General features: G+C 47.8%; 47 protein-coding genes, 2 tRNA genes, 3 rRNA genes and 1 pseudogene (2 of these 53 only partly in view). 44 read left to right on the top strand and 9 right to left on the bottom strand.

The genetic code is table 11. The features are described 5' to 3' along the window. Window positions 1–1,042 carry the 3' portion of a thiol reductant ABC exporter subunit CydC gene (cydC, locus tag DESRU_RS12355; protein WP_013842436.1) on the top strand. 701 nt of this gene lie to the left of the window's left edge, so only the last 1,042 of its 1,743 coding nucleotides appear in the window; its start codon lies beyond the left edge, outside the window; its stop codon occupies window positions 1,040–1,042. On the opposite strand, the gene DESRU_RS12350 is transcribed toward cydC, so the two are convergent. Together DESRU_RS12350 and DESRU_RS12345 are read right to left on the bottom strand one after the other, a co-directional pair. Further along, window positions 1,015–1,428, bottom strand: a complete 414-nt coding sequence (locus tag DESRU_RS12350) for an EVE domain-containing protein (RefSeq protein ID WP_013842435.1) — start codon at window positions 1,426–1,428, stop codon at window positions 1,015–1,017. The two genes, cydC and DESRU_RS12350, sit on opposite strands and share 28 nt — an antisense overlap. A gap of 195 nt (window positions 1,429–1,623) precedes the next feature. Continuing rightward, complete coding sequence (locus DESRU_RS12345; protein WP_081462076.1) at window positions 1,624–2,079, bottom strand: superoxide dismutase family protein; 456 nt, start codon at window positions 2,077–2,079, stop codon at window positions 1,624–1,626. 242 nt (window positions 2,080–2,321) lie between these two features. On the opposite strand from DESRU_RS12345, the gene DESRU_RS12340 reads away from it, so the two are divergent. The 3 genes from DESRU_RS12340 (at window position 2,322) to DESRU_RS12330 (ending at window position 5,643) form a co-directional block, all read left to right on the top strand. Next, a complete protein-coding gene (locus tag DESRU_RS12340) occupies window positions 2,322–4,070 on the top strand; it encodes a hypothetical protein (RefSeq protein ID WP_143758782.1) in 1,749 nt (582 codons plus the stop codon). Between the two features lie 89 nt (window positions 4,071–4,159). Further along, on the top strand, window positions 4,160–4,435 hold the full coding sequence (locus tag DESRU_RS12335; RefSeq protein WP_013842432.1) for an EscU/YscU/HrcU family type III secretion system export apparatus switch protein: 276 nt from the start codon (window positions 4,160–4,162) through the stop codon (window positions 4,433–4,435). A gap of 203 nt (window positions 4,436–4,638) precedes the next feature. Next, complete coding sequence (locus tag DESRU_RS12330) at window positions 4,639–5,643, top strand: metallophosphoesterase (protein WP_238446289.1); 1,005 nt, start codon at window positions 4,639–4,641, stop codon at window positions 5,641–5,643. 182 nt (window positions 5,644–5,825) lie between these two features. Here the strand turns inward: DESRU_RS12330 and DESRU_RS12325 are convergent, their stop codons facing one another. Together DESRU_RS12325 and DESRU_RS20885 are read right to left on the bottom strand one after the other, a co-directional pair. Next, window positions 5,826–6,995, bottom strand: coding sequence for a GGDEF domain-containing protein (locus tag DESRU_RS12325; protein WP_013842430.1), 1,170 nt, complete (start codon window positions 6,993–6,995; stop codon window positions 5,826–5,828). Window positions 6,996–7,347: 352 nt separating this feature from the next. Next, entirely contained in the window at window positions 7,348–7,488 is a 141-nt protein-coding gene (locus DESRU_RS20885) for a hypothetical protein (protein ID WP_187290570.1), read from the bottom strand. Between the two features lie 185 nt (window positions 7,489–7,673). Between DESRU_RS20885 and DESRU_RS12320 the strand changes: the two genes are divergently transcribed. The 5 genes from DESRU_RS12320 (at window position 7,674) to DESRU_RS12295 (ending at window position 12,554) form a co-directional block, all read left to right on the top strand. Further along, window positions 7,674–8,261 (top strand): sigma-70 family RNA polymerase sigma factor, encoded by a 588-nt coding sequence (locus DESRU_RS12320; protein ID WP_238446288.1) that lies wholly within the window; start codon window positions 7,674–7,676, stop codon window positions 8,259–8,261. Window positions 8,262–8,280: 19 nt separating this feature from the next. Further along, on the top strand, window positions 8,281–9,405 hold the full coding sequence (locus DESRU_RS12315) for a DUF4367 domain-containing protein (protein ID WP_013842428.1): 1,125 nt from the start codon (window positions 8,281–8,283) through the stop codon (window positions 9,403–9,405). 33 nt (window positions 9,406–9,438) lie between these two features. Next, entirely contained in the window at window positions 9,439–10,398 is a 960-nt protein-coding gene (locus DESRU_RS12310) for an ABC transporter ATP-binding protein (RefSeq protein ID WP_013842427.1), read from the top strand. Then, on the top strand, window positions 10,392–11,249 hold the full coding sequence (locus tag DESRU_RS12305) for an ABC transporter permease (protein ID WP_013842426.1): 858 nt from the start codon (window positions 10,392–10,394) through the stop codon (window positions 11,247–11,249). Before DESRU_RS12310 ends, DESRU_RS12305 begins: the two co-directional genes overlap by 7 nt. A gap of 357 nt (window positions 11,250–11,606) precedes the next feature. Continuing rightward, window positions 11,607–12,554 carry an EamA family transporter gene (locus tag DESRU_RS12295; protein ID WP_013842425.1) on the top strand — a complete coding sequence of 316 codons (948 nt, stop codon included), beginning with the start codon at window positions 11,607–11,609 and terminating at the stop codon, window positions 12,552–12,554. Window positions 12,555–12,628: 74 nt separating this feature from the next. Here DESRU_RS12295 and DESRU_RS12290 read toward each other — a convergent pair whose 3' ends face one another. Next, entirely contained in the window at window positions 12,629–14,980 is a 2,352-nt protein-coding gene (locus DESRU_RS12290) for a transglycosylase domain-containing protein (RefSeq protein WP_013842424.1), read from the bottom strand. Between the two features lie 202 nt (window positions 14,981–15,182). On the opposite strand from DESRU_RS12290, the pseudogene DESRU_RS12285 reads away from it, so the two are divergent. The 30 genes and pseudogenes from DESRU_RS12285 to DESRU_RS12150 all read left to right on the top strand — a co-directional run. Then, window positions 15,183–15,488 (top strand): annotated as a pseudogene (locus DESRU_RS12285) (tyrosine--tRNA ligase); the annotation flags it as partial. Between the two features lie 149 nt (window positions 15,489–15,637). Next, window positions 15,638–16,312 (top strand): sporulation protein YunB, encoded by a 675-nt coding sequence (gene yunB, locus DESRU_RS12280; RefSeq protein ID WP_274376988.1) that lies wholly within the window; start codon window positions 15,638–15,640, stop codon window positions 16,310–16,312. Window positions 16,313–16,846: 534 nt separating this feature from the next. Then, window positions 16,847–18,376: ribosomal RNA gene (locus DESRU_RS12275) — 16S ribosomal RNA — on the top strand. A gap of 245 nt (window positions 18,377–18,621) precedes the next feature. After that, a tRNA-Ile gene (locus DESRU_RS12270) sits at window positions 18,622–18,698 on the top strand. A gap of 41 nt (window positions 18,699–18,739) precedes the next feature. Beyond that, window positions 18,740–18,815, top strand: a tRNA-Ala gene (locus tag DESRU_RS12265). 234 nt (window positions 18,816–19,049) lie between these two features. Continuing rightward, a 23S ribosomal RNA gene (locus tag DESRU_RS12260) occupies window positions 19,050–21,988 on the top strand. Window positions 21,989–22,048: 60 nt separating this feature from the next. Further along, window positions 22,049–22,165, top strand: a 5S ribosomal RNA gene (rrf, locus tag DESRU_RS12255). Together the 16S, 23S and 5S rRNA genes with 2 tRNA genes alongside form the textbook arrangement of a ribosomal RNA operon. Before the next feature lie 109 nt (window positions 22,166–22,274). Then, window positions 22,275–22,478 carry an acyl-ACP thioesterase domain-containing protein gene (locus DESRU_RS20290; protein WP_238446286.1) on the top strand — a complete coding sequence of 68 codons (204 nt, stop codon included), beginning with the start codon at window positions 22,275–22,277 and terminating at the stop codon, window positions 22,476–22,478. A 32-nt stretch (window positions 22,479–22,510) separates the two neighbouring features. Beyond that, entirely contained in the window at window positions 22,511–22,645 is a 135-nt protein-coding gene (locus tag DESRU_RS21490) for a hypothetical protein (protein WP_274376987.1), read from the top strand. A 149-nt stretch (window positions 22,646–22,794) separates the two neighbouring features. After that, window positions 22,795–23,481 carry a YczE/YyaS/YitT family protein gene (locus DESRU_RS12250; protein ID WP_013842422.1) on the top strand — a complete coding sequence of 229 codons (687 nt, stop codon included), beginning with the start codon at window positions 22,795–22,797 and terminating at the stop codon, window positions 23,479–23,481. Between the two features lie 91 nt (window positions 23,482–23,572). Then, window positions 23,573–24,373, top strand: coding sequence for an SDR family NAD(P)-dependent oxidoreductase (locus DESRU_RS12245; RefSeq protein ID WP_207635944.1), 801 nt, complete (start codon window positions 23,573–23,575; stop codon window positions 24,371–24,373). 23 nt (window positions 24,374–24,396) lie between these two features. Further along, on the top strand, window positions 24,397–25,416 hold the full coding sequence (locus tag DESRU_RS12240; RefSeq protein WP_013842420.1) for a (R,R)-butanediol dehydrogenase: 1,020 nt from the start codon (window positions 24,397–24,399) through the stop codon (window positions 25,414–25,416). A 269-nt stretch (window positions 25,417–25,685) separates the two neighbouring features. After that, complete coding sequence (locus tag DESRU_RS12235; RefSeq protein WP_013842419.1) at window positions 25,686–26,720, top strand: TRAP transporter substrate-binding protein; 1,035 nt, start codon at window positions 25,686–25,688, stop codon at window positions 26,718–26,720. A 61-nt stretch (window positions 26,721–26,781) separates the two neighbouring features. Continuing rightward, complete coding sequence (locus tag DESRU_RS12230) at window positions 26,782–27,258, top strand: TRAP transporter small permease (RefSeq protein ID WP_013842418.1); 477 nt, start codon at window positions 26,782–26,784, stop codon at window positions 27,256–27,258. Between the two features lie 5 nt (window positions 27,259–27,263). Further along, entirely contained in the window at window positions 27,264–28,544 is a 1,281-nt protein-coding gene (locus DESRU_RS12225; RefSeq protein ID WP_013842417.1) for a TRAP transporter large permease, read from the top strand. Between the two features lie 14 nt (window positions 28,545–28,558). Then, window positions 28,559–29,851: a nickel pincer cofactor-dependent isomerase, group 22 gene (locus DESRU_RS12220; RefSeq protein WP_013842416.1), complete on the top strand. Its 1,293-nt coding sequence runs from the start codon at window positions 28,559–28,561 to the stop codon at window positions 29,849–29,851. A gap of 142 nt (window positions 29,852–29,993) precedes the next feature. Further along, window positions 29,994–30,767 (top strand): IclR family transcriptional regulator, encoded by a 774-nt coding sequence (locus DESRU_RS12215; RefSeq protein ID WP_013842415.1) that lies wholly within the window; start codon window positions 29,994–29,996, stop codon window positions 30,765–30,767. Window positions 30,768–30,854: 87 nt separating this feature from the next. Continuing rightward, entirely contained in the window at window positions 30,855–31,487 is a 633-nt protein-coding gene (locus DESRU_RS12210) for a bifunctional 4-hydroxy-2-oxoglutarate aldolase/2-dehydro-3-deoxy-phosphogluconate aldolase (protein ID WP_013842414.1), read from the top strand. A gap of 98 nt (window positions 31,488–31,585) precedes the next feature. After that, window positions 31,586–32,536 carry a sugar kinase gene (locus tag DESRU_RS12205; RefSeq protein ID WP_013842413.1) on the top strand — a complete coding sequence of 317 codons (951 nt, stop codon included), beginning with the start codon at window positions 31,586–31,588 and terminating at the stop codon, window positions 32,534–32,536. Beyond that, a complete protein-coding gene (locus DESRU_RS12200) occupies window positions 32,536–33,171 on the top strand; it encodes a bifunctional 4-hydroxy-2-oxoglutarate aldolase/2-dehydro-3-deoxy-phosphogluconate aldolase (RefSeq protein ID WP_013842412.1) in 636 nt (211 codons plus the stop codon). Before DESRU_RS12205 ends, DESRU_RS12200 begins: the two co-directional genes overlap by 1 nt. A 23-nt stretch (window positions 33,172–33,194) precedes the next feature. Further along, window positions 33,195–34,190, top strand: a complete 996-nt coding sequence (locus tag DESRU_RS12195; protein ID WP_013842411.1) for a C-terminal binding protein — start codon at window positions 33,195–33,197, stop codon at window positions 34,188–34,190. A 25-nt stretch (window positions 34,191–34,215) separates the two neighbouring features. Further along, on the top strand, window positions 34,216–35,877 hold the full coding sequence (gene ilvD, locus DESRU_RS12190; RefSeq protein WP_013842410.1) for a dihydroxy-acid dehydratase: 1,662 nt from the start codon (window positions 34,216–34,218) through the stop codon (window positions 35,875–35,877). A gap of 154 nt (window positions 35,878–36,031) precedes the next feature. Beyond that, window positions 36,032–36,595: an ANTAR domain-containing response regulator gene (locus tag DESRU_RS12185; protein WP_143758781.1), complete on the top strand. Its 564-nt coding sequence runs from the start codon at window positions 36,032–36,034 to the stop codon at window positions 36,593–36,595. Window positions 36,596–36,825: 230 nt separating this feature from the next. After that, a complete protein-coding gene (locus DESRU_RS12180; protein WP_013842408.1) occupies window positions 36,826–38,301 on the top strand; it encodes a sensor histidine kinase in 1,476 nt (491 codons plus the stop codon). Then, complete coding sequence (locus tag DESRU_RS12175; protein WP_013842407.1) at window positions 38,267–38,725, top strand: response regulator; 459 nt, start codon at window positions 38,267–38,269, stop codon at window positions 38,723–38,725. Before DESRU_RS12180 ends, DESRU_RS12175 begins: the two co-directional genes overlap by 35 nt. 166 nt (window positions 38,726–38,891) lie before the next feature. Further along, window positions 38,892–40,301, top strand: coding sequence for an ethanolamine permease (gene eat / locus DESRU_RS12170; protein ID WP_013842406.1), 1,410 nt, complete (start codon window positions 38,892–38,894; stop codon window positions 40,299–40,301). A gap of 79 nt (window positions 40,302–40,380) precedes the next feature. After that, on the top strand, window positions 40,381–41,763 hold the full coding sequence (locus DESRU_RS12165; protein ID WP_013842405.1) for an ethanolamine ammonia-lyase subunit EutB: 1,383 nt from the start codon (window positions 40,381–40,383) through the stop codon (window positions 41,761–41,763). Then, complete coding sequence (gene eutC, locus DESRU_RS12160) at window positions 41,760–42,542, top strand: ethanolamine ammonia-lyase subunit EutC (RefSeq protein WP_013842404.1); 783 nt, start codon at window positions 41,760–41,762, stop codon at window positions 42,540–42,542. Before DESRU_RS12165 ends, eutC begins: the two co-directional genes overlap by 4 nt. A gap of 8 nt (window positions 42,543–42,550) precedes the next feature. Then, window positions 42,551–44,020, top strand: a complete 1,470-nt coding sequence (locus DESRU_RS12155; protein WP_238446285.1) for an ethanolamine ammonia-lyase reactivating factor EutA — start codon at window positions 42,551–42,553, stop codon at window positions 44,018–44,020. 88 nt (window positions 44,021–44,108) lie between these two features. Next, window positions 44,109–44,825, top strand: a complete 717-nt coding sequence (locus DESRU_RS12150; protein WP_013842402.1) for a YkgJ family cysteine cluster protein — start codon at window positions 44,109–44,111, stop codon at window positions 44,823–44,825. A gap of 164 nt (window positions 44,826–44,989) precedes the next feature. Here the strand turns inward: DESRU_RS12150 and DESRU_RS12145 are convergent, their stop codons facing one another. Then, window positions 44,990–45,751, bottom strand: coding sequence for a DUF6385 domain-containing protein (locus DESRU_RS12145; protein ID WP_013842401.1), 762 nt, complete (start codon window positions 45,749–45,751; stop codon window positions 44,990–44,992). A gap of 121 nt (window positions 45,752–45,872) precedes the next feature. Between DESRU_RS12145 and DESRU_RS12140 the strand changes: the two genes are divergently transcribed. The 5 genes from DESRU_RS12140 to DESRU_RS12120 are packed head-to-tail and all read left to right on the top strand — an operon-like array spanning window position 45,873 to window position 53,569. Next, a complete protein-coding gene (locus tag DESRU_RS12140; RefSeq protein WP_013842400.1) occupies window positions 45,873–47,837 on the top strand; it encodes a tetratricopeptide repeat-containing glycosyltransferase family 2 protein in 1,965 nt (654 codons plus the stop codon). Then, window positions 47,834–49,582 carry a glycosyltransferase gene (locus DESRU_RS12135; RefSeq protein WP_013842399.1) on the top strand — a complete coding sequence of 583 codons (1,749 nt, stop codon included), beginning with the start codon at window positions 47,834–47,836 and terminating at the stop codon, window positions 49,580–49,582. Before DESRU_RS12140 ends, DESRU_RS12135 begins: the two co-directional genes overlap by 4 nt. Next, window positions 49,575–51,083, top strand: coding sequence for a glycosyltransferase (locus DESRU_RS12130; protein WP_013842398.1), 1,509 nt, complete (start codon window positions 49,575–49,577; stop codon window positions 51,081–51,083). The genes DESRU_RS12135 and DESRU_RS12130 overlap by 8 nt, the downstream gene beginning before the upstream one ends. Before the next feature lie 11 nt (window positions 51,084–51,094). Further along, on the top strand, window positions 51,095–52,651 hold the full coding sequence (locus DESRU_RS12125; protein ID WP_013842397.1) for a glycosyltransferase: 1,557 nt from the start codon (window positions 51,095–51,097) through the stop codon (window positions 52,649–52,651). Window positions 52,652–52,699: 48 nt separating this feature from the next. Further along, complete coding sequence (locus tag DESRU_RS12120) at window positions 52,700–53,569, top strand: DNRLRE domain-containing protein (protein ID WP_143758779.1); 870 nt, start codon at window positions 52,700–52,702, stop codon at window positions 53,567–53,569. Window positions 53,570–53,753: 184 nt separating this feature from the next. On the opposite strand, the gene DESRU_RS12115 is transcribed toward DESRU_RS12120, so the two are convergent. The 3 genes in view from DESRU_RS12115 to DESRU_RS12105 are tightly spaced (at most 24 nt apart) and all read right to left on the bottom strand, a layout consistent with a single transcriptional unit that may run on beyond the window. Next, window positions 53,754–55,535, bottom strand: coding sequence for an NADH-dependent [FeFe] hydrogenase, group A6 (locus tag DESRU_RS12115; RefSeq protein ID WP_013842395.1), 1,782 nt, complete (start codon window positions 55,533–55,535; stop codon window positions 53,754–53,756). A 21-nt stretch (window positions 55,536–55,556) separates the two neighbouring features. After that, entirely contained in the window at window positions 55,557–57,266 is a 1,710-nt protein-coding gene (gene nuoF, locus DESRU_RS12110; protein ID WP_013842394.1) for an NADH-quinone oxidoreductase subunit NuoF, read from the bottom strand. 24 nt (window positions 57,267–57,290) lie between these two features. Continuing rightward, window positions 57,291–57,671: the 3' portion of an NADH-quinone oxidoreductase subunit NuoE family protein gene (locus DESRU_RS12105; RefSeq protein ID WP_013842393.1), read on the bottom strand. Its footprint extends 102 nt past the window's final position; 381 of the gene's 483 nt are visible here — the last part of the coding sequence; the start codon falls outside the window, past its right edge; it ends in the stop codon at window positions 57,291–57,293.

Here is a 57,671-nt window from a genome sequence, read left to right as displayed (position 1 = left end):
GCGGGTGGCCGGCATCAGCGGCCTTTCATCGGCTTTGACGGGCCTGCTGATGAATCTGGCCATGTGGTCGGTGCTGGTGTTGACCATTCCCCTGGTTGCCGCCGGCAAACTTAAGGGCATTGATTTAGCCATGCTGGCCCTGGCCGTACTCAGCAGTTTTGAGGCCATACTGCCCTTGGCTGTCAGCCTGCATTATTTGGACGAAAGCCTGGCGGCGGCCCGGAGATTATTTCATATTATTGAAGCTAAACCGGCGGTACTGGATTCAGCTCCTACCTCCGGGGAGAAACCGCAGAACTATGATTTGCAGGTGAAGGGACTGCGCTTTCGGTATAACGGCCTGGGGCCCTGGGTGTTGGACGGACTGGACCTGCGGCTGCCGGAAGGAGGGCGTGCCGCCCTGGTGGGCCCCAGCGGAGCGGGGAAAAGTACTCTGGTTCATCTACTGCTGCGTTTCTGGGATTATCAGGAAGGTTCCATCTGCCTGGGAGGCCGGATGCTCAACGACTACACCCAGGAGCATTTAAGGTCCCTGGTGGGGGTAGTCAGCCAGCGCACCCATTTATTTAATGCCACCATCCGGGAAAATCTTCTGCTGGCCAAACCCGAGGCCAGCGAGGAGGAATTAAGGCAAGCGGCCCGGCGGGCCAGGATTCATTCCTTTATCCAAAGCCTTCCCCAGGGCTATGATACCTACGTGGGGGAAGGCGGGTTTAAACTATCCGGCGGCCAGCGACAGCGCCTGGCCATTGCCCGGGTTCTTTTGAAAAACGCCCCCATTCTGATTTTGGATGAGGCTGCCTCCGGTCTGGACCCGCTGACCGGACAAGCGCTGATGGGGGAGATTGATGAATTAATGGAAGGACGGACCACACTGATCATTACCCATAACCTGCGGGGACTGGAAAGAATGGACCAAATCCTGGTTTTGGACCGGGGCAGGGTGGTGCAGCAGGGAAAAGAAGAAATGCTGTTAAAGCAGGAGGGTCTTTACCGTCAACTGTGGCAGATCTCTCAGGATGCATTACCGGCCAGTTCATGAATCAAGCGCCAGTGCGGTTCGGAAACCGGCATCACCGACAGGCGGGATTGTTTTACCAGTTCCCATTCCTGAAAAGCGGGGTTTTGCTTAATTTCTTTTAAGGTCACCGGTCGTATTAGAGGATAAAGGGGTTCAACATCAACCACCACCAGCCGTGGATCCTGTTCCGCCGGGTCCGGATAGGCAAGGGAAACCACTCGGGCCACTCCCACAATGGCTTTTGTCTTACCGCTATGGTAAATAAACATCCGGTCCCCCGGCTGCATCTTGCCGATGTGCCGGAGAGCGACAAAATTCTTTACTCCGTCCCAGCGATCCCGGCCCAAGCGTTCTAAATCCTGGTAGCTGAAGGCCTCCGGTTCTGTTTTGGCCAGCCAATAGGCCATGGATGAACACCTTTTTTCATAAAATAAAAACAAGGTTCTAATGCTTGTCTGATATAATAAAGGAATCATTCCAGGTATTTTTTATTTTACCACAGCGGGGATCACCTTACCCCTGAATCCGTACATATTAAATTTTAGGCCCTGCCGCTAAAGATTTTCTTCTACGGCAAGGCCTGAAGGCTAAAAAGGACGCCATCAGCAATTTACGATAATCCCACAAGCCAGACGCTTTCCGGAATTGCCCGAGGGCTGGGTTCTGTAATCATCCGGGTTTTGATGGATAATGATCGACCGGCCTACTACCTGACAGGGTTTAAATTTATTGGTAAAGAAGGCCATGCGGGCATAGCCGTTGTTTGAGAACAATACCGGAAAATCCCCCACATGATTGCCATGGGGCTGGTTGGTAGGGTTCCAATGCTCGCCGGCGCCCATGAAGGGGTCATTCACATCGCCAACTTCGCAGTTGCAGTTTTCATGAATATGAAAACCATGGGGGCCAATAGGCTGACCACAATTTTGAGCCGGTTGGTAAGGCGGCAGTCCGCATACTTCCACTGCCACCCAGGTGCCTCCAGGTACAGCGGTAAAATAAACTAAACCGGTCAACCGGGGCGCCAGGGGTCCGCCTAGGATTTGCGCGCAAGCCATATCTCTAGTGGTTTCTTCTATGGTACCTTTATTTTTATCGCAATATCCTTTATTCAATTTTATCCCTTCCTTTTGATAATTTATTTTTTATAGTTTATGAAGCAGTCGGATAAATGGCTAACCTTTCCAAGGATATTTATTTATCTTAAAAAATCTTGGTGCATGTTTACCAGGGAAAGTAAACTTTATTTATTTTCCTCCGATTTTATGGATACAGGAATTTTGAAATGGGCGGGATGAATATGGCAATGACGGTATCCGGAGTGAATCCCGGTGCTGCTGCGGCCGCCGCTTCCGGGGTAGCCAAGGTGGAGAGCCGGGATTTAGGCTGGCAAAAGGGCGATGTCTATCAAGGGACGGTTATGGGCCGTCTGTCGAATAACACCTATGCGGTCCGGGTGGAGGGAAGAGACATTATAGTCCAATCGCCTTATGCACTGCCGGTGGGCGGCAAGGTGGCCATGGAAGTGCAGGGCCGGCAGGAAGGGCAGTACCTGGTAAAATTAATGACCTCCCATGGACCGGGGCAGGAAGAATTACTGAAAAATCTGCTGGATCAGCTTTGTATTAAAGATACACCCCTGAACCGCAATCTCATTCAGGGCTTTCTAAAGCAGGAGCTTCCTTTAAGGCCTGAATTATTGCAACTGGCGGAACGCCTGGTGCAGCGGCTGGGGGGAAATAATCCGGAGAATATTGAAAAGGCTTTATTAGGCCTAAAGATGGGGATTTTGCCGGAACCCCGGGTGCTTGACGCCGTTCACTCTTTTTTATCCGGCATGAAGGATTCCAAACAGGGCGGCGAAGTACAACAACTGGCTTTGTTTATGCATAAACTGACGGGGTTTTTAGGGGATGAAACCGGAGCCCCGCAACCGCCGTCCTCCGGTATGCTTTCCGGGGACCGCTCTCAGGAAAATTCGCCTGTGGTTCTTTCCAAGAGCGGGAACAATTTGTTCCTGCAGTTGCAGGAAGCCCTGCAGAACCTAACCCTGGATCCCCAAAAGGGAGTGCTGAAAGTGGCGGAACAGCTCCGGGCTTTAATCAACGCCCAACTGCCCCAAGGAGGGGCGGGTTCCGCCGTGCCGCCTTCCGCTGCAGGGCCGGAAGAACCCCCCCAGGAAAGCGTGCTGCCCCAGGTAAAAGTTGTGGCGGCCCAGGTTTCCCAAAAGGGTGAGGGGGAAAGCTTCGCTGCCACCCCGTTGCTACGGCCGGGAGCGGAGGCTCAGAAACCGCTCGAAAATCGGGGAACTGCCGAGGGGGGACTGCCCCTCGGTAAAATTCGGGAGTCCGCTTTAAAGAGTACGCCCGGTGAGGCACCGGCTCCCATACATAAGACACCGGAGCAAAACAGCGAGAATTCAGCGGCCCCGGCAAACTCCAAGGAAGTTGAACTGCAGGGTCAGGTTAAACCCAGGGAATTTGGCCGGCTGCTGCAGGTTTTCGGCCGGCTGCTGCTGGAAGTCAGGGAGGCGGTGAAGGAAGCGGGCAGCTCGGTACAGGGCCAGCGTTTGCTGCAGGAAGGAACGGTAATTGAACGGCAGATGGCGGGCCAGCAGATCTTTCAGGCATTGAATAAGGTAGACGATCCGCAGGATTATCTTTATTTTAATTTACCCTTTGCCCGGGACGGCGAAGGGGAAACCTGGGGTCAGTTAAAAATTATAAAAGAGGGCGGCAAGAAAAAAGCCATTGATCCGGCTCATTTTAGCCTGGCCCTGATGCTGAATACCGTTGGTTTAGGCCCTTTGCTGCTGGAACTCAAGGTAAGGGACAAAGAGGTGATGGCCGGCGGAAAGGTTACGGAAGACCGGGTGGCCGGGTTATTGAAAGATTCCTGGCCCAAACTGCAGGATGCTTTTGATGAAATGGGTTATCATCTGCACCCTTGCTTTTGGAAGGTAGGTTCCTTGGGGGAGGATTTGCGACCCAAAGGGCTCAATAGAGACAATTCGGATGGGAAACTGCGTATTCTAGATGTGAGTATTTAATGATTGTCTGCGCAGTGAGGGCAGCCGCCGCCGTCGGGAAGAAAAGACCTTCCGGCAGTTTTATAAGAAAGAAATTGAGGAGGGCAGCCATGGGACAGGAAGAAAAAGTCAGAAAAGCAGTGGCCCTTCAATATGACCAGGAAATAGACACTGCCCCCAGGGTGGTGGCAGCGGGAAAAGGCTATCTGGCTGAAAAGATGCTGCAAATTGCCCAGGAGAAAGCGGTACCGGTTTACAAAGATCCTGTCCTGGTGGAAATGCTTGCGCACCTTGATCTGGGAGCCGAGATACCCCCGGAATTGTACAATATCGTGGCTGAGGTGCTGGTCTTTGTCTATTCTCTGGACAAACAGTCCAGAAAATAAGCGGCGGGACAACAGCAGCTTCCGCCGCTGCGCAAAGCTTGGCCGAGGCCAAGCTTTTTTGCTGCTTTTTTTAGAACAAAGTGTTATTATTTAATGCACGGCCACGTCTTTCATTATAAAACCCTAAAAACAGGGTTAGACTTTTCTTAATGAATTTTTTAAGAATGACCTAAGGAGCCCATATGCGATTCTTTTGGTTTATCATGATTATTCTGTTATACACGCTTCTCAATTGGCAAATTGGCAGGCAGATTCTTGATTTAGTGAAGATCAATAAATTTATTTTTTGGAGCATTTTTGCCATTATTGCCTGTTCCCCTATCATCAGCCGCTTTGGAGTCAAGGGTTTGGGGGCGATGGGAAACTACTGGATGGTCTTTTTTTATTACGCCGCCTTTGTTGCGGCCCTGGGTTTGGTGGTTAAGAATAAACCTTTTATCATCGGCTCTTATGTTTTGATTATCCTGCTGATTGTTTACGGTGTGCTTCATGCCAGAGACATTCAAGTACAGCATTATGATATTGCCATTCCCAAGGCGGGCAAGGATCTCCATGTGGTCATGCTTGCGGATATTCATATTGATCGTGAAAAAGAGAAAGGTTATGTAGCAAAAATGGTCCGGGAAATCAACGCCTTAAACCCGGATATGGTGCTTCTGACCGGAGATATTTTTGATGACCGGGATATTAATGTGCTGCTGCGAGAAAAAGAAACCCTGAAAAAAATCAAAGCCCCCTATGGTGTATACGGTGTTTTGGGCAACCATGAGTATTATACGGGAAACCTGGATAAATGCCTGGCTATTTTTAAAGAAGCCGACATCCGCATTTTGAGAGATGAAGTGGTTGAAGCCGAGGGACTTTATATTGTTGGCAGAGAGGATGCTTCGAGAAAACGGAAGAGTTTAAAGGAATTAATGAAAGAAGTAAACCGGGAAAAACCCGTTATCTTGCTGGATCATCAACCGGTTTTATTGGATGAAGCAAAGGACAGCGGGGTTGATTTACAGCTTTCCGGACATACTCACAGGGGACAATTTTTCCCCAATCAGCTCATCACCCGGAGGATTTTCGAAGTGGATTACGGTTATCTGGCCAAGGATTCCTTACAGGTGATCGTTTCATCGGGTTACGGTACCTGGGGTCCCCCGGTACGGATTGGCACACAGTCGGAGATTGTGGATATTCAACTTAACTTTTCAAAATGAAAATATCCGGCAATTTACAAAGACAATCATAACCACTCGCTTAGGGATTCACTTACCCGTAAACGGATGGATATACTCCTCTAAGCTCATGGGAATTGATGCCATTTCCTCTTATAGCTGTTTTTGATATATTGTTCTATGGCTAAAATTAAAACAGTTTAAATGCGTATAGCCGTTCAATATCATGCCTTTATTGCGTTTCTACAGCAATTCTTGCCTTGTTTTTTTGCGGTATAAAGGGCCTTATCACTGAGTTTATAGAGCATATCAATGCTGGTTTCTTTGTCGGGGATGATGGTACAGACGCCGATGCTTACCGTATACTTTATTTCAGTATCGGTCTGGATGGACGAATCCTCTACCGCCGCCCTTAACCGTTCCGCAATGTCACCGGCTTCTTTCTTGCCTGTTCCCGGAAGCAATACGGCAAATTCCTCTCCGCCATATCTGCCGATCAAGTCGTAATTTCTCAACTGTTTCCTGAGGGTATCGGCAAAATCTTGCAGTACGATATCGCCCGCATAATGGCCATGGGTATCATTGATTTTTTTAAAATCATCAATGTCGATAAGCAAGTATGAGATTTGTTCCTGCTTTCTTGCAAACAGGGAAATAAGCTCTTTTGAACGCAATATAAAGGTTTTTCGGTTTAAAGTATTGGTTAAACCATCAAAGGACGCAGCTTTAAGCAGATCCGCATCCAGCTTTTCCTTATCCAAGAGAATAAAGCCTGTGCTTCCCGCGAGCATTGCGATATAGAGCAACAAAAACAGTCCGGTGTTAAAAATGTTTGTTGAAGCCAAATTCATGTCAAGGTCTGTGGTTAAAGCCGTATAAGCCCTGAAAATTGAAAAAAGGATTGTAACGCTATAAAAAGAAGCAATTATTTTTTGTAGTATGGAGGATTTTTTGTCTGCAAAAAGCTTATATACCGGAAACACCATCAATATTATTGTGATGGAAGAACCTAAGGTAATTCTGACGTTCTCCGGAAAGCCATAGGCTATGGCTGAGACAAAGACAATGATACATCCAATAAGCAAGGAGATATAAGCCCTTTTGATCCTTTTGGTATAGCTATTTTTCAGAATCAGAAAAGCGATCAGCTCCAAAGCCGCGCCAATAAACAATATGGAATTGCCCACAGCGATCAAAACCATGTTAGGTATTGGGTTCCTAAGCCCAATCATGAACCACGCGAGGGCCTGAAGCAATTTAGAAAGTAAAAACGTATTGACCGTTTTTGTTCTTTTGTGTTGCGCCGTATAGGCAATGATCAGTACGCCTGTAAGAAGATGGCCTAAAATGATAACAATTAACATCGTTCCCATGTTAATATTAAAAAAATCCATCCATATCCCTCTCAGTTCTGCAATGAGTCAATTCTTCTTCAATAGACTGTTTTTTATAATATATGGTAATATTTTGTTGCTGCAATCTGATTTCAATTATACATCGAAAATATACAGTGCAAAAAGATATCGGTGGAATTTTATGATCTATGAATCTGGAATCAATGGTGAAGCGTGATCCATATAGAACAGCGCGCGGTTGCCCGTGGTCAAGGTGGGAAAGCGAATAGGAGGCTCTGGCAAAGGCTTTGCAAACGTCTGCATAGCAGATGGCACTTTTTTAGACAAAAAAAGGCTGGACTCAAGGGAGGGTCCAGCCCCGATTTTTATATGGATTCTGTTTTTACCACGCTTATTCCGGATTTCCTGCAAAATAGGTTGTACCGGGGCTGTTAACCTGTGCCGGCTTGTTTGATTTCCTATCTTTGCTCAACTTCGGCTCGGCCTTCTGCTTTCCGGCATCCCTGGATTTCAGTTTGCTGCTGATGTTCATGACCTCCCTTCCTTATTATAGGGGAACCAACTCTAGTTTTCTCAGTCCGAACAGGCTCCTATACAAGAGCAAGGGCGAGGAAAGCCTTGTGACTCATAAATTTTGACAGCAGAATTTTTTTAAGATGTGTCATTATTTTATCCCCTGCCCCGTCTATCTTATGAAACATCCAATGTGGGTTCCTGTTGCGCAACAGGGGAAGGGGTGGTACTATTAGCGTAAATTTATCGGCGGTACCGGTCCAAACCGGGACCACTTATGGTGAACATATGGAGCATTTTTTTCAAAAACTATATGTGGAGATGTATCCCCGGTTGGTACGTCAGGCCGCCTTTTTATTGGGAGATCCGGTGGCAGCCGAAGATGCGGCCCAGGAGGCTTTTGCCAGACTGCACCATACAGGTTTGTCAAGCATCCAAAATCCTTCCGGGTGGCTGGTAAAGGTGACCAACAATATCTGCTATGATTATCTGCGCAGTGAGGGCAGTCGCCGCCGCCGGGAAGAAAAGACCTTCCGGCAGTTTTATGCGGATTCCTTTGCAACTGCGGCCCCTTCCGCCGAGACGTCCGTCCTGGACCGGGAAATTTTTCAGTTGGTTCACAGGGCCTTAGAACGTCTGCAACCCCGGGATCGTATGCTGCTGCTGCTGAAATTTTCCGGCTACAGTTATGGTGAGATTGCTGAGGCGGTGGATATTAATAAAGGTTCTGTAGGAACCCTTTTGGCCCGGGCCAGAGAGCGGTTCAAGCGAGAATATCAATCCCAGGAATAAACTGAGGAGGTGGCAAGGAATGAATTGTCCGGATACAGGTACCTGGCAGGCGTATCTTGATGGGGAAATCCCCGAACAAGAGCGAGGGCAATTCCTGGAGCATGCTCAAAAATGCCCCCGGTGCGCAAAAACTCTGGCGGAACTCTCCCAGTTGGAGGATTGGACCGGTCAGCATTTAATGAAATATGGTTCCGCTCTGGATGAAATGATGCCCAAGCAGGATGAGCATAAAAGGTTTCAACTATCTCATGTAGAAGGCATGAAAAAAGTGGATAATGGAGGTCAAAGCATGACAAGGAAATTTAAGAAATGGGCCATGGTGGCGGCTTCGCTGCTGGTGTTGGCCGGCTCGCTGACCTTTGCACCGGTACAGGAAGCGGTGGCCGATTTTCTTTCGGTTTTCAGAGTACAGAAGATGCAAATGATAAAAGTAAGTCCCGATGAAATGCAGCAAATGGCCCGGGCCATTGAAACCAAAGCCGGGGAAATTGATCTGAAACAATTTGGCAAAGTGGAAGTTATTAAAAAGCCGGAACAGGTGGAGATGGCTCCGGCGGATATCCAAAATCAATTATCTTTTAAGGTAAAACAACCGTCCTTTATTCCCGAGGGCTATTCCCTGTCTGAGAAGGCAAAGGTTCAGCAGGACGGTAAAGCCGAGTTCCGGCTGGAAGTGGACCAGGCCAACGCTTTGCTGAAGGCTCTGGGTTCCGCTACCCTGCTGCCGGAAAGCCTGCAGGGAAAAGCCTTTAGCATTCATGTTCCGGCGGGAGTACAATTGCAGTATCTGCAAAACGACGGACAAAGGGGCTTCACCCTGAACCAGTTTGCCACTCCAGAAGTGGTGGTACCCTCGGGCGTTGATCCGGAGGATTTGAGAGCCGCTCTGCTGGATTTACCCATCCTGCCGGATGATTTACGGAATCAGTTGGCCAGCATTGACGACTGGCAGAACACCATGATTGTTCCTGATGCCGGCCAGGACGGAATGGAAAAAATGACGGTCAATGGACAGGACGCCATTTATGCTCAAAATAACCAGGGCTTTGGCTACCTGATGTGGGTGGACAACGGCGTGATCTATCAATTAAACGGGTTCCTGGATTCCGAGAACGCCGTGAAGGTTGCCCAATCCCTCTACTAATTTGAATCAATAATTTTAAAATGGAGCGATCGTATGCTGGCCATTGAAACCCACAAACTGACAAAGACTTATGAAGGCCGTGGGGGCTGCAGGGAAATATCCCTGTCAGTTCCCCGCGGGTCTGTTTTTGGTTTATTGGGACCCAACGGGGCGGGAAAAAGCACTCTGGTAAAAATGCTGGTGGGACTATTGCATCCCAGTTCCGGTGAGGCGAAAATACTGGATAAGCCGCTCAAGGATATTTCCGTGCGCAAGAAAGTTGGTTTTCTTCCTGAAAATTTTCGTTACCACGACTGGTTAACCGGAGAAGATTTGCTCCGGTTTCATGCGTCTTTATTTAAACTTTCCTCCCAGGAGGCGGCCCAAAGGATCCCCAAAATTCTAGAAGAGATCGGACTGGCGGAACAGGGGAATAAACAGATCGGCAATTACAGCAAAGGCATGCAGCAGAGAATTGGATTGGGCTGTGCCTTGCTGCCCAATCCTGATTTGCTGTTTTTGGATGAACCCACCTCGGCCCTGGACCCCATTGGCCGAAAACTGGTGCGGGATTTAATTGTTTCTCTAAAAAAAGAGGGGAAAACCATTTTTTTAAACAGTCATCTGCTAAGCGAACTGGAAACGGTTTGTGATGAAATTGCCATCATTAAAGAGGGCCGCCTGATTTTTCAGGGCAACTGGCGGGAAATTGCCGCCCACAACTTTAAAATCAAGGTGGTGGCCAAAGCTGAAATCCAATCGGATATCCTGGAAAGATTGGTCTCCCAGGGCTACCCGCTACTCTCCTGCGGGTCCGCGGGAACTTCCGGAACAGGTCGTGAATACCTGTTTAGCTGTAAGGATAGCCAGGATACGCCACAACTGATAAAAGGTTTAGTGGAAGCGGAAGTGCAGCTCTATGAAGTTCATCCTGTCTGGGATTCATTGGAGAACTTGTTCCTGGAATATATCGCCCATGAGGGTAGGTCGGAAGGAGGTTCTCCCTTGTGTTAAGTATTGCCCGGCTGACTTTTATGGAGGTTTTTCGCAAAAGGATTTTCCTGGTCACCTTATTGCTTTCCGTTTTATTTATCCTGTTGTACGGTGTGGCCCTTGATTTTGTATCTGAGGAACTGAGAACCCAGTCCATGAGGGGCTCCCAGTTAATTTTGCAGCAGATCATTGGAAGCCAACTGTTAGGGGCGGGGCTCTATTTTTCTTCCTTTCTGTTGGCTTTACTGGCCATCATGGGCAGTGTGGGAGCCATCGCCTCGGAGCTTGAAAACGGTTTGCTGCATGCGGTTGTCTCTAAACCCATTCCCAGGAGGGAAATTGTTTTAGGTAAGTTTTTGGGCTATGGTTCCATGCTTGCCGTTTACGCCTTGGTTCTCTATACCGCGGTGCTGGTACTGAATCAATATTACAGCCCCGCTGTATTGTCCCTGCTGACAGCCGGGGGGCTTATTTCCGGCGCGTTGGTCTTCATTCTCCAACCCCTGGTGCTGCTGGGAGTGGCGTTGGTTTTCAGCACCCTGTTGAGAACGCTCGCCGCGGGAATTATTTCGGTGATCCTGTACGGGTTAGGAATGATCGGAGGGTTTTTAGAACAGGTAGGTTCGGCCATTGCCAATGCTTCTCTGATCAATATCGGCATCGCCACCAGCCTGGTAATGCCCAGCGATGCTTTATTCAGGAAGATGTTAACCTTTGTAACCGGCAATGAGGCCAATCCTCTGTCCTCCTTATCCTTAGGACCCTTTGGCGTCAATGTGCCTCCCAGTAACGCCATGTTGGTATATACTTGCCTTTATATTGCAGCCTGTGTTTGTTTGGCGGTTTATTCCTTTGAGAGAAAAGATTTGTAATTTAATGCGCAGGCTCCAACCCGAATTAGAGCGGGTTTTTAGAAATCAAGATGCATTTCTAGAAGGAAAGATCCTTACCCTAAACCGTAAGGATTTTTCCTATTGTAAAAAGAGAAAATCACCCTACGCAGATGGACCCAAAAAGCTTAAGCTAGGTGCGGCTGGACGGACCTTTCAGTGAGACTTGAAGCTCAGCCCGCTGCCATGCCTTATAGGGCTAGAGCAAACCACCCGCTTAGAGGGTGGTCATAATTGAAAATATTTCAAAATTGCATGTTGTCACCTGCTAAAAACAGAGTTAGAATTATTTTTATTAGTTATTAAAGTAGTTAAAAAAATGTAAGGGAGTCCTTTTGTATGGCAAGCACAGCTCCAAGGTCCATAGCGGCCCCGAATTCCTCCCTATGGGTGGGTCTTTTTCATTTATTTGTTGTTTATATTGTCTGGGGCAGTACCTATCTGGCCATCCGGGTGGGAGTCCGGGAGGGGTCGGGTTTTCCTCCCTTCAGTATGGGAGGCTCCCGCTTGTTGGCTGCTACGGCGATTCTTTTTCTGGTGGCGTTCATTACCCGTCAATCCTTAAAGATTTCCCCAAAGGGACTTTGGGTTCATGCTTTATCGGGTTTTTTCCTGTGGGTTGGGGGCAATGGGTTGGTCATGTGGGGAGAGCAGCAGGCGGATTCAGGCTATGCGGCCCTGCTGGTGGCTTCCGTGCCCCTGTGGGTAGCCATTATTGAAGGAATTTTGGACCGTAAAATCCCCTCCAAGCTGCTGATAGGATCACTGCTCATGGGGTTCCTGGGGATTGGCGTACTTTCCTTCCCCACCTTTCGTACCGGAGGGGAGGCCAATCTGCACAGTATTTTTGCCCTATTGCTGGCTCCTCTTTTCTGGGGCATCGGCATGGTTGTACAGCGCAGAAATCCGGTGGCCTTAAGTCCCATCGTCAGCTCAGGTTACCAACAGCTCTTTGGAGCCATTGGGTTTATTCTGGCTGCCCTGCTTTTGGGAGAGCCTTGGCCCAATCCCACGCCGGAAGCCTGGTGGGCCTGGGGCTACTTGGTAGTGTTTGGCTCACTCTTTGCTTTTACTTCCTTTATTATGGCTCTTAAAATGCTGCCAACCAGCCTGGTGGTGACTTATGCTTATGTAAACCCGGTAGTGGCGGTATTTTTAGGCTGGCTGATCCTGCATGAGCCGCTGAGCGTATGGACCCTGGGGGGAACGGTTCTTGTTTTACTGGGAGTGGCCGGAACCTTTAAACATCAAAGCCAGGTCAATAAAAAGCATGCCACCCAGGAATAATCCCTTTAATGCAAACACCCCGGCAGCCATGGGCGCCGGGGTGTTTTAATCTTATTTAGCTATTTTTGATTGGTTTAGGTTCCCGGCAACCAGCTGTTTCCATTGTTGGGCTGGTTTGGTTTTTCCCCGCCATTTTCCTTGCCGGAGTCGGGCTGTTCCGGAAGTACGTATTTTTCCGCAGCTGACGGGTCAATTCCATCAACGGTGTGCAGGGTGCAGGTTTGGGTCGGCGCTCTTAAGGCGAAATCCGCCACATTGGAGGGAACCGAGTAGGGCAGCTTTAACAGAACCTTGGTAATCCGGTCAGGGCAGTATTCGTTGGGAAGTTCACCGGTGGTGGCGCAAACCTCCATCACTTGATGCAGATTATCCACCTCGGTGGGTACGGTGCCTGTAACAAACAGGTCGCTAATCATATGATCCGCCGGTGTGTTGGGCCCGGGCAGCAGACCGGATTTGCTGTCCACCGTGGCGCTGGTAATACCCGAAGGCCGGGGGAAATCTTTGGCGGGTGTTCCGGCCAGGGCCTTGCTCATGACTTCTTTGAAAATCATGGCCGGGTACATACCGCCGTAGGACTGGGGCATTTTTTTCGGTGAATCGTGACCAATCCAAACAGCCCCCACCAGGTTGTAGGTATAGCCCACAAACCAGATGTCTTTACCCTCGTCGGTGGTCCCGGTTTTACCGGCCACCGGACGACCGATATTGGCCCTGCTGCCGGTACCCGACTGGACCGCAGACTTCAGCATATCGGTAACTAAATAAGCGGTGGTGGCTTTCATGGCCTGATGCTGTTCGGGTTTAAACTCATCTAGCACCGTACCGTCGGAAGTCTCCACTTTGGTAATGGCGTGGGGCTGCACATAAATTCCCCGGTTGGCGAAGGCGCCATAGGCACCGGCCATGTCCAAAGGAATAACGCCGGTACTGACACCCCCCAGGGCCATGGCCAAACCGTCTTTATTGGCGTCCAGAGTGGTAATGCCAAGTCCGCTGGCAAATTTAACGGCCTGATTCAACCCTACTTGATTCAGAAGTTTAATGGCCACAATGTTGACCGAATGGATCAATGCCGTTCTCATGGGGATCAGACCCCGGAAGGAACCGTCCGCGTTTCTGGGACTATAGCTGCCGAAGCTTTGCGGAATATCGTCAATAATGGAAGCAGGCCCCATTCCTTTGTATTCAATGGCCGGTCCGTAAGCGATAATGGGCTTAATGGATGAACCCGGCTGGCGTCCAATTTTTCTTCCATCCGCCAGAGTCTGATATTGGGTGGCCCGGTTTAGCTGACGCTGCTGTTTGTGTTCCCGGCCGCCAACAATGGCTCTTAAATACCCGGTTCCCGGTTCCATAAACACCGCTGCGCCCTGGGGCTGAGGTAAACCGTTGGCATCCACCGGGGAACTGGGAAAGTTATTCTTGTTGGCCATGGCGTTTTCGGCAATTTTTTGAATTTTGGGGTCCAGGGTGGTGTAAACCTTTAAACCGCCCTTATAAACCATATCGGCGCCGTATTTTTCAACCAGCTTTTCGGTTACATAATCCACAAAATAAGGATAAGGGTAGCTGACCGATTGCATTTTATCCGCTGTGGGCAGTGGTTTGGCAGCGGCTTCCTGACGCTGCTCTTCCGTTATTTTCCCGGCTTCTTTCATGCGCAGGAGTACGGTGTTCCGGCGGTTTAAGGCCATGTCATACTTCTTCTGATACGCTTCGTTAACCTGGTTATCCTCGCCGACCGACGGGGTTTCATCCAGGTAGCTGGAGTAAGAAGAAGGCGCCTGAGGCAAACCTGCTAAAAAAGCCGCCTCATCCAGAGTCAATTCATCGGTTTTAAGGTCCTTGCCCAAATAGGTTTGAGCAGCGGACTGAATGCCATAGGCGCCCTGTCCAAAAAAGATCTTATTTAAATACATTTCAAAGATTTCGTCTTTGGTAAAGTGCCTTTCCATTTGTAAGGTAAGGATCACTTCCTGGATCTTTCTTTTGGGTGTGCGGTCCGGCGACAGATAAGATAGTTTTACCAACTGCATGGTAATGGTACTGAACCCTTCACGGATCTCACCGGCCAGAACGTTTCGATATAAGGCCCGGCCGAAACTGCGAAAGTTAATACCATGGTGGTCGTAAAAACGGTCGTCCTCGGTGGCCAGGAAAGCATCCCGAACCACGTTGGGGACTTCAAGCAGTTTAATGGGTTCCCGGTTTTCAGCACCAATTCGGGTAACCAGATTTCCATCCTTATCATATATCGATGTGGGCAGTAAGGTTTCAAGGGATTCAGGGTTCCAGGCAGGCATGTCCGCAACGGCATAGGCAAAATAGCCCAGGGAAGCTACACCGCCCACCAAAACCAAGAAAGCCACTATTAGAAAAGCCAAACGTCCGGTTCTGAGCCTTCGGCTTTTTTTTCTAGCCAAAAGTCTAAACCTCCTTTTAGAAAAATCGTGCCACAATAACAGAATTATAACACAGGTGAAGGAATTGGGAGTACCTATTTTGCTTTCTTGTCATATGCTGTTAACCTTGGTATATTAGTTAGGATTTTTTATAAAATAAGACTCATTAAAGAGTACGGTGTAACTGACTCTTTTTAACTGTTGTTTTGAAAGGAGCCGGGTTATGGTTAGTGTGGAAAAGCAACTGGGAATTATCAAGGGAGGGGCCGCCGAGATCATACCTGAAGAGGAGATGGTGGAGAAGCTTAAAAAATCGGTGTCTAATCATAAGCCGCTGCACATTAAATTAGGACTTGATCCCACCGCGCCGGATATCCAACCGGGACATACGGTGGTGCTGCAAAAGCTCCGTCAGTTTCAGGAACCGGGCCATCAGGCGACCATTATATTAGGAGATTACACCGGTCGTATCGGCGATCCCGGCGGAAAATCCGAAACCAGAAAGCAATTGACCGAAGAAGAAGTACTGACGTAAGCGATCCCAATCTGCGCTTTAAACCGGAGGACGGAACGGTTATCCGGGCCGGTAAACGTCGCTTTGCCAGGTTATCCGTTAAAATTTAGTTCTTATTGATATAGGCTAACACCTTTTTTGACGCACCCCTTCATATATATAAGATGTGGGGGGGAATTTTTTTGTTCCGAAAAACAAGAGGCCTGTCAAAAAAATATGTCGTCCTCATGATTTCATTGGTAGTGGTGGGATTATTGGTAGGGTTCTTTATTTTTACCGATCGGGTTCTCCAGCCCAGTATCTTTACCATTGCCCGGGTAAAGGCCATTCATCTGGCCACGGAAATATTAAATGAAACCGTCAGAGACAGGATGGCAAAACAGCCGGTTCATTACCAGGACCTTATTCATATTCACAAGGACAGTTCCGGTAAGATTGTGATGATTCAGGCGGATACCGTAAAAATAAACCAACTATCAACCGATATGACCCTGAAGGTGCAGGAAGCCTTGAGGAAGATTGATAATCAAAGTATTAATATTCCACTGGGCCAACTTCTCGGGTTTCAGTTGCTGGCTGCCCTGGGCCCCGAGTTGAATGTACGGTTAATTCCCGTGGGCATTGTAAGAGTGGATATCATTGATAAATTTGAGGGAGCCGGGATAAACCAGACCCGACATTTAATATGGATGGATCTGACTTCCGAATTTCAGATTGCTGTTCCCCTTCATAAGGAAGTTTTTAAGGTCAGCGTCAAAGTGCCTCTGGCTGAAAGCATTATTGTCGGAGATGTGCCGCCGGCTTTAATCTCTATGCCCGGGGGTGTTGTGGGACAATAAAAACATCCATGGGTATCATGAAACCTGGCAGAAGTCAGGTTTTTTGCATACTTCCTTGTTATTAAAGGGAAAATAGTGGTAATGTGAAAAAGCCACGATTTATTGCTGAACAAAAGAAAATACATAGAAATAATCGCCTTGACGACCCTGATATCCATATGCTACTATTATCAACAGTCCTGCTTGCACAGCCGAAAAATGAGGCAAAAAAGTTATAAATTAGCACTTGCCAAATGAGTCGACTGGTGGTAAGATAACAAATGTCGCCGCTGAGCGGTGAACAAAAGGACAAGCCAAAAAAGCTAATAAGAGACCTTTCAGATGCGAGCGTGACAAGTCAAGCGAAGCAGATCAAAGGTCGAAGCTGGTCTTTGAAAACTAAACAGAACGATGATGGATGAAAAGCGGGAAGCCAAAGTCGGGTGAGAACCCGAGAGTAGGCGGACCAAAAACAATCCTCGTCAAAGCGTGAAAACGCTAGCGAGTAATTCAGAACACAAGAGCAAATCAACTCTTGAAAATATTTTAGGATATTTTATGGAGAGTTTGATCCTGGCTCAGGACGAACGCTGGCGGCGTGCTTAACACATGCAAGTCGAACGGAGTTTAAAATGAAACCTAGTGATTTTTAAACTTAGTGGCGGACGGGTGAGTAACGCGTGGATAACCTGCCGGATAGACCGGGATAACAGTTGGAAACGACTGCTAATACCGGATACGCTCCTAGGAACGCATGTTCTAAGGAGGAAAGATTTATCGCTAACCGATGGATCCGCGTCCCATTAGCTAGTTGGAGGTGTAACGGACCCCCAAGGCGACGATGGGTAGCCGGCCTGAGAGGGCGAACGGCCACACTGGGACTGAGACACGGCCCAGACTCCTACGGGAGGCAGCAGTGGGGAATCTTCCGCAATGGGCGAAAGCCTGACGGAGCAACGCCGCGTGAGGGAAGAAGGCTTTCGGGTTGTAAACCTCTGTCTTAAGGGAAGAACAAAATGACGGTACCTTGAGAGGAAGCCCCGGCTAACTACGTGCCAGCAGCCGCGGTAAAACGTAGGGGGCGAGCGTTGTCCGGAATTACTGGGCGTAAAGGGCGCGTAGGTGGTGCATTAAGTTAGAGGTGAAAGTGCGGGGCTTAACCCCGTGAGGCCTCTGATACTGGTGGACTTGAGTGCAGGAGAGGGGAGCAGAATTCCCAGTGTAGCGGTGAAATGCGTAGATATTGGGAGGAATACCAGTGGCGAAGGCGGCTCTCTGGACTGTAACTGACACTGAGGCGCGAAAGCGTGGGGAGCGAACAGGATTAGATACCCTGGTAGTCCACGCCGTAAACGATGAGTGCTAGGTGTTGGGGGTATCGACCCCCCCAGTGCCGTAGTTAACACAATAAGCACTCCGCCTGGGGAGTACGGTCGCAAGACTGAAACTCAAAGGAATTGACGGGGGCCCGCACAAGCGGTGGAGTATGTGGTTTAATTCGACGCAACGCGAAGAACCTTACCAGGGCTTGACATCCTCTGAAAAGTATAGAGATATACTCCTTGCCCTTCGGGGTAACAGAGAGACAGGTGGTGCATGGTTGTCGTCAGCTCGTGTCGTGAGATGTTGGGTTAAGTCCCGCAACGAGCGCAACCCCTAACATTCGTTGCCAGCGAGTAATGTCGGGAACTCGAATGTGACTGCCGTTGACAAAACGGAGGAAGGTGGGGATGACGTCAAATCATCATGCCCCTTATGTCCTGGGCTACACACGTACTACAATGGCCGGTACAGACGGAAGCGAAGCTGTGAAGTGAAGCAAATCTGAGAAAGCCGGTCCCAGTTCGGATTGTAGTCTGCAACTCGACTACATGAAGTCGGAATCGCTAGTAATCGCAGGTCAGCATACTGCGGTGAATACGTTCCCGGGCCTTGTACACACCGCCCGTCACACCACGAAAGCTGACAACACCCGAAGCCGGTGACTTAACCGCAAGGAGAGAGCCGTCGAAGGTGGGGTTGGTGATTGGGGTGAAGTCGTAACAAGGTAGCCGTATCGGAAGGTGCGGCTGGATCACCTCCTTTCTAAGGAGAACGTAAGCGGCTTGGGAGAAGCGAGCCAAGCAAGGAAGCTGCGAGGGAGTGAGCGGAGCGTATAAGAGATACGTGAGCACACGAGCGAAGCAGCTGACGAAGCAGGGCGAAGCTTATCGCGAGACGCGCGTACTCTGGTCGATCGTTCATCATCCGACTGTTTAGTTTTGAGAGACCTGAAATCAACCAGGAAACCGGTTGATTTTAAGTATCTCATCAAACAAATAAAAAAACCGGGGACTATAGCTCAGCCGGTTAGAGCGCACGCCTGATAAGCGTGAGGTCGGTGGTTCGAGTCCACCTAGTCCCACCATTGGATCGTCACAAGCCGAAAAGCTTATCACGATACAACGTGGGGGCATAGCTCAGCTGGGAGAGCACCTGCCTTGCAAGCAGGGGGTCAGCGGTTCGATCCCGCTTGTCTCCACCAATTTTAAATTTTGCCTAAAGGCCTTTCAGATGCGAGCATGGCAAGGAAGCCGCGAGAGAGTGCGCGGAGCGTATAGGAATACGTGAGCACACGAACGAAGCGGCTGACGAAGCAAGGCGAAGCAGATCAAAGGCCGACCGTTCCTTGAAAACTAAACAGCGAAACAAGTAAAGCGTCGTAGAAACAATTTTGCAGGAAACAGCAATGGATCCGAGCAAAAAAGGTAAGAAAGTAGGTCAAGAAAGAAAGGGCATACGGTGGATGCCTAGGCGCTAAGGGCCGAAGAAGGGCGCGGTAAGCTGCGAAAAGCCACGGGAAGCCGCAAGCAGGCATTGATCCGTGGATACCCGAATGGGGCAACCCGGCGGAGCAAACCTCCGTCACCCTGTGCTGAATCCATAGGCACAGAGGAGGGCACCCGGGGAACTGAAACATCTAAGTACCCGGAGGAAAAGAAAGAAACATCGAACCCCCAAGTAGCGGCGAGCGAACAGGGGCGAGCCTAAACCAGTGAACTTCGGTTCACTGGGGTTGAGGGATCCTCATCAAGTGATTGCTAGTCCTAGTTGAAGCTGCCTGGAAAGGCAGGGCACAGAAGGTAAAACCCCTGTAGACGAAAGGACGAAAATTGCAGAGGACATCCCAAGTACCGCAGGACACGAGAAACCCTGTGGGAATCCGGGGGGACCACCCCCCAAGGCTAAATACCCTAAGCGACCGATAGTGAACCAGTACCGTGAGGGAAAGGTGAAAAGCACCCCGGGAGGGGAGTGAAAAAGAACCTGAAACCGTATGCCTACAAACTGTCGGAGCACGTTAAAAGTGTGACGGCGTACTTTTTGTAGAACGGACCGGCGAGTTACATCCAACGTGCAGGTTAAGGCAGGAAAGCCGGAGCCGAAGCGAAAGCGAGTCTTAAAAGGGCGAAAGTACGTTGGAGTAGACCCGAAACCTGGTGATCTACCCATGTCCAGAGTGAAGCTTTAGTAAAATAAAGTGGAGGCTCGAACCGACCTTCGTTGAAAAGGAGGCGGATGAGATGTGGGTAGGGGTGAAATGCCAATCGAACCAGGAGATAGCTGGTTCTCCCCGAAATAGCTTTAGGGCTAGCCTCGGAGGATGGATTGCGGAGGTAGAGCACTGAATGGGCTAGGGGCCTTCACGGGTTACCGAACCCAATCAAACTCCGAATGCCGCAATAACTAAGACTCCGGGAGTCAGACTGCGGGTGCTAAGATTCGTAGTCAAAAGGGAAACAGCCCAGACCAACAGCTAAGGTCCCCAAGACAGGCTAAGTGGAAAAGGATGTGGGGTTGCACAGACAACCAGGATGTTGGCTTAGAAGCAGCCACCATTGAAAGAGTGCGTAATAGCTCACTGGTCAAGTGGCCCTGCGCCGAAAATGAAACGGGGCTAAGCCTGGCACCGAAGCTTTGGATTGTCGAAAGACAGTGGTAGGGGAGCGTTCTTATTGAGTTGAAGCAGTACCGTAAGGAGCTGTGGATTGATAAGAAGTGAGAATGCCGGTATGAGTAAGCGAAAAGGCAGGTGAGAATCCTGCCCGCCGAAAACCTAAGGATTTCTGGGGAAGGTTCGTCCGCCCAGAGTAAGTCGGGACCTAAGCCGAGGCCGCAAGGCGTAGGCGATGGACAATCGGTTGAGAATCCGATACCACCTAAGACCGTTTGAGGATGGAGTGACGCAGGAGGGTACGTTGAGCCGGCGGCTGGAAAAGCCGGTCCAAGCTTGTAGGGTGTAAGATAGGCAAATCCGTCTTACGGGAAGCCCGAGGAGTGAAGGGGAGCGAAAACAAGTAGCGAAGCAGCGGATCCCAAACTGCCAAGAAAAGCTTCTAACGAGGTTTGTAGGTGCCCGTACCGTAAACCGACACAGGTAGGTGGGGTGAAAATCCTAAGGCGCGCGAGAGAACCCTCGTTAAGGAACTCGGCAAAATGACCCCGTAACTTCGGGAAAAGGGGTGCCTCGGTATCGTGAAAAATGCACATTTGGAGCGAGAAGAGGCCGCAGAGAAAAGGCCCAAGCGACTGTTTACCAAAAACACAGGTCCCTGCTAAAGCGAAAGCTGACGTATAGGGGCTGACGCCTGCCCGGTGCTGGAAGGTTAAGGGGAAGAGTTAGACGCAAGTCGAAGCTGAGAACTGAAGCCCCAGTAAACGGCGGCCGTAACTATAACGGTCCTAAGGTAGCGAAATTCCTTGTCAGGTAAGTTCTGACCCGCACGAAAGGCGTAACGATTTGGGCACTGTCTCAACGAGGGGCTCGGTGAAATTGTAATGACGGTGAAGATGCCGTCTACCTGCGACAGGACAGAAAGACCCCGTGGAGCTTTACTGTAGCTTGACATTGGGTTTTGGTATTTGATGTACAGGATAGGTGGGAGACTGGGAAGTATGTACGCTAGTATGTATGGAGTCAGCGTTGGGATACCACCCTTTAGATATTGAAATTCTAACTTGATACCATGAAGCTGGTAAAAGGACCGTGTCAGGTGGGCAGTTTGACTGGGGCGGTCGCCTCCCAAAGAGTAACGGAGGCGCCCAAAGGTTCCCTCAGCGCGGAAGGAAATCGCGCGTTAGAGTGTAAAGGCAAAAGGGAGCTTGACAGCGAGACCTACAAGTCGAGCTGGTACGAAAGTAGGGCTTAGTGATCCGGCGGTGCCGAGTGGAAGGGCCGTCGCTCAACGGATAAAAGCTACCCCGGGGATAACAGGCTTATCTCCCCCAAGAGTCCACATCGACGGGGAGGTTTGGCACCTCGATGTCGGCTCATCGCATCCTGGGGCTGAAGTAGGTCCCAAGGGTTGGGCTGTTCGCCCATTAAAGCGGTACGTGAGCTGGGTTCAGAACGTCGTGAGACAGTTCGGTCCCTATCCGTCGCAGGCGCAGGAAACTTGAGAAGAGCTGTCCCTAGTACGAGAGGACCGGGATGGACGGACCGCTGGTGTACCAGCTATCGTGCCAACGGTAATGCTGGGTAACTAAGTTCGGAAGGGATAAGCGCTGAAAGCATCTAAGCGCGAAGCCCGCTTCAAGATGAGGTTTCCCACTTGAAAGAGGTAAGATCCCATGAAGACGACATGGTAGATAGGCCGGGGGTGTAAGGGCAGTAATGTTTTGAGCCGACCGGTACTAATCGATCGAGGACTTGACCTAATGTATGACCTTTACGAAAAGCGCTGTTTAGTTTTCAGGGAATGAATAAGTCAATAAGTTTCTGGTGACGATACCGGAGGGGATACACCTGTTCCCATCCCGAACACAGCAGTTAAGTCCTCCAGGGCCGATGGTACTTGGGGCTCACGCCCCTGGGAGAGTAGGTCGTTGCCAGATTAATTTTAAAAACCCTGCAACTTAACGGCTGTAGGGTTTTGTTATATTAGTAGTGCCGAGTGGGGTAAAATGAAAAAACATTATCAAAAAGAGTTTGAAGTTCATTATTATGAGGTCAACCAATACCAGGAGGCTACTACCGGTTTCTGTTCTTAATTACTTAGAGGAAACCTCCATTGCACATTCGGAGGCAGTGGGGTCGGGCTTAAATAAGTTGAAGTCAGAGGGGATTGCCTGGGTATTAAATCGCTGGAGCGTACAAACGGGAAGATATCCCCAGTGGAATGAGAAAATAATTGTGGAAATCGTGTAGATTATAAAGACTACAAAATGTTCTTAAAATATATGAAAGATCAAGGTGTTCGTAATTTTAATTACCAGGATTATCTTCAATGGTTAGAACAATTTAAAGAAAAGAACCACAGCTATGGGGTTGTTCACCTACAAGGTTATAAAAACGGAGCAGCACAATATAAATAGCTAAATATTAATTGAAAATGAAAGCCAATCTTCACTTTCTAGTGGGGATTTGGCTTTTTTCTTTTAGACAAAGTTTATTTTTATTACTATTGCTGTTAAAATATGTTGTAGCATAATGGGTAATATCATTCCGGTAGGGAGTCTTATAAATGATTTTCAATAACATTGTAATAAAGAAAGCAATCCTTTTTCTAGTGAAGTTGTTCTGGTTTTCCCTGGGATTATTTATATGTGCCTTTTCGATTGTACTAATTTTAGAGTCAAATCTAGGCTTAGGTCCCTGGGATGTTTTTCATATTAGCATGACGAAGTACGTACCTCTAACTTTTGGTCAGGTAAATATTGCAACCGGACTACTCTGTGTTATCATAGCATATGCAATGGGCATAAAGCCGACTTTCGGTACAATCCTTAATATGCTCATGGGTGGTGTATTTATTGATTTCATCATGTCTGTAAACCTTATCCCACCTGCTATTACATACTTACAACAGTATGCGTACCTTTTAATTGGCATCTTTTGTTTTGGACTAGGAACAGGGGCATATATTTCGGCACATATGGGTACTGGTCCAAGGGATAGTTTAATGATGGGCCTCCAACGATCAACCGGTAGGAGCATTGGCCTAGTAAGAACTGTACTTGAAGTGCTTGTGGTTACGTTGGGTTTTCTGTTGGGCGGGAAAATTGGTGTAGGAACATTAATATTTTCCTTCACCATAGGCTGGTTTACACAATTGTTCTTAATGCTATTTTATTGGTGCGGCAGGCAAAGCTGGTTTGTTAAATGGTTATATTTATTAACGGACAAAAAGAGTCAGACCAGTAACTTCTGATGAAAAAGGTGCGATTTTTTAAAAGATGCAGGAAACTGAAAAAATAAATAGAATTTTTTATTAACTATAAAACGAAACTGTGTTTCGCGATTTGAAACAAACGGGCGATGGGAGTGGTTTTGTGTTTTTGGAAGCTTTTGATTTGACAGGTAAAGTTGCTATTTTCGTAGGGGGCAGCGGAGGTCTGGGTAAAACCATAAGTTTAGGTTTGGCCAAAGCGGGGGCTAATGTCATACCGGTTAGCCGGAGCAAACAACGTAACGAGGAAGTTGTTAAAGAGATCGAAGCATCAGGTGTTCAATCTTTATTAACTACGGTGGATGTAACCAGGGAAGAAGAGGTTCAACGCCTAGTAGAGGAAGTAATGTCCAAGTTTGGTCGTATTGATATTTTGATTAACGCAGCAGGAATAAACTATAAAAAGCCTGTTATAGAATTGACTGTGGCAGAATGGGATCATGTAATTGCTGTAAATTTAAAGGGAACCTTTCTCTGTTGCAAGCTAGTGGGGGAAAAGATGCTGGCCCAAAATTATGGGAAAATTGTTAATATCGCCTCCCTTGGTTCCCATTTAGGAATTACCCGCTCCGCGGCCTATTGTGCCAGCAAGGGTGCAGTATTACAGCTAACCAAAGTGCTGGCGGCTGAATGGGCCAGCCATGGCATCAATGTAAACTGCATCTCACCGGGTTACTTTAAGACAGCACTTAACGAAAAAATGCTATCAGAAAAAGAAACCTACGATAAGATTATGAATCGTACGCCTATGCAAAGGTTAGGAGTACCGGAGGATTTGGTAGGTGCGACTGTGTTCCTTTGCTCTGATGCAGCAAAATTTATTACCGGAACGACCATAGAGGTGGATGGTGGTTTTCTATCAATGGCTTTATAAATGCGGACCGGAGGGATAGACAAATGAAAACCATGCAAGCTATTGTTTGGCAAGGCAAAGAACAACTGAACTTTCAAGAGGTGCCGAAACCAATATTAAATTTCGGTGAGGTTCTGATCAAGGTTCATTATGCTGGGATTTGTGGTTCCGATCTGGGAATCTACTTGGGTAAACACCCACGGGCTAAAGCCCCTTTAATTATGGGTCATGAATTTACCGGTGAGGTGGTGGAAACATGTTTACCGCCAGACAGCACGATTCAAGTGGGGGATAAGGTGACCGTAAATCCGTTAATATCCTGTGGACACTGTCAACCCTGTCGAACTGGCAATGCCCATGTTTGTAGAAGTTTGGCCCTGGTAGGGATAGATATTGATGGTGGTTTTGCAGAATATGTTAAAGTGGATGCTGCTAAGATAGTAAAACTACCAGCTAATCTACCGCTGGATCTGGCCTGTTTGGTGGAACCTGTGGCAGTTACAGCCCATGCCATCAGAAAGTCTGCCCTGAAGGCAGGAGAAACTGTGGCAGTGCTGGGTGGTGGACCCATTGGGCTTCTAACTGCAATTACTGCCAGATTTGCCGGTGCTTCAGAGGTTATAGTTGGTGAGATCAGCGACAGCAGACGAGAACTGGCTAGAAACCTTGGTTTTAAAGTGTTGGATTCAGCCAATAACCCTGAAGCGGAAATATTTAAACTTACTGGTGGAAACGGTGTCGATATTGTCTATGAGGCAGCGGGTGCCCCTGCAACGGCCTTGCTGGCTACCCGATTGGTTAAAATTACCGGCCAAATTGTCGTAGTCAGTGTCTTTAAAGAGCCAAGCAAAATCGATTTAAGGACAGTGAATTTTAATGAACTTTCCATCATTGGTGTAAGAGTTTATGAGCCAAGGGATTATGAAGTGGCATTACATATACTTCGGCAACTAAAGGAAATAGAGCAAGTGATATCCCATCGTTTTCCCTTAGAAAAGGCCCAAGAGGGCTTCGATTTAATGCTTAGTAGCGGAAATTCTATGAAGATTTTATTTACTCCTTAAACTAAAACAAAAATAAAACAATATTTTGAATAATGAAACAAATTTGAAGGAATTTTGAAGAAATTGTCGAATGATAAAATATACATATTGCGATTATTTTTTACTTAACGATGTAAAACGGGGTTTCATAATATGAAACGAAATACAACAAAAACAATAATCGTAATTACCCATTGTGAGTCCGGAGTTATCCTATTCCAGGGAGGTGATCCGTTAATTAACTGATTGTAAAAGGTTATTATAAAATACTATTTTCAAGGAGGTCAAATATGAAAAAGCTGTCTAAGGTTGCCTTAAGTGTCCTAGGTATTATGTTATTCAGTATTTTCTTAACCGGTTGTGGCGGTGGCGGTGAAGAGAAAAAAGACGCCTCCGAACAAGGTAAAGCCATTACCCTGAAAGTAGCACACTACTTTGCTGATGAACACCCGCAGAATATTGCCTTAAAAGAAAAATTTAAGCCGATGGTTGAAGCAGAGTCCAACGGACAAATTAAAGTAGAAATTTACCCCAATGCTACCCTTGGCTCTGAGGAACAGTTTATTGATGGAACGAAAAACGGTAGTGTAGAAATGTGCGTCACCGGTGGTCTGATTGCTAAAGACCTGCCGATGGTTGGTTTGACAGAAATGCCTTTGCTATTCCGCGATTACGCCCATGCACAGAAAGTACTTAATGGTGAGCTTGGTAAAGAAATCGTCAAGGGCATGGAAGAAAAGATGGGTACCCGTACCCTAGCCTGGACCGCCAATGGTTTCCGGGTAGTGTCTTCCAGTAAACCCTTTGAAAAATTTGAGGATTTTAAAGGTTTTAGATTAAGGATTCCCAACAACCCCATCTATGTGGAAATGGTTAAAGGCCTAGGCGCTAACGCTGTACCCATGCCGATTTCCGAGACATTTACAGCCCTGGAGCAAAAGGTCATTGATGGTCAGGAGAACCCCTATGCAACCTTAAAGGCTTCCGGTATGTATGAGGTGCAAAAATATGTGGTAGATACTCGTCACCTGTTCTCCCCTAACCTCTACATGGTTAACGAGAAGTTCTGGCAAGGTTTAGATCCTAAACTGCAAGAAATTGTTCAAAAGGCAGCTAACGAATCAGCAGCTTACGAGTGGAAACTATTGGAAGAAAATGAACAAAAGGATATCGAATTCTTAAAGAAAAAGGGTCTGACCGTTGTCTTCCCGGATGAAACCTTCAAGCAAAAACTAATTGAATCTCAAAAACCTGTACAAGAATGGTTCTACAAAACCTATCCTGGTACCAAGGAAATGGCTGATAAGGTAATGGCTGTGCAGTAAATTTACTAAATGCTGCCTCCCTTTAGGGGGGGCAGCATCATTAAAAGATGGAGGTGACGGAATGTCTGAATCCACTTCTAAAATAACTCGTGGGGTATATAAGTTCATAGATTATATGATGTTTTTATCCTTAGCTGGGATGGTATTGTTAGTGTTTATAAATGCTTTCCTCCGCTATCTTTTCGAACAAACAATTGTTTCCAGTGAGGAGTTATCCCGTTATTTATTTGTTTGGACTATCTTCTTAGGAACGATCACCGCCTATAAGGATAATCAACATATTGGTGTGGATCTTATTACTTCCAGATTGAAGGGTGTACCAAAGAAAGTTGTCGATCTTGCGGGCTATATTCTGGTTCTTATTGCAGTGGGAGTCATGCTTTCTGGAGGTCTGGGTTTTACTAAAATTGCTATGTCTACCCTAGGACCAGCTACCGGAATTCCTTTCTCCTTTATCTCAGCTTCCTACGTATTAGCTGCCGTAATGATTGGTTTTATCACTATTGGTAAAATTATTAAGCTTTGTAAAGGGGAGTAGAAAGCATGGCCTTAGGTGTATTTTTTGGCAGCCTCTTTCTCTTGTTGTCCCTGGGCATTCCCATTGCTGTGGTATTGGTGCTTTGTGGGATTATTCTAATGCTCTTTCTGGGGAATTTTGATGCTCAAATTATTGCCCAAAATATGGTTTACGGTGCCAACAGCTTTCCTCTGATGGCTATCCCTTTTTTTATGCTGGCGGGGGAAATCATGGGACATGGCTCCCTTTCTAAGAAGATCGTTGAATTTGCTATGGTTTTAGTTGGTCGGATCAAAGGCGGCTTAGGTTATGTGGTGGTTTTAGCCAGTGTTTTGTTTGCAGGCCTTTCCGGCAGCGCTGTGGCTGATACTGCTGCCTTAGGTAGTATCTTAATTCCTCTTATGGCACGTGAAGGTTACAGAAGAGATGTTTCAACAGCCCTGGTGGCAAGCTCAGGCTTGATTGCCCCCGTTATTCCGCCGAGTATTCCAATGATTGTTTTTGGTGTTACGGCTGGGGTTTCCATTACCAAATTGTTTATGGCGGGTATTGTTCCAGGTTTGATCCTGGCCACGGCGCTTATGATTACTTGGACAATTATTGCTAGGAAAAATAACTATGCAAAGGGTAAGGCATACACGACGGCTGAGGCTATCCAAGTTTTTAAGGAGTCCATATGGGCTTTATTAATGCCTATAATCATCGTGGGCGGGATCCGGTTTGGGATCTTTACACCCACCGAGGCTGGAGCTGTAGCGGTAGTTTATGCTTTGCTGGTGTCTATGTTTGTTTATAAAGATGTAAAATTCCGGCATTTGCCACCAATCTTTGTGGCCGCTGCCAAAGGGACGGCTGTGGTAATGTTTGTAGCCTCTGCTGCTATGGCTGTGGCCTGGCTTTTGACCGTTGCCCAAATTCCTACTCAGGTGGCAGAACTTTTTGGCTCCCTTGCCGCGAGTCCCATTATGTTATTGATTGCCATTAATATATTCCTGTTCTTACTAGGCATGGTAATGGACTTAACCCCTGCCATATTGATTTTTGCTCCTGTATTAATGCCTCTCATTTTGAAGGCAGGTATTGATCCTGTTTATTTCGGAATTATTATGGTTCTGAACCTAGTTATTGGGTTAATTACCCCGCCCATCGGCACAGTTCTTTATGTGGGCTGTGGTGTAGGACATGTTACGCTGGTAGAATTGGTAAAGAAAATCTGGCCTTTCCTGTTGGCAGAGCTAGCAGTTTTAGCACTCCTTATTGCTTTCCCTGAGCTGGTTATGACACCACTTGGCTGGTTTACTAAGTAGGAGGTTGAATGTAGATGCCAATTCTTGGCGATTTTTCAGAAATCGAAAGAATCTTAGATGAAGTCTCAGTTCCTAGGTTTGTTAAAGTACGCCAACTTTTTCATGCCCCTAAAATAGAGAGGGTAGATGCCGCTGTATTTGAGGAGTTAAATAAAGAGAAGATTAAGAAGTTGCTTCGTCCAGGTATGAGGGTGGCAGTGGCAGTGGGCAGCCGCGGCATTGCTAATATTGCTCAAATTACCAAAACCACCCTGGAATTTCTAACAACCCGGGGTGTAGAGCCCTTTATTATCCCGGCTATGGGCAGCCATGGTGGAGCCACTGCCGAAGGTCAGAAAGAAGTATTGGAGACCTTGGGTATTACCGAAGAGTCTATGGGAGTGCCAATTCTTTCTTCGATGGAAGTAGAGCAGGTGGGTGAAGCCAATGGCCTGCCGGTCTTTGTGGACAAGCATGTGTTGGCAGCAGATGGGGTTATCATTATCAACCGCATTAAGCCCCACACTGCTTTCCGTGGTGTCATTGAAAGCGGCATTGTAAAGATGAGTGTAATAGGGTTGGGCAAACAAAAGGGTGCCGAGTCCTGCCACCAGTTAGGGATGAATCATTTTGATCAAAAATTAATCCCTGCCAGTAAAATAACCTTTGAAAAGGCTAATTTACTCTTTGGAATTGCTATTTTAGAAAATGCCTATGATCAAACCTCAGAAATCCATGCTGTTCCAGTGGATGAGATTTTGGCAGTGGAGCCCCAGCTCCTTAAGAAGGCCAAGGAACTAATGCCCAAGATTCTTTTTAACCCATTGGATATTTTAGTGGTGGATGAGATAGGCAAGGATATCAGCGGTGACGGTATGGACCCCAATGTTACTGGGCGTTTTTCCACCACCTTTGCCAAAGGTGAGCTGGTAACAGAGCGCATTGTGGTACTGGGTTTAAGTGAAAGAACCGAGGGAAATGGTAACGGTGTGGCACCTGCAGATATTACAACCATGCGGCTCTATGATAGCTTTAATATGGCCAAAACCTATATTAATGCCCTTACAGCAGCTTTCCCTCCCACCGTACGCATTCCTATGGTGATGCGCAGTGATGACTATGCCATCCGGTGTGCCATCAAAACCTCCTATTGTTTACAACCGGAGAAGCTCAGGATAGTACGTATCAAAAATTCCCTGCATCTGGAGGAAATCTATATTTCAGAGGGACTGCTGCCAGAGGCAATGGCCAATTCACAAATTGAGATATTAGGTGAACTGGAGTCCTTTCATTATGATGAATCCGGCAATTTAATCACGAGATTATAATTAAAAAGTATTTATAATGGGTGGAGGAGGAGTTTTTCTATCTTTTGTAAAATTTAAAGGTGTTACCCTCATTGTTGTTTAATAGAGATATCCTTTCTGAAAAGCAGATGACTTATCAAATTGGCGAAAGTGGGTGATACCTTTGACCACACGTATTGGACAAACTGTTCAGTCCCTGGAAAGGGCCCTTAAAATTTTAGAGGTTTTAGGAAATTACCAAAAGGGGTTGGGGGTTACTGAACTGGCCCATGAAGTGGACCTGCATAAAAGTACTGTTCATCGCCTCCTTGGCACCTTAGCCCAGAGGGGATTTGTGGAGCAAGATTCTGAGACGGAAAGATATAAGCTGGGGTTAAAAATAATCGAGCTAAGCAATAAGATGCTGACTAATATGGAAGTGCGCCAGGAGGCCAGGCCTTTCCTGGAAGAACTTATGCAATTTGCCAATGAGGTTGTGCACCTGTGTGTTCTCCGGCAGGGAGAGATTGTTTACATTGATAAAGTGGAATGTCCTAGTACCATTCGCATGTATTCGCAGGTTGGTCGTAGGGGTCCGGTACACAGTACAGGGGTTGGCAAGGCCATACTGGCTTTTCTGCCCCAGGAAGAAGTGGTAAAAATTCTTCAAGAAAAGGGGATGCCTCGCAAAACACCTAATACGATTACGGATATAGATGAAATGCTAAAACATTTGGCAGAAATCAAGCTGCAGGGTTTTTCAATTGACGAGGTAGAAAACGAATTGGGTATTCGCTGCGTTGCTGCACCAGTTTGGGATCATTCAGGGCAGGTGATTGCTTCCATTAGTGTTGCAGGTCCAGAATCCCGAGTAACAAGAGAAAGGGTTCCCGAATTGGCGGCTAAGATAAGGGAGACGGGGTTAAAGATTTCCCATCGTCTGGGGTATTGTCCTTAAGGGGCATGCTTCTTTCATTATCTGGAACAATGTTTTACATGGTGAAATATATGAGGTCGATTAGCTGAAGATATGAGGTGAACTTAGGTGAACTTTGATTGTGTAAAGGAAACCGGAGTGGTTTCCATCGTTCGTGGTGTTAAAAAAGAAGAATTGATTCCTTTGGTAAGTGCCCTACAGGAAGGGGGCATAAAGGCGGTGGAGGTGACCTGCAACACCCCCGGGGCCATTGACATGATTAGTCAGCTCAGGGCCTACTTTGGCAAGGAAATGTTTGTGGGGGCAGGTACCGTTTTGGATAAAGAAACAGCCTCCCTGGTGATTGCCGCGGGTGCTCAGTTTATTCTTAGTCCACATCTTTCGCAGGAAGTTATTGAGGTGGGAAATCTATATGGCAGGCCAGTGGTACCAGGAGCAATGACCCCCACGGAAGTTATTCAGGCCATCCGCTGGGGAGCTAAGATGGTAAAAATATTTCCCGCCGGAGTGCTGGGAACCCAATATTTTAAAAATATTTTAGGACCTTATCCCCAGACCCAGATGATGGCGGTGGGTGGGGTAAATATAAACAATGCTGCTGATTTTTTAAGGGCTGGGGTGACTTCCCTAGGAACCACGGATTTGTTCAAAGCCATGGCTGAAGGGGGAACTAAGAAGGTTGTAGCAAGGGCTAAGGAATATATTCAAGTTGTACAGACAGTTAGACAGGAGCGTGCCTAGTTAGCATTAGCCAACTATCTAAAAGCTAATGGCTAAAGACTAAAAGCTAAAAGCAACTATAGTAATGGGCGCTTTTACGAAACAGGTAGGTGAAGATTATGCCAGAGGTTGTTACATTAGGTGAAACAATGGTTTTAATGAACCCCGAAAGCTCAGGACCATTAAAATATATTAGTCAGTTTACTAAACAAATTGGTGGTGCAGAATCCAATTTTGCCATCGGTGTGGTTAGATTAGGACGCAGTGCCGGGTGGATTAGCCGACTGGGCAATGATGAGTTTGGTAAATATGTACTTTCCTTTATTCAGGGTGAGGGTGTGGATACATCCCAGGTAAAATTTGATGTCTCGGCCCCCACCGGCTTGTACTTCAAAGAGCGGCGGGAATACGGGGAAAGTAAAGTTTATTATTACCGCAAAGATTCAGCGGCCAGCCGGATGTCACCGGCAGATCTTGATGCCGACTATATTGGTTCGGCTAAGATACTGCACATCAGCGGCATTACGCCGGCACTGAGCGAGTCTTGCCACCAGACTATCAAAGAGGCTATCGCAATAGCTAAAAGACGGGGTGTAGCCATATGTTTAGATCCCAATATTCGCCTGAAGTTATGGGAGAAAGATAGGGCACGTCAGGTGATAATGGAATTAGCTGCCAGTTCAGATATTATTTTACCAGGGGTTAGCGAAGGTGAAATCCTCTTAGGCGAGACCGACCCGGGAAAAATTGCTGCTCAATTTTTGGCTTTAGGGGTCCAGAAGGTTGTGGTCAAGCTGGGTAAGAAGGGTGCCTATTATGCAACCCCCACAGAGCATAAATTGGTTCGGGGCTATCTCATTGATAAGGTGGTGGATCCCATTGGTGCAGGTGATGGTTTTGCAGCGGGCTTTATTGCAGGCCTGTTAAAAGGTTACCCCATGGAGGAAGCAGTTAAACTGGGCAATGCAGTGGGGGCCATGGCCACCACAGTAATCGGCGATGTGGAAGGGTTGCCTACGATGGATGAGGTAGCTGTATTTAGGGGCTATAAAGAAGGGGTTGATCGATAATGAATGGTTTTGCTGGATTAACGAAAGTTGGCGTTATACCAGTGGTTCGGGGTAGCCAACCGGAGACAATCATTCTTTTGGCTAAGGCTTTGCAAGCTGGCGGCATTAATAGCATTGAAATTACCGTCGAGACGCCAGGGGCATTGGAGGTAATAAAGAAGGTTGCCTCGGAAATGGCAGGAACATTTATTGTCGGGGCAGGTACTGTGCTGGATGGTGAAACTGCTCGCTTAGCCATTTTGTCCGGAGCGCAGTTTATTGTTTCCCCCAGCCTGCAGCCAGATGTTATTACTGTGGCCAAGCGTTACGGCAAACCAGTTGCCCCAGGGGCAATGACTCCCACGGAAATTGTTCGAGCCTATGAACTCGGGGCTGACATGGTGAAGGTCTTTCCAGCCAGCACCCTGGGGGCAAAATATATTAAAGATATTCGTGGACCATTGGGTCATATTCCGATCATGGCCACCGGCGGTATTAATGTAAATAACGCAGCCGAGTTCATTAAGGCTGGCTGCCTGGCCTTGGGTGTTGGTGGGTCTCTGGCTTCCCAACAGGTTATAGCGGAAGGTAATTGGAGCTATATTACGGAGAAGGCTAGTCAATTAGTGGAACTAGTTCGCAATGCCAGATTATAAAAAAACCTAGCGGGGTGACTAAGATGTCAAATCTAAAAGTTGTGGTAACCGACTACGAATATTCTACCCTTAAGTATGAGGAAGAAGTATTAGCACAAATAGGGGTTAGTCTGGTGCCAGCCCAATGCAAAACAGAGGAAGAACTGATAGAAGCCTGCAAAGATGCAGATGGCTTACTGAATCAGTACGCACAACTGACGCCAAGGGTTATTCAGGCTTTGGACAGGTGCAAAGTTATTGGACGTTATGGTGTGGGGATTAACACAGTGGATCTGGCTGCTGCCACAGAGAAGGGTATCTGTGTGGTAAACGTACCTGACTACTGTATGGATGAAGTTTCCGATCATGCCATGGCTCTGCTTTTAGCCTGTGTCCGAAAAACTGTATTAATGAACAATGAAGTCAAAAAAGGGAATTGGGACTATAAGGTATCTGTACCCGTTTACCGTCTCAGAGGCAAAAATCTAGGCTTAATTAGTTTTGGCAGGATTGCCCAAACCCTGGCCAAAAAAGCCCAGGCCTTTGGCTTGAATCTCTTGGTTTTTGATCCCTATATTCCCGATGCAGTGGCAGAGCAGTTTGGCGTTAAAAAAGTAAGTTTAGAAGAGCTATTGCAGACCTCAGATTTTATTTCCGTGCACGCCCCTTTAAATGCAGAGACTGAACATCTGCTTGGTGAAAAAGAATTTAAAATGATGAAAAAATCAGCCTTTATCATAAATACCGGACGGGGACCTGTTATTGATGAGGAGGCACTGGTTAAAGCCCTGCAAGAGGGTTGGATTGCCGGTGCTGGTCTGGATGTCCTAGAGATTGAACCAGTACGTTCAGAAAGTCCCCTGTTAAAGATGGATAATGTCATTCTAAATCCCCACGTGGCCTGGTACTCCGAAGAAGCCGGCACGGATCTGCAAATCAAAGCAGCCCAGGGGGTGGCTGAAGTTTTGCAAGGTTACTACCCCAGGAATCTCGTAAACAAAGAAATTAAAGGAAAAGTAAATTTAAAAGAACGTCCATAATCGAAAATAAAGGGGGTCGCCAGCATTGTTTCACCGTAGTAAAGAAATTCTTCATTTCCCCGACTGGGCCCTAAACCGTTCCCTCTACAAATCGATGGGTTATACCGATGAGGATTTGGATAAACCACTGGTGGCAGTGGTTAACTCTTGGAATAACGTAGTTCCCGGCCATTATAACTTACGGGAAGTAAGTGAAGCAGTTAAAGCGGGTATTCGGGAGGCTGGCGGTACCCCTGTGGAGTTTGGTACCATCGCTGCATGTGATGGAATTGCCCAGGGTCATGAAGGAATGAGGTATATTTTACCGACCAGGGACTTAATTGCCAATGATATTGAGATGATGATTCAGGCCCATCGGTTCGATGGCATGGTGTTATTAGGTTCCTGCGATAAGATTGTCCCTGGTATGCTCATGGCTGCGGCCAGACTAGATCTACCAGCGATCTTTGTCAATGGTGGGCCCATGCTGCCCGGGCACTTCCAGGGCAAAGACACCGACAGTTCCATAGTGCAGGAGAGTTTGGGTGCCTTAAAGGCTGGGGAAATGACCTTGGCCGAGTATAAGGAGTTAGAAAATTGTGCCTGCCCGGGACCTGGTTCCTGTGCCATGTTAGGTACCGCCAATACAATGTGCTGTTTGGCCGAGGCAATGGGTATGGCCTTACCCGGTAGTTCTACCATCCCTGCAGTGGATGCCAGTAGGTTCAGGGCCGCCCAGCAAAGCGGTCGTGTCATTGTAGATTTAATAAAACGGGGTATTACAGCCGGTCAGATCATTACCAAAGAATCTCTGGCCAATGCGGTTCGGGTAAGCTCTGCCATCGGTGGGTCAACCAATGTGGCACTACATATACCGGCCATTGCCTACGAGGCGAAGGTGGATTATGACCTGGAATGGTTTCATGAGTTAAGTCAGGGAACACCTCATATAGCGGGAATTATGCCAGCCAGTGAATATGATCTAGCTGATTTCCATGTTGCCGGTGGTGTCCCCGCAGTGATGAAGGAACTGGCGCCAGTGTTAAATACAAATTGTTTAACCGTCACAGGGAAAACAGTTTTGGAAAATGTGCAAACTGCCGTTATTAAAGACAGTCGGGTTATCAAGACCATGTCAGAGCCCTTCCACGAAAACGGTGGTTTGGCGGTAATTAAGGGCAATTTGGCCCCCAATGGGGCAGTAACCAAACCTGCAGCCATAGCTGCGGAACTTTTGAAATTTTGCGGGCCAGCCAGGGTCTTTGACAGTGAACAACTGGCCATAGAGGCAATTGAAGCAGGAAAGATTCAACCAGGTGATGTTGTTGTCATTCGCTATGAAGGTCCCAAGGGTGGTCCGGGCATGCCGGAAATGTTTAAGCCTATGAAACTGTTGGTTGGTATGGGGTTAGCTAAGAAAGTAGCCTTAATCACCGATGGACGTTTCTCCGGTTCGAACAATGGTTGTTTTGTGGGGCATATTTCACCCGAGGCTATGGAAGGCGGACCATTGGCACTGGTTCAGGAAGGGGATTCCATTGATATTGATATCCCCAACCGCCAGTTAAATATCGCAATTTCCCCCACAGAGCTTGCGGTAAGGCAGGAAAAATGGCAAGCCCCTGCTCCTAGGGTAACCAGGGGCTATCTGGCTCTATATGCACGCATTACAGAATCAGCCGATAAAGGGGCTATTATTAGGGTTTGACAGTTGAGTGGACAAAAAGGCGCTGTTAGTGCAACAACCCCTTTGTTATTGTTTCCATTAACAAGAATACAGTATTCGTCTGTGAAAGGGATTGCCAGGATGTAACGATAGTGATAAATTGATAGACAAACGGATATCATTGGCGGTGAGACAGATGAAAGTAGTTATTGCTGAAGATGAGCCAATTATTCGCATGGATATTAGGAATATGCTGAAGGAACTAAATCATCAGGTTGTGGCGGAATGCCGTCATGGGAAAGCCGCAGTGGAGCTGGCCATAAAGCAGCAACCCGATATCATTTTAATGGATATAAAAATGATGACAGGAACCGACGGTTTGGGAGCAACCCGGGAAATTGTCAAGAGGATGTTGGCTCCGGTGGTTCTTTTGACCTCTTACTGTGATCCTGAAACCATTGAAGAGGCAATAACCTGTGGAGCACTGGGTTATTTAACCAAACCGGTGGATAAGGAAAAGCTAGGCCCCTGCCTGATGATCGCCCGGCACCGGTTTCAGGAACTGAGTAGGCTTAATAGAGAGGTACGAAAACTTTCCACGGCGGTGGCGGACAGGGAAATCATATCAAGATCCAAAACCCTTTTACAAAAAAAGCTTGGCTGCAGTGAGGAAGAAGCCTATCAGTACTTAAGAAAAATCAGTATGGATCAGCATAAAAGCATGGGTTCTGTGGCCAAAGAGATGCTGAATCAAAACTAAATTGTATACATTTCTAATGGGCAGGAAAAGTATGAAATGATAGCGAATAAGTAAACATAATCAATTATAAATGACAACCATGACTGGTTGAAAGGCAAAGAAGCCTGGATTGCCGTAGAAAATAATCTACGGAAATCTTAGGCTTCTTTTATTTTTATTAATGTATCTGGAAGAAAGCAATGAATGGGTAATTGTCAGTGCTAAAGCGGGTAGCTGAAAGGTTGAGATCAATGCAAAAGGAGCCTGGGGAAGCGCTGGTCAGTTTATGCCAAGAGCAAACGGCATTAAGTAAAGAAGATATTTCTGTTTTATACCATTTACAAAGGAACTTACAGCACTTTGCGGATTTGGCAGGGGCAGATATTTTTATTGATGTTCTTACCAGGGAAGCCGGGATTGCCGTGGTTGTTGCAGAGGCCAAGCCTGGCACGGCCCGGTCGCTATACAAGGGCAGTGTGGTGGGACAACAGGCCATTCAGTGTAATGAACCGGCTGTATTCCAAACCTTTGAAACGGGAGAACCGGTACCGAATATGCAGGGTACCAGCCAGGAAGGTTATCCCATAAGCCAGACCGTGATTCCCATAAAAAATGAATTGAACAAGTCTATTGGTGTGCTCATTATGGAAAGGGATAATTCGGTTCAGGTGCGCCAGGAAAAGACCATGGAGTTTCTTTCTAAAACCACACAAAAACTTACCGATACACTGCTGAGTCAAACAGAGGTGGGAGAAGTTCTGCCAACACTCATTCATGACGCCTTGTTCATTGTAGACGCAAGAAAAAAGATTGTTTACGCGAATTATGTGGCTCACAAATTGCTTTTAGGGCTAACTAAAGGTCTTAATCCGGTGAGCATTGATATAGACCAGCTAATCCATCAGGTACCTGAACTGGAACCCATATTTTCTAAGGATTTTGACGCTCAGGAACTGAATGTACAGGGTGACACGGTCCTTGTAAGATCACTGCCGATTATTGAAGGGACGGAAGTTCGCGGAACGGTTTACCTGTTAAAGGATATTACTGAATTAAGAAAGAAAGAAAAGCAGCTTATTGCCAAATCCGTCGCCATTAAGGAAATCCATCACAGAGTTAAAAATAATTTGCAGACCATCGCCAGCCTGATGAGGCTGCAAATGAGAAGAGTGAAAAATAAGGAGGTTAGCGCCGCCTTTCAAGAAAGTATTAACCGAATCAGTTGCATCGCGCTGGTTCATGATATTATCTCCAGAGACACATCGGAATCCATTGAATTAAAAGAGTGTCTGCAGCGCATAGGAAATATATTGACCCAAAGCATGCTCTCCCCGGAACAGAAAATTACTATTGAGGTGCGTGGCAGTGCCTTTCGTATAACCTCGGATCAAGCCACACCAACCTCCATTGTAGCCAATGAACTTCTGCAAAATTCATTGAAGCATGCCTTTCCGCATCAAATGGAAGGGGAAATTTTTGTCTTGGTTGAGGAAGCGGAGCATCATATCAAGTTAGTTATCCGTGATAATGGCAAAGGCTTTCCCAATGGGTTTAATAAAGAAACCAATGCCCATTTGGGGCTTCAGATCACCCATGCTTTAGTATCGGAGAGCCTGGGAGGGAAAATAAAAATGTACAACGATGCCGGTGCTGTGGTGGAGATCGAGTTTCCGAAGTGGGGGGCGGAAAAGAATGAAACCGTTACGGATCATTGTGGCAGACGATGAAATTTTAATTCGTATGGATCTTAAGGAATTGCTTACCGACCTCGGCCATCAGGTGGTGGGAGAAGCCGGAAACGGTAAAGCCGCTTTAGATTTAGTTTATACCCTTAAACCGGACCTGGCCATCCTGGATGTTAAAATGGATAAATTAGACGGCATAAAGGTGGCTAAACTGATTGCCGGACAAAAGCTCTGTGCGGTTCTTTTATTAACGGCCTATAATGAGGAAGAAATGGTGAAGCGGGCCATGGATGCCGGGGTAATAGGCTATCTTACCAAACCGGTTACTGAAAAAGAGCTTGAGCCTGCTCTGCGGATCGGCTATGCCAGATACCAAGATTATCTGGCGCTAAAACAAAAGAAAGTGGTTTTGAAGAAAACCCTGGACAGGAATATTTACCTGGAAAGATTGAAAGGCCGGGGATAAATTTCAGCAAAAATAAAATAACTTGGGCAAGGAGGTCCATATAAGGTGGGAGCATTTCATCTCTATCCACTTTATATGGATTTTTTTATTTATAAAGATTGGAGGTGATGCCGGACCCGCGAGCAGTGTTTCCTTATAGAAGGCAAAAAGAAAAGGAGCAAAATGTATGAGCGAACTAGGATGCAGTGTAAACACAAACATTACGGAAAACCAACAATTGAAGAGATGTGCCGGACCCCTGCTGCTTTGGGGATTAGGAGTGGGATATGTTGTCTCCGGCGATTATTTTGGTTGGAACTTTGGTGTCGCTGCCGGTGGATTTTGGGGTTTATTTATCGCCACCATTTTAATGGCCATTATGTATATTACCATGTGTTTGACCATCGCCGAGCTGGCAACCGCCATTCCCTTTGCCGGCGGGGCCTATGCCTTTGGACGTGCCTCTATGGGTCCTTGGGGAGGGTATCTGGCAGGGATTGGCGTCGTCCTGGAATATGTCTTGGCACCCGCCGTTATTGTTAACGGAATTGTTGGCTATGTAAATATTTTGATACCGGGTGTTCCTGATTGGCTGTGGGTAGTAGGATTTTACGGCATCTTTCTGGCTATGAACACCCTGGGGGCAAAAACAACTCTAAATTTTGAACTGGCCGTTACATCTATTGCCGTCATTGGTCTGGCTATTTTTGGCTTGGTAGGTTTCTCTCATTTTGATATCAGCAAAGTCTGGGAAATTGCTCCCACAGCAGGCAATACAGCGTTTTTACCCATGGGCTGGCTGGGGATTTGGGCTGCCATTCCCTATGCCATTTGGTTCTTTTTAGCCATTGAAGGTTTACCCCTTGTTTCCGAGGAATGTAAAAATCCGGCAAAAGATATGCCCAAGGGTTTGCTTACTTCCATTGCCACTTTGGTTATTACAGGTTTCTTAGTTTTATTTTTAGCAGTGGGTCTTGGGGGTGCCGAAGTCATGGGGCAATCGGACAGTCCTCTGCCGGAAGCTCTGTCCATGGCCCTGGGTCAGGCTCACTGGTCCGTTAAAGGACTGGCGCTGATCGGCTTAGCCGGTCTGATTGCCAGCTTCAATGGCATTATATTTGGTTACGGGCGGGCGATCTTCGCTTTATCCAGAGCAGGTTACCTGCCGCAGGGACTTTCAAAGGTTCATCCCCGTTTCCGCACCCCTCATGTGGCCCTGCTGGCGGGCGGCGCCATCGGTATCGTAGGCGCTATCCTGGGGAATGGTGACGTTTTAATTCAAATTGCGGTATTTGGCGCGGTGATCTCTTATATTATGATGATGCTTTCAGCCATTGTTTTAAGAAAAAAACAGCCCAATATGAACAGACCCTATAAGGTTCCCGGTTATCCGGTGACTCCCTATGTTGCTCTGGTGCTGGCCATAATTGCTTTGTTCGCCGGTTTCTTTTACGCTCCCAAGGTAATTCTCTGGACCGCATTGGTCTACGCAATCTTTGTAGCTTATTTTGCCTTTTACAGTCGCCATCACTTGGTAGCCAAGGCGCCGGAAGAAGAGTTTGCTATCCTGAAGAAAGCGGAAGAAGAGTTAGGCTAGTGTTTGATGTTCCGGTAGCCCGTAGCTGCCGGAACATCCACCATGCCTATGCCGGATGGCAGCGGGGGAGGAACAGTGAATGAAGTTGAAGACCATGCTTTTTGGACAGATTTTTTCTTTCCGGGATATTCGGGAGGTGCTGGCTAAAGCCAATGAGGAGAAATCAGGGGATGTTTTGGCCGGTATAGCGGCAAAATCCGCCGGGGAGCGGGTAGCGGCCAAAATTGTATTGAGTGAGCTTACTTTGGAAGATATTTATAACAACCCGGTTATACCCTATGAAGAGGATGAAGTTACAAGAACCATTTACGACGGGATCAACCAGTCGGTTTATAACGATATTAAAGGATGGACCGTGGGACAACTGAGGGAATTCATACTCTGTGATTCTGCGGATGCCAATGGTATCCGCCGGGTCAGCAGAGGTTTAACCAGCGAAATGGTGGCCGCCGTGGCCAAGCTCATGTCTAACCTGGACCTGATTTATGGAGCAAAGAAAGTGCCGGTCACGGCCCACTGCAATACCAGCAACGGGTTGGTTAACTGCCTGGGCATGCGCTTACAACCCAATCATCCTACGGATCGTCCCGAAGGAATTCTGAGTTCCATGCGGGAGGGCTTAACCTATGGGGTAGGCGATGCCTTGATTGGCCTAAACCCTGTGGAGGATACGGTAGCCAGCACCACCCGATCGCTGGAAACCATGTATCATTTCGTACAGCAGTGGGAGATACCCACCCAGGTCTGTGTATTATCCCATGTAACAACCCAGATGAAGGCCATTGAAAAAGGGGCGCCGGGGGATCTTATTTTCCAGAGTTTGGCAGGAACACAGGCTGCCAACGACGCCTTTGGTATTAATGTGGCCATTTTAAAGGAAGCAAGAGAGATCGGTCTGAAGTATGGCCGCGGTACCGGCCCCAACATCATGTATTTTGAAACCGGCCAGGGCTCGGAGCTCTCTTCCGATGCCCATAAGGATGTAGATCAGGTGACGCTGGAGGCTCGTTGTTACGGTTTAGCGAAACAATTCCAGCCCTTCCTGGTTAACACCGTGGTGGGTTTCATCGGTCCGGAATATTTGTATGATGCCAAGCAGGTAATCCGGGCGGGGTTGGAGGATCATTTTATGGGCAAGCTCACCGGCGTTCCCATGGGGGTTGACGCCTGTTACACCAATCACATGAAAGCGGATCAGAATGATATTGAGAATCTTGCGGTTTTACTCACATCGGCCGGCGTAAATTATTTTATGGGAATTCCCATGGGCGACGATGTGATGTTGAATTATCAATGCACCAGTTTTCATGATGCAGCCACCTTACGTCAGTTAATGGGTCTGCGCCCCCTGCCTGAATTTGAAAAGTGGATGGAGAAGATGGGGTTAATGGAAAAGGGCTGCCTTACGCCAAAGGCAGGAGATCCTTCCATATTCACCCGCCAAGGGAGTGCTGTTAAATGAATGAAAAGGAAGCCCAAGGGATGGAAGACCTGGCGGCAGTAGATTTGCAAAAGGAAATATTAATACCTGAACCCAAAGACCGGGCTGCTCTGGAGTTTTTCAAGCAAAGCACTCCTGCCAGAATCGGTGTTTGGCGCAGCGGTCCCAGGCCGCTCACCAGAACGCTGCTTCGCTTCAGGGCGGACCACGCCACCGCCCAAGATTCCGTATTTAAGGAAGTTAGCGAAGAATTTTTAGCGGATTTTAATCTGGTTAGGGTTCAGACCAAGGTTAAGAATAAAGACCAGTATTTAACCCGGCCGGATTTAGGCAGAGTGCTTTCAGAAGAGGAATTGGAGAAAATTCGCCAAGAATGCTTGTTTCAACCTCAGGTGCAGATCATCATTGCCGATGGTCTAAGCTCTAAAGCCATTGAAGCTAATTTAGAAGACATTCTGCCGGCCCTTAAGCAGGGACTGGCGGCTTATGATCTGAAAGTGGGTACCGATATTTTTGTAAAATATGGGCGAGTGGCGGTTATGGATGTTATCGGCGTAGCCCTGGAGGCTGAGGTGGTTGTACTGCTGGTGGGCGAAAGACCCGGCTTGGGGACTTCCGCCAGCATGAGTGCGTACATGATTTATAAGCCCGATCAAGATACCTTGATGGCAGACCACACGGTGGTTTCCAACATTCACAAAGGAGGTACGCCTCCCGCGGAGGCGGGAGCTCATCTGGCCACCGTATTAAAGAAAATGTACGATGCGAAAGCCAGTGGGGTTAAGCTTGCCTTACAGTAAGCAAGGAGGTGCTAAGTACGGCCAAGCAGATGGAGGAAATGACCAGTGTGGGTATTGACGTGGGTACTACCACCACCCAAATGGTTGTCAGCCGCATATCGGTATGCAACACAGCTCCCGGTTCAATGGTTCCCCACATGTCGATCACAGGCAAAGAAATCCTTTACCGCAGTGAGGTTTATTTTACCCCGCTATTGACTAGAGAAAGGATTGACGCCCAGGGGGTTACCGAAATCATTGCTCGGGAATATCAAAAGGCCGGGCTTGGCCCGGAGCAGGTGGATACCGGAGCGGTGATTATCACCGGCGAAACCGCAAAAAAAGAAAACGCCAGGAGTCTGTCCGAGGCCCTGGCCGGTTATGCCGGAAATTTCGTGGTCGCTACCGCCGGGCCTTTACTGGAATCGGTTCTGGCCGGCAGGGGTGCCGGAGCAGCCGCCATGTCCTCCGAATTTCACCGGGTGGTTCTGAATATCGATGTGGGTGGAGGAACTTCCAATCTGGCGGTGTTTAGGGAAGGGAGAGTCATTGATGCTACCTGTGTCAATATAGGCGGACGTTTGGTGGAATTGGATCCCGGTGGAGAATTCATCCAATATTTGGCCCCTGCCGCAAAGATTATCCTGGAAGAAGGGGGACAGTGCTGGGAAGTAGGAAAAGGATTAGAGTTGGAAGCCCTTAAAGCCCTAACCGTAAACATGGCCAGGGCAATCAGAAATTTATTAAAGCCCGGATTACTGCCTCCCGTGACCAGCCGCATCCTCATGGGGCCCTCTCTTCGGCTGGACTACCCGATTCATTATGTTACCTTTTCCGGAGGCGTGGCTGATTTTATTTATTCCGGGAAGGAAATCCGGAATGTTCAAGAGTGTAGCCGTTTTGGAGATATTGGCCCATTATTGGGACGGGCCATTAAAGAAAACTTTGATCATGAATCCTGGCAATTGGTCAGGCCCAGAGAGACCCTCCGGGCTACGGTTATTGGGGCAGGTTCCCATACTATGAACTTAAGCGGCAGCACCATCGATATTGCACCTGAACGGCTGCCCATGCGCAACATTCCGGTGATAAAGCCCTTTCCGGACGAAGTGCCGCTAAGTCAAGTGGAGATGAGCCAGGGCTTGGCAGGGCAATTATGGCCTTACAGGTCGGAAGGATTTCAAGAACCCGTTGCCATCGCTTTAAAAGGTCTTGGTAGAGTTGGCTTTAAAAAAATACAGGAAATTGCAGCCGTGATTATCCAGGTTACAAAGGACTATGCCAAGTCACAACCCTTGGTTTTAATACTGGAAGAAGATTGCGCCAAAGTTTTGGGACAGTCTTTAAGGGTTCTATTAACGAGAAAAAGGTGTGATGTTATCTGTTTAGATCAAATCCGTGTGGAGGACGGCGACTACATTGACATCGGAATTCCCATTATGGATGGGAGCACCGTTCCGGTGGTGATCAAAACATTGATTTTTGAAAGGGATCCGTAAAGAATCCTTTTATTTCCCTGCCTGTCTGTGTTAGGTTAAGGATTGTGCTATAATAAATAAAAAGATAAACAGGTAGAGGAGCAGTTTTATGGGCCAAAACTTAACCATCAACGGTACATTTCGTTTTTCCTGCCACGAACAACTGGCATGTTTTAAACAATGCTGCAGGGACATCAATATTTTTTTGACTCCTTATGACGTACTGCGCATGAAAAATCAATTGGGGTTGTCATCGGGCGAATTTCTGGAGCGGCATACTCACGTTTTAAGGGTGCCCGGTTCCGGATTTCCGGTGGTGGTATTAAAGATGAGGGAAGATAACCTGGTTTGTCCTTTTATTACCGATTACGGGTGCCAGGTATATTCTGTGCGTCCCTGGTCCTGCAGAATGGCTCCGGTGGAAGTCCGGGGTAAAGGAGAATATGGCATTGCCTTTGAACCTTCCCGTTGCCATGGTTTAAAAGAAGCCCGGGAATGGACCGTGAAGGGATGGATGGACAACCAGGGGCTTGAAATTTATAATGAAACCGAAGATTTATTTGGCGGGATTCCTTTAAAGATAAAAGCGTTAAAGGACCCATTTCTGGAGAAGGTTCGGATGGACATGATCTTTATCGCCTGTTACGATTTGGATCGTTTCAGGAAAATGCTTTTAACAGGCCCCACAGTCATGGGTTGTAAGCCGGAGGATTTGCCCGGGGACCTTCAGCATGATGATGAAGCACTGATGAAATATGCCTTTACCTGGCTGGAAAATCACTTAAATGATGAGCAAGTTTTAGCCGGGATAGGAAAAATGTTATAAATAATACATTAAGGGGACTGCTTAGCAGTCCCTTTAAAATTAGAAACGGCGTGTCACAAAAACTAATTTATAATTGGGCGCCAAGGGGCTGTGCAAAGAAACCTTTTGGTTCTTTTGCAGCAGCCCTTATTTGACTAAAGGAAAGTTCCGGATCTAGGCTGTGTTTAAGAGGTCTGACCTTGGAAGAAGATGTTTAAGGTGACGGCGCTGGCTGCATTAACGGCTGCATAGTACAACCTGGCGTATTTCAGGAAGGGGGTCGCTACAAAGGTTGCCAAGGAGTTCTGATTGATGGTGGTATAGCTGACATCATCCATCCAATTGGTGCCGTCCGGACTGAGCTGGAGCTTAACCAGAGCCTGCGCGTTGTCCTCGGTGGATTCGTTAACCACCCCAAAGGTCCAGGTGGCGATGCCCAAAACATTATAGGTTGCGTCAGGAGATCCGTCGATGTCTGTAATGTTTGCTATGACGGTGGATACGTCGGTGGTAGCCAGAGTTGTCGACAGAGTACCCGTTACCGCCAACCCGGTAGAGGTAATCAGTAAGCCTTCGGTGGGCGGCGTGATGGATAAACCGCTGGCCGGGGCGGTAACGGTAAGCCCGTTGGCCGGAGCAGTGACCGCCAGACCGGTGGATGTGATGGTTAAGCCATCGGTAGGGGGCGTAATGGATAAACCGCTGGCCGGGGCGGTAACGGTAAGCCCGTTGGCCGGAGCAGTGACCGCCAAACCGGTGGATGTGATGGTCATCCCTTCGCTGGGAGGTGTAATGGCTAAACCGCCAACCGGGGCGGTAACGGCCAGACCTTCTGATGTAATCCCCAGGTTTCCGGTTGCATCCGTGTTAAAGGGTATATTGTTATTGCCGTAGATTTTTATCCTGGCGTAATCTGGATTGTCCTGAAAGATTTTAAAATTGGGCACTGATTATTCCTCCTTATTACGATTGGCAAAATATGCCTTTAATACAATATTTCTGACAGGTGTGGAAAGTTCCACCGCAAATGCATATTTTATTACAAAAAAATACAGAAGGAGCGCAAAGATGGGTAACCGGGTTAGTTTATGCATGATTGTCAGAAATGAAGAAGAAAACATCGGACGGTGCCTGGAAAGTGTTGCGGGTCTTGTGGATGAAATCATTGTGGTGGATACGGGTTCAACGGATGAAACACCCCGGATCGCACGGGAAATGGGAGCCAGGGTTTACTCCTTTACCTGGAAGGATCATTTCGGTGAGGCCCGGAATGTTTCCTTAACGTACGCTACCGGGGACTGGATTTTATTTTTAGATGCGGATGAGGAGTTGGCCCGGGAAAGCAGGGATAGGCTGGTCCAATATACTGCTGAGGAACAAGTGGAGGGTTATTTTATTAAGATTATTAACTATATCGGAAAAGAGGGCTGGGTGGAGACCTGCCCGGATTTAGTCTTCCGGCTTTTTAGAAACAGGCCGGAATATCGTTTTCGGGGTGCGATTCACGAGCAGATGGTGGACGTCATCCTGGAGAAGAACCCACAGGCAGCTTACCGTATTGCCAATGATATCAAAATTTTTCATTATGGCTATTTAGACCGTCAGATTGATGAAAAGGATAAAAAAAATAGAAATTTGAGAATCATTCAAAGGGAACTGGAACAACAGCCGGAAAATGATTTGCTGCGCTATCATTATGGAGTAGAGCTTTTTAGGTTCGAAAGATATGATGAAGCTGCAGCGGTTTTTATAGAGGTAGCCAATGGGATTGATCCACAAACCATTTTTTTCCCCAAGTTACTAAGATACATCACCATGGCTTATGCTTCCTCCGGGCAGCCGGCTAAGGCCCTGGAGGTAATCCGTCAGGCACTGCGGTTTTTCCCTGATTATGCGGACCTTTATTATTATGGGGGACGCTGCTGCATGGAATTAAAGCAATATGCCAAAGCTACGGAGCTCTTTTCCCAGGCGGTTGCTTTACCGGAGCAGCCCCCGCAATATGCTTCCTTCGGGGGAGTCCGGGGTTTCCGTTCTCTATATCATCTGGGAGAAATTGCCGAATTTTTTTTAAATCAGGAAGAAGCACTGCGCTATTATCTTGAGAGTCTAAGGGATAACCCGGATTTTCGACCGTCCCTGGAAAAAATCGTAAAAATTCTGGATCCCCGCTTAAATCCTGAATATACCAGAGAATGTTTGAAAAAGGTACTAGACTTCAGCACTCCCCAGGCTACCCTGTTATTGGCGGAGATCTTTTTTCAACAGGACGCCTACAGGCTCACATTGGATTTTTTGAATGACCTTATGCAATGGGGTGTAGCGTCGGAGGAATTTTTATTTCAAAAGGCCTACTGCCTGATTCAGGAGAGACGTTTTCTGGAAGCCTTGCGCATATTAAGCGGCTACACTGCGGAAAGCACGCTTTATCCTCAGGTAAAAGTAAATGAATTGTTTTGCTTTTGGCTGCAGGGGAAAAGGAAAAAGGTGCGTGAAATTGTAGAGACCCTGCGTCAGATGGGGTTATCAAAAGATACGGACAATGTTTTAAAACTGGTGGTTAAGGCCCAGGAGAACCGGAAAACCCAGCGGAAAATAACCCTGGGTGAAGAGGGAATAATTCTTCTGCTGGATATCCTGAAAAGATTGCTTGATCTGAAGGAGCCCCAAAAGGCGGAAGAGATCCTGTCACCAGTGGCCCCTGAATGCCTAGCCCCTTGGAAATGGGACGTTATCCTGCTTTACCGCAAATATGGCTACCTGGAGAAAGCCGTGGAGCTTGCGGAAGAATATTTAACCCAAAAACGCAACGGAGAGGTTCATTTTCTTCTGGCGGAAAGCCATCAGGAACTGGGCAATTTCACGGAAGCTGAACTTCATTACCGTTATGCCATTGAGCAGGACCCGGACCAACCGGCATATTATATTCAACAAATTCAGCTTTATGAAGAATGGAGGAAGAGGCTGAAGAAGGAACATGACGGGAACCAGGGTGAAATGACTCTTTGCCCGGAGGAGGTCTGTCCTTCATGAGTACCATTACCTTAGCCATGATTGTAAGGAATGAAGCCCATTATTTGGCGGCCTGCCTGGACAGCGTGAAGGATCATGTTGATGAAATTGTCATCGTGGACACCGGTTCAACGGATCACACGCTGCATATTGCAGCGGGCTACACGGACAAAATATATCCTTTTCCATGGCAGGGAAATTTTAGTGAAGCCCGCAATTATGCCATTGGCCAGTCCACAGGAGAATGGATTTTATCCTTGGATGCCGATGAGCGATTGGTCTGCCCGACAGGGCATTTAAAAGAAATTCTTTCCCGGGATCCCCGAATCGAGGCCTACATGCTGCCGCTGGATTATCAAATTAACGAGCAAACGGGAGAGTACAATCGCTTTTTAGTGCTTCGCCTGTTTAAAAATAAAAAAGAGTATTTTTTTACCGGCCCCATTCATGAGCAAGTAGTCATTCAGAAAAAAGAGACGGTGGGCCAGGTTGATTCCCTGCACATTCAACACACTCCGGTTTCCGCTCAGGAACGAAACCGTAAAAGAGGACGTAATTTAACGTCCTTAAAAAAAGCCTGTGCGGCCAATCCGGAGGACCCTTTTCTTCAATATTACCTGGGGGTGGAGTGGCTTGGTCTGGGTAAACCCCGGCGGGCTCTGCCTTTGCTGCAGAAGGCTTACCGTCATCTAACCGATGAACATATCCTTGTCCGGGCTCCGGCCCTGCGCTATCTATTACTTTGCCTTAACGCCATGGGGCGCTTTGACCAAACCATTTGTCTCGGGCAGGAGGCCGCCCTGGCCTATCCGGACTACACCGATATCTATTACCTGACGGGCCTGGCTTTGTCCGAGAAGCAGGAGTATAAGCTGGCGGTTAAATGGCTTGAGCAGTCCGTCCAATGCGGTGTTCCGCCGGCTTATTACAGCCATATGCAGGGCAGCGGAGGTTTCTTGGCCTATTACCATAAGGGCTATTGTCATGAAAAGTTGGGTCAAGAGGCCGAAGCAAAGGCTTGTTACGAAAAGGCCCTCAGGGAAAATCACCGGTTTTTTTATCCCGTGGGCAGTTTATTCTTATTATTGCTGAGAAACCAGGGAGCTCGCCGAGCGGTTGATTATTTTAAAGGAGAGAAATTTTTTAACCATCCTCCTATTGCTTTGACCTTGGCAGAGATGTTGTTCGCCCTGGGAAGTCCCGGTATGGCCAGGGAATGTCTGGAGGGAGAAGTTTCTACTGATTCTTATGAGGAGATTTTATTCCAACGGGGAAAGTACCATATTTATTGCGGCGATTTTCGACGGGGACTCATCTATTTCGATCTGCTGCCGGAAAACAGTATATTCTTAGAAAAGGTTTACCTGCATAAGGCGCTGGCTTTGTGGTTGTCGGGAGCTTATCAGGAGGGCAGGGAACTGGCTTTGACCCTATGGAAGAACCCGGGATTAAGACCCCTGGCCAAGGTTCTGCTGGAGATAAGCAGTCGCCTGCAGCAGGATTTGACGCTGGAGCCCAAGGAACACCGGGAGGGTCTGGAGTTTACAGAAGCTTCGCTTCTCTTTGATTTATGCGGTCGTTATTTACCGGATCTTCCCGCTGTCGGCTGCCATCATTTAAAGAAGCTGACAGGGATTTTGCAGAACCGCTTATTGGGTGCGACCGGGGGTGTATCTTGGCTGGATGAATATTACAAGGATAAAATACAGGGAATTCAAGAGTGTTTCCACTCCCGCTTCGGATGGGTGAAGTGGCGCCATGAGTGAAGAGTTAAAAGTAAGTTTATGCTTAATTACCAAGAATGAGGAGCATTGTATTTTATCCTGTATTCACAGCGTGCAAGATCTGGTGCATGAAGTGATTGTGGTGGATACCGGATCTTCCGATGGTACGGTTTCCCTGGCAAGAGATTCAGGTTTCAGGGTGTTTCATTTTCCGTGGACCGGGGACTTTTCCCAAGCCAGAAATTTTTCCCTGCAGCAAGCCACCGGTCAGTGGATTTTGGTGCTGGATGCCGACGAAGTTTTGGCACCCACCGGAGTCAAAGAATTTTATTCCTTGCTGGCCAATGAGGAGGTTGAGGGGTATTTCCTGGATATTGTGAATTTCTTTGAGGAGAGCGGACCATCGGTTTCTGCTGACAAGGTGGTAAGGCTGTTTCGCAATAAAACGGAATACCGCTTTACAGGGGCGATTCACGAGCAGGTGGCGCCTGCCATTTTAAAGGTTAACGGCAGCGGGCTGGCTGTATCGCCTTTGGTTGTTTTTCATTACGGCTATTTAGAACAAGAAATAGTAAAAAAAGATAAGTTTAACCGTAATACTTCCATCCTTTTCCGGGAACTGGCAAGAAGCCCCGACGATCCTTTCCTTTTATATTCCCTGGCCCTTGAATATTACCAGGGCAACCGGGTAGAACAAGGGGTTGAGTGCCTGGAAAAGGCTTTAGTAAAAATGAGTGGCGCAGAGGGATATTTTACAGATCTTTTGGTGCATCTGGCCATGGGCTTGTGGTCCTTGGGACGTTATGAGGAATTATTGAACTTTACGGATAAATCCCTCTCCATGCTGCCGGTGCAAGGGGATCTGCTGTTGCTGAAGGGGCTGGCCTGCCTGAAACAAAAAAAATATTCCCAGGCAGCCCGGGTTTTTCAGGCCGTCATAAAAATAACCGACAAAAAGATCTTTTCCGACGCCAAAGCATTTTGTCTGGCTGGAGACGCCTGCAGGTTATCCGGAGATTTTTTGCAAGCAGAAAAGATGTATCTTCAAGCCCTAAAAAAAAGCACGGACTTTACTTATCCTTTAGCTCAAATCCTGGGGCTCATACAAAAAGGGAACATCCTTTTGGATTGTAAAAGCCTGATTCAAGGATGGTCTGTTCAGCAAAAAGATTCCTTTCGGCAGTTTTTGTCTGGCTCCGGGGAAAAGCCCCTGGCCCTGGCGGTTTTACTGCTGGAAATTTACCAGGGTACGCTGACGCCGGAATCCGGGGTGAGTAGGACGGACTTAACCGGAGAACTTTTGGAGTTAATGAAAAAGGTATCCCTAGGGTCTGCTGATCCCCGGATTATGGAAGAGGCTGCCCTGGCTGTCCGGGAAATTTACAGTTGTTCCTCAATGCTGGAGAAAGGATATGACGGCATTTATTTTCAAGCGGGGGAGCGGATGAGGAGTTTAATTCACCAACTGCTTTTACTGGTTATTGGCAAAGGCTGCCCGGAGTGGCGGAGTGGCCCCCTGGTAATGGATTTTATTTGTTCATAAGGGGTGACGGGATGAAAAAAAGAGTGCTGGTGGCAAGCCCGGTCAAGCAGAAAGAGGCGATCCTAAAAGAGTTTCTGGAATCCCTGGGTAATTTGCATCAAGAGAATCTTTTGGTGGATTTCGTATTTATAGACGACCAAAACGATCATCATTTGCTGGAAGCATTTCGTCTGGCCAACCCTGCTGTTCGGATTATCAAAGCAGAGTCAAACAATCCTTATCTGCGGGATGAAAAAACACACCACTGGCGTGAGGAACTGATTTGGCGGGTGGCTGATTTTAAAAACAAGTTTATTGCCATGGCTTATGAGGAAGGTTACGATTATTTGTTTCTGGTGGATTCGGATTTATATCTTCATCCCCAAACCCTGGTACATTTAGTATCTCTCCAAAAGGACATTGTTTCCGAAGTATTTTGGACCCGGTGGGACCCGGGGTTCATTCCTTTGCCTCAGGTTTGGCTAACGGATCAATATCAGTTGTTCCATGCACCCAGAGGTCAGAAGTTTAGTGAACAGGAAGTTCGCCGGCGGACCCTGGAGTTTCTTGAAATGTTATCCCGGCCCGGAACTTATAAGGTCGGGGGATTGGGAGCCTGTACCTTAATCAGCCGCAAAAGTCTGGCCCTGGGCGTTTCCTTCAGTGAGCTCTACAACCTTCATTTGTGGGGGGAAGACAGACATTTTTGCATCCGGGCGGTGGCTCTGGGATTAGAGTTATATGCAGATACACATTTCCCGCCCTTTCATATTTACCGGGAATCGGAGCTGGCAGCACTTAAAGAACATAAAGGGAAGGTTCTCATGACCGGGGCAACAACACCCGGACCGCAAGCCCCGTTGAACCAGGAAGAGGAGGAACGGGGGAGCAGGATTACCCTGGCTATGCTGGTTCGTAATGAGGCTGGCCGGTACTTGGCAAAAGTTTTGCAGCAGGCCCGGGAATACATCAATCAGGCGGTCATTCTGGACGATGCCAGCGAAGATCATACCGTAGCCCTGTGCAAAGACCTTTTGCAGGGAATTCCCCTAATCATAAAGTCCAATGAAGCTTCTTGTTTTAACAATGAAATTTCTTTAAGAAAGCAACTCTGGCAAATGACCATTGATACCAATCCGGACTGGATCTTGATCTTGGATGCCGATGAAATTTTTGAAGATCATGCTCCGGAAACATTAAAAGAACTGGCCCGGACCAAGGAAGTCTGCTGGTATGCCTTTCGGCTTTTTGACATGTGGACGGAGAATCATTTCCGGGAAGACGGCTACTGGTATGCCCACAAAACCTACCGCCCCTTTATGGTAAGGTATATCCCCGGGTTTGCTTATCAGTGGAAACAAACCCCTTTGCATTGTGGAAGATTTCCTGTCAATATTGGAGACGCACCGGGCAAAAATCATCCTTTAGGCGTTAAACATCTGGGCTGGATGAGGCCCGAGGATCGCCTTCGTAAATATTACCGTTACAAAGAATTGGATCCCCAGGGACGTTACGGCATACAGGAACAATATGATTCCATTCTGGACCCCTGTCCCCGTCTGGTGCCCTGGGAGGCACGGGAAAAATAAAGATGAAGTACTGCTGGTGCTGGAGGTTTAACCTAGTTTTTAAAAGGCATGGGGTGTGGTAGGATGACGATGATCAATATTCCCGCGGAGAGGGATACTTTTGTGTCTAACATAAGAAAGGGTCAGTCCCAGTGCCGGCCATCCTTTCTGGCCACTGGCAAAGCCAGTGTGGGGTCCGTTTTTTATAGCCGCTATATTTCCTATATCTTTTTTGATCTTTCCGGCATCCCTAGGGAGGAGAGGATTGTTTCCGCCGATCTAATTTTGCATTTGTATGATCCTGCTTTTATAGGAGCCCTGCCTGGAGCCATCGCCCTGGGAGTTCTCGGGGAACCCTTTGCTGAGTGTACCACCAGTTTTATCAACAGACCCTGTGCCCTAGCGAAAAGTTTAATCACGGCGCCTCTGCCCTCCGAAACAACCATGGTTTCCATGGATATTACCAAATATATAAAGCAATGGCATTTGGGGCAAAGGACTAATTACGGACTGGCCCTGGGAGCGGCTAACAGTCCGGGAGTGGCGCTTTTTCATAGCTCCTACAGTCCCGACAGCGCTAAGCATCCGCTGCTTGAGGTCAGCACGGTTTCCGGCGGCTGTACCCGGCCGGTAGTGAACCTGGAAGAGACCTATGTTGTGCAAAGCACGCCGGGCTTTAGTGAAGCCCAGGAGGTTTGGAATTACTCAAGATACAGCTATATCATTCATAATATAGGGACAAAGAACATACTGGTCAAATTGCAAAATAGTGCCGACAATATTTTGTTTATGGACGAAGAGCCTGAGATTGAGCTGGCTCCGGGACAGTCGTATATTTTAGTAAGCACTTTCTTTACCCGGTATGTCCGCATTCGTTTTCGCCTGGTTCCGGCCGAGTCCGGCAGCGGCACAATAAAAATATGGCTGCAGGGCCGATAAGCTTGCTTCAGGGTCTTTCCACGGATAGAAAATTAGGAGCTTTGCTTAGAGTAGAAGTTCTTTTGGGCGTGTCTTTAAAGACTGGTCCGGAAAAGAAGGTTGAATAAAAAGAGTAAGGAGGGCTGCATCCTGCAGGCCCTCCTTAATTGCACAACAGACTTCATTTAATCAGACCGAGCGAAACCTAGTGGTGGTCGTCGCAGGGGACTCTTTCCGGCAGACCTTCCGGTTTATGGTAGACCCCACGGGGAACATAATGGGTGTGCAGCAGATGATGGGATCTTTCACCCAGGGGTTCACCCAGGAATTCTTCATAAATGGCGGTGATGGCCGGATTTTCATGGGATTTGCGGAGCGGTAAGGCTTCGTCGGCCTGATAGGTTCCGGCAATGCGCTTGAGACGGACTTCCAGGTTGGTGGGGATGGGCTGGCCACCGCCGCCAATGCAGCCGCCGGGGCAGCACATCACTTCGATAAAGTGATAATCGGCTTCTCCAGCCCGAATCTTATCCAAAAGTTTACGGGCGTTGCCTAAAGTATGGGCCACGGCTACTTTTACATCCAGATCGCCCACCTTAAGGGTGGCTTCCTTGATTCCTTCCATACCACGGACCGGTGTAAGGTTAATGTCCGGCAGGGGTTCTTTGGTGAGAACCTCGTAGACCGTTCTTACCGCAGCTTCCATCACGCCCCCGGTGGCGCCGAAGATCACGGCGGCGCCGGTGGAAAGACCCATGGGCGCATCGTATTCTTCATCGGGAAGGCTATCCCAGTCAATGCCAATTTCACGAAGCATGCGTGCCAGTTCCCGGGTAGTAAGTACAATATCAACATCCTGGTGGCCGCTGTCCTTTAATTCATCCCGCTGGGCTTCAAATTTCTTGGCCGTGCAGGGCATGATAGAAACACTGACAATGGTGCCCGGGTCGATGCCCTTTTTCTCCGCATAGAAGGTTTTGGCCAGAGCGCCAAACATCTGTTGCGGAGATTTACAGGTGGAAAGGTGGGCCAATAAATCAGGGTAATACATTTCAATGTATTTGATCCAGCCAGGACTGCAGGAGGTGATCATGGGCAGGACGCCTCCGCTGGTAACCCGTTGAATAAATTCATGTCCTTCTTCAATAATGGTAAGGTCGGCGGTGAAATCCGTATCCATGACACTGTCAAACCCCAGACGACGCAGGGCGGCAACCAGTTTGCCGGTGCTAACCGTGCCGGGTTCCATGCCAAATTCCTCGGCAATGGCTACACGAACCGCCGGGGCTGTTTGTACCAACACGTGTTTTTTAGGATCATCCAGGGCGCGCCAAACCTTCCCGGTATCATCCACTTCCGTAATGGCGCCGGTGGGACAGACCAGGGAGCATTGACCGCACATGGCGCAGTTAACATCCAGCAGACCCTGATTGAAGGGGGGAGCAACAATGGTCTCAAAACCACGGTTAACCGCGCTGATGCACTTAATGCCCTGGACTTTTTCACAAACCGCCACGCAGCGGCGGCATAGGATGCACTTACGGGGGTCGCGAATAATGGAAGGAGACGAAGAATCAATGTCGTCCCTGCCATGGCTCTGGGCCGGTCTTACAAAACGAATTTCCTTAAGTCCCATTGCCTCAGACAGGGATTGCAGTTCGCAATTATTGTTCCGCAAGCAGGTGTTGCATTCCTGCGGGTGATTGGATTGAATTAATTCCAGCGTCATCTTGCGCGAAGCACGAACTACGGCGGAATTGGTTTTTACAACCATGCCTTCGGCTACAGGAGTCACACAGGCAGCCTGGAGGGCCCGGGCACCCTGAACTTCCACTACGCAAATACGGCAAGCGCCGATGGCGTTAATCTCTTTCATATAGCAAAGGGTAGGGATATTGATACCTATTTTTTTAGCAGCTTCCAATATCGTTGAACCTTGTTCAACTTCAAGTTTTACATTGTCAATGGTTAGTGTTACGGTTGCCATATGCCTCTTCCCTCCTAACCTTTAGGATTTTAGGCCTTTACGGGGCATTTTACAAACACCGGCCGGACAGGTTTTATCCTTGATGTGCGCTTCATATTCATCACGGAAGTAACGCAGTGTACTGAGGATCGGGTTAGGAGCCGTCTGACCCAGGCCACAAAGGGCGGAAGCCTTAATGGAGTTGGCCAGTTCAATCAGCAGTTCCAGATCACCCTCCTTGCCCAGTCCCTTGGTAATGCGTTCCAGAATCTCCAGCATTCTTTTGGTGCCAATCCGGCAGGGGGTGCACTTGCCGCAGGATTCATCCTGGGTAAAGCCCAGATAAAACTTGGCGATGTCCACCATACAGGTTCCCTCATCCAGGATAATCATACCGCCTGAACCAACAATGGAACCCAGGGCCGCCAGATTTTCATAGTCAATGGGCGTATCCAGATAGGCTGCAGGAATACAGCCGCCGGAAGGACCGCCGGTCTGGGCCGACTTAAAGGCCTTACCGTCCGGCACGCCGCCGCCGATATCTTCAACCATCTCCCGCAGGGTAATTCCCAGAGGCACTTCAACCAACCCGGTATTGGTAATTTTGCCGGCCAGTGTAAAGACCTTGGTACCTTTGCTTTTTTCCGTACCCATGGAGGCGTACCAATCTCCTCCATGGATCAGGATGGGACAAATATTGGCCCAGGTTTCAACGTTATTAATAACAGTGGGTTTACCGAATAAACCGGAAACCGCAGGGAAGGGGGGACGCGGACGGGGTTCGCCCCGGCGGCCTTCAATGGAGGCCAGCAGGGCGGTCTCTTCACCGCAGACAAAGGCGCCGGCGCCCACGCGGATTTCAATATCAAAATTAAAACCGCTGCCTAAGATGTTACTGCCCAGTAAACCCACTTCCCTGGCGCGGTTCAGGGCTTTGGTAAAGTGATCAATGGCCCGGGGATATTCCAGACGGATATAGGCGTAGCCTTTATTGGCCCCAACGGCATAACCGCCGATGGTTATGGCTTCGATCACCGAATAGGGATCATCCTCCAGAACCGAACGATCCATAAAGGCGCCCGGATCTCCCTCATCGCCGTTGCACACAATATACTTTTGGTCGGACTGCTGATCCAGCACAAACTGCCATTTTACGCCGGTGGGAAAACCGGCGCCGCCACGACCGCGCAGACCGGATTTTTTAATCTCGTCGACCACCTGCTGGGAACTCATTTCCTGCAGCACCTTGGACAGCGCTTTATAACCGTCCATGGCGATGTATTCTTCCAAAGAAGTTTGGTTAATGATACCGCAGTTTCGCAGAGCATTTCGTTTTTGTTTCTTGAAAAATACCATATCGGCTTTCCGAGGATGTACGGTGGCATCTGCAGCGTGATAGCACAGACGTTCTACATATTTTCCTTCTTTTAAATGAGAAGAAACAATTTCCTCCACATCGCCCGGTTCAACCCGGCAGTAATAATAGCCTTCCGGGAATACCGTAATCACCGGACCCATTTCACAGGTGCCCATGCAGCCGGTAACCACCAGCTTAACCGTATCCTGTAAGCCATGACTTTCAATGGATTTTTGCAAAGCCTGCAGGGTATTCTGACAGCCGATGGAGATACATCCCGTACCGCCGCAAACCAGCACATGGTATTTAAAGTTATCGGAAGGGTCTTCACCTAAACGGATTTTAATAGATTCTCTGGCGGTTGCCCTTAATAATTCGAGTTCAGCATAATTCATATCCATTCACCTCCCTGGAGGAAGTTATTCGTATTTCGCTAATACTTCGGATACCTTATCCGCAGTCATACGGGGATAAACTTCACCGTTGACGGTCAAAACGGGAGCAATACCACAGGCGCCAAGACATCTTACCAAATCAAGGGTAAAACGGCGGTCTTCCGTGGTGCTGCCGGCTTTAATGCCCATTTCTTTTTCCAGCATTATCTGGACCTCCGGAGCGCCTTTAACATAACAGGCAGTTCCCAGGCAGAGATTTACGGAATGCCTGCCCCTGGGGCGCAGGCTAAAGGCCGCGTAGAAGGTGGCCACGCCGTATACGTCACTGAGCGGAACACTCAGTTCCTCCGCTGTTTTTACCAGCAGGTCTTTGGGTAAATAACCATGGGCCTCCTGAATGGCAGC

This window comes from Desulforamulus ruminis DSM 2154, assembly GCF_000215085.1.
Classification (GTDB): domain Bacteria; phylum Bacillota; class Desulfotomaculia; order Desulfotomaculales; family Desulfotomaculaceae; genus Desulfotomaculum; species Desulfotomaculum ruminis.
The sequence above is the reverse complement of the archived record's forward strand: the minus strand, read 5'-3'. Positions and strand labels throughout refer to the sequence as shown.

What these genes read in the sequence shown, in the direction of transcription:
- DESRU_RS12350 (WP_013842435.1), bottom strand. Translation starts at nt 1,428, where the DNA reads ATGGCCTATTGGCTGGCCAAAACAGAACCGGAGGCCTTCAGCTACCAG.
- DESRU_RS12345 (WP_081462076.1), bottom strand. Translation starts at nt 2,079, where the DNA reads ATGGCTTGCGCGCAAATCCTAGGCGGACCCCTGGCGCCCCGGTTGACC.
- DESRU_RS12340 (WP_143758782.1), top strand. Translation starts at nt 2,322, where the DNA reads ATGGCAATGACGGTATCCGGAGTGAATCCCGGTGCTGCTGCGGCCGCC.
- DESRU_RS12335 (WP_013842432.1), top strand. Translation starts at nt 4,160, where the DNA reads ATGGGACAGGAAGAAAAAGTCAGAAAAGCAGTGGCCCTTCAATATGAC.
- DESRU_RS12330 (WP_238446289.1), top strand. Translation starts at nt 4,639, where the DNA reads ATGATTATTCTGTTATACACGCTTCTCAATTGGCAAATTGGCAGGCAG.
- DESRU_RS12325 (WP_013842430.1), bottom strand. Translation starts at nt 6,995, where the DNA reads ATGGATTTTTTTAATATTAACATGGGAACGATGTTAATTGTTATCATT.
- DESRU_RS20885 (WP_187290570.1), bottom strand. Translation starts at nt 7,488, where the DNA reads ATGAACATCAGCAGCAAACTGAAATCCAGGGATGCCGGAAAGCAGAAG.
- DESRU_RS12315 (WP_013842428.1), top strand. Translation starts at nt 8,281, where the DNA reads ATGAATTGTCCGGATACAGGTACCTGGCAGGCGTATCTTGATGGGGAA.
- DESRU_RS12310 (WP_013842427.1), top strand. Translation starts at nt 9,439, where the DNA reads ATGCTGGCCATTGAAACCCACAAACTGACAAAGACTTATGAAGGCCGT.
- DESRU_RS12295 (WP_013842425.1), top strand. Translation starts at nt 11,607, where the DNA reads ATGGCAAGCACAGCTCCAAGGTCCATAGCGGCCCCGAATTCCTCCCTA.
- yunB (WP_274376988.1), top strand. Translation starts at nt 15,638, where the DNA reads ATGTGGGGGGGAATTTTTTTGTTCCGAAAAACAAGAGGCCTGTCAAAA.
- DESRU_RS20290 (WP_238446286.1), top strand. Translation starts at nt 22,275, where the DNA reads ATGAGGTCAACCAATACCAGGAGGCTACTACCGGTTTCTGTTCTTAAT.
- DESRU_RS21490 (WP_274376987.1), top strand. Translation starts at nt 22,511, where the DNA reads ATGAAAGATCAAGGTGTTCGTAATTTTAATTACCAGGATTATCTTCAA.
- DESRU_RS12250 (WP_013842422.1), top strand. Translation starts at nt 22,795, where the DNA reads ATGATTTTCAATAACATTGTAATAAAGAAAGCAATCCTTTTTCTAGTG.
- DESRU_RS12240 (WP_013842420.1), top strand. Translation starts at nt 24,397, where the DNA reads ATGAAAACCATGCAAGCTATTGTTTGGCAAGGCAAAGAACAACTGAAC.
- DESRU_RS12235 (WP_013842419.1), top strand. Translation starts at nt 25,686, where the DNA reads ATGAAAAAGCTGTCTAAGGTTGCCTTAAGTGTCCTAGGTATTATGTTA.
- DESRU_RS12230 (WP_013842418.1), top strand. Translation starts at nt 26,782, where the DNA reads ATGTCTGAATCCACTTCTAAAATAACTCGTGGGGTATATAAGTTCATA.
- DESRU_RS12225 (WP_013842417.1), top strand. Translation starts at nt 27,264, where the DNA reads ATGGCCTTAGGTGTATTTTTTGGCAGCCTCTTTCTCTTGTTGTCCCTG.
- DESRU_RS12220 (WP_013842416.1), top strand. Translation starts at nt 28,559, where the DNA reads ATGCCAATTCTTGGCGATTTTTCAGAAATCGAAAGAATCTTAGATGAA.
- DESRU_RS12205 (WP_013842413.1), top strand. Translation starts at nt 31,586, where the DNA reads ATGCCAGAGGTTGTTACATTAGGTGAAACAATGGTTTTAATGAACCCC.
- DESRU_RS12200 (WP_013842412.1), top strand. Translation starts at nt 32,536, where the DNA reads ATGAATGGTTTTGCTGGATTAACGAAAGTTGGCGTTATACCAGTGGTT.
- DESRU_RS12195 (WP_013842411.1), top strand. Translation starts at nt 33,195, where the DNA reads ATGTCAAATCTAAAAGTTGTGGTAACCGACTACGAATATTCTACCCTT.
- DESRU_RS12185 (WP_143758781.1), top strand. Translation starts at nt 36,032, where the DNA reads ATGAAAGTAGTTATTGCTGAAGATGAGCCAATTATTCGCATGGATATT.
- DESRU_RS12180 (WP_013842408.1), top strand. Translation starts at nt 36,826, where the DNA reads ATGCAAAAGGAGCCTGGGGAAGCGCTGGTCAGTTTATGCCAAGAGCAA.
- DESRU_RS12175 (WP_013842407.1), top strand. Translation starts at nt 38,267, where the DNA reads ATGAAACCGTTACGGATCATTGTGGCAGACGATGAAATTTTAATTCGT.
- eat (WP_013842406.1), top strand. Translation starts at nt 38,892, where the DNA reads ATGAGCGAACTAGGATGCAGTGTAAACACAAACATTACGGAAAACCAA.
- DESRU_RS12165 (WP_013842405.1), top strand. Translation starts at nt 40,381, where the DNA reads ATGAAGTTGAAGACCATGCTTTTTGGACAGATTTTTTCTTTCCGGGAT.
- eutC (WP_013842404.1), top strand. Translation starts at nt 41,760, where the DNA reads ATGAATGAAAAGGAAGCCCAAGGGATGGAAGACCTGGCGGCAGTAGAT.
- DESRU_RS12150 (WP_013842402.1), top strand. Translation starts at nt 44,109, where the DNA reads ATGGGCCAAAACTTAACCATCAACGGTACATTTCGTTTTTCCTGCCAC.
- DESRU_RS12140 (WP_013842400.1), top strand. Translation starts at nt 45,873, where the DNA reads ATGGGTAACCGGGTTAGTTTATGCATGATTGTCAGAAATGAAGAAGAA.
- DESRU_RS12135 (WP_013842399.1), top strand. Translation starts at nt 47,834, where the DNA reads ATGAGTACCATTACCTTAGCCATGATTGTAAGGAATGAAGCCCATTAT.
- DESRU_RS12130 (WP_013842398.1), top strand. Translation starts at nt 49,575, where the DNA reads ATGAGTGAAGAGTTAAAAGTAAGTTTATGCTTAATTACCAAGAATGAG.
- DESRU_RS12125 (WP_013842397.1), top strand. Translation starts at nt 51,095, where the DNA reads ATGAAAAAAAGAGTGCTGGTGGCAAGCCCGGTCAAGCAGAAAGAGGCG.
- DESRU_RS12120 (WP_143758779.1), top strand. Translation starts at nt 52,700, where the DNA reads ATGGGGTGTGGTAGGATGACGATGATCAATATTCCCGCGGAGAGGGAT.
- DESRU_RS12115 (WP_013842395.1), bottom strand. Translation starts at nt 55,535, where the DNA reads ATGGCAACCGTAACACTAACCATTGACAATGTAAAACTTGAAGTTGAA.
- nuoF (WP_013842394.1), bottom strand. Translation starts at nt 57,266, where the DNA reads ATGAATTATGCTGAACTCGAATTATTAAGGGCAACCGCCAGAGAATCT.